Source organism: Heyndrickxia sporothermodurans, from assembly GCF_003055045.1.
Lineage (GTDB): Bacteria > Bacillota > Bacilli > Bacillales > Bacillaceae_C > Heyndrickxia > Heyndrickxia sporothermodurans.
In genome coordinates this window covers 57672-113697 of record NZ_NAZB01000014.1, presented here as the reverse complement: position 1 = coordinate 113697, position 56026 = coordinate 57672, and the positions used below count along the sequence as shown (strand labels likewise).

The 56026-nt window shown below is 35.6% G+C and carries 67 protein-coding genes and 5 pseudogenes (2 of these 72 only partly in view); 48 read left to right on the top strand and 24 right to left on the bottom strand.

Going from position 1 to position 56026, the window contains the following annotated elements; translation table 11 throughout:
- From dnaN to B5V89_RS05955, 6 genes are all read left to right on the top strand, one after another.
- On the top strand, window positions 1-72 hold the 3' end of the coding sequence (gene dnaN / locus B5V89_RS05975) for a DNA polymerase III subunit beta (protein WP_066234880.1). It extends 1056 nt beyond the left edge of the window; only the last 72 of its 1128 coding nucleotides appear in the window; its start codon lies beyond the left edge, outside the window; the stop codon is at window positions 70-72.
- Between the two features lie 15 nt (window positions 73-87).
- The gene (locus B5V89_RS05970; protein WP_108070939.1) at window positions 88-627 is read left to right on the top strand and encodes a GNAT family N-acetyltransferase; all 540 of its coding nucleotides are present in this window, start codon (window positions 88-90) and stop codon (window positions 625-627) included.
- Window positions 627-1046: a FosM family fosfomycin resistance protein gene (gene fosM / locus B5V89_RS05965; protein ID WP_108070937.1), complete on the top strand. Its 420-nt coding sequence runs from the start codon at window positions 627-629 to the stop codon at window positions 1044-1046. The genes B5V89_RS05970 and fosM overlap by 1 nt, the downstream gene beginning before the upstream one ends.
- A 599-nt stretch (window positions 1047-1645) precedes the next feature.
- Window positions 1646-1792, top strand: coding sequence for a hypothetical protein (locus tag B5V89_RS20030; protein WP_160331475.1), 147 nt, complete (start codon window positions 1646-1648; stop codon window positions 1790-1792).
- 58 nt (window positions 1793-1850) lie between these two features.
- Entirely contained in the window at window positions 1851-2276 is a 426-nt protein-coding gene (locus B5V89_RS05960; protein WP_108070935.1) for a DUF2383 domain-containing protein, read from the top strand.
- A gap of 259 nt (window positions 2277-2535) precedes the next feature.
- A complete protein-coding gene (locus tag B5V89_RS05955) occupies window positions 2536-2988 on the top strand; it encodes a hypothetical protein (protein ID WP_108070933.1) in 453 nt (150 codons plus the stop codon).
- A 61-nt stretch (window positions 2989-3049) separates the two neighbouring features.
- On the opposite strand, the gene B5V89_RS05950 is transcribed toward B5V89_RS05955, so the two are convergent.
- Together B5V89_RS05950 and B5V89_RS05945 are read right to left on the bottom strand one after the other, a co-directional pair.
- The gene (locus B5V89_RS05950) at window positions 3050-3178 is read right to left on the bottom strand and encodes an FbpB family small basic protein (protein WP_107921044.1); all 129 of its coding nucleotides are present in this window, start codon (window positions 3176-3178) and stop codon (window positions 3050-3052) included.
- A 100-nt stretch (window positions 3179-3278) separates the two neighbouring features.
- Window positions 3279-4298, bottom strand: coding sequence for a DUF3231 family protein (locus tag B5V89_RS05945; protein WP_108070931.1), 1020 nt, complete (start codon window positions 4296-4298; stop codon window positions 3279-3281).
- A gap of 208 nt (window positions 4299-4506) precedes the next feature.
- On the opposite strand from B5V89_RS05945, the gene B5V89_RS05940 reads away from it, so the two are divergent.
- The 3 genes from B5V89_RS05940 (at window position 4507) to B5V89_RS05930 (ending at window position 6330) form a co-directional block, all read left to right on the top strand.
- Complete coding sequence (locus B5V89_RS05940) at window positions 4507-5292, top strand: class I SAM-dependent methyltransferase (RefSeq protein WP_108070929.1); 786 nt, start codon at window positions 4507-4509, stop codon at window positions 5290-5292.
- Window positions 5293-5393: 101 nt separating this feature from the next.
- Entirely contained in the window at window positions 5394-5873 is a 480-nt protein-coding gene (locus B5V89_RS05935) for a GNAT family N-acetyltransferase (RefSeq protein ID WP_066234861.1), read from the top strand.
- Between the two features lie 10 nt (window positions 5874-5883).
- Entirely contained in the window at window positions 5884-6330 is a 447-nt protein-coding gene (locus B5V89_RS05930) for a VOC family protein (protein ID WP_108070927.1), read from the top strand.
- Here B5V89_RS05930 and B5V89_RS20380 read toward each other — a convergent pair.
- A pseudogene (locus B5V89_RS20380) lies at window positions 6307-6429 on the bottom strand (DinB family protein); the annotation flags it as partial. The gene B5V89_RS05930 and the pseudogene B5V89_RS20380 overlap by 24 nt on opposite strands.
- Before the next feature lie 27 nt (window positions 6430-6456).
- Between B5V89_RS20380 and B5V89_RS20705 the strand changes: the two are divergent.
- The 4 genes and pseudogenes from B5V89_RS20705 to B5V89_RS05910 all read left to right on the top strand — a co-directional run.
- Window positions 6457-6590, top strand: a pseudogene (locus B5V89_RS20705) (DUF3626 domain-containing protein); the annotation flags it as partial.
- A 110-nt stretch (window positions 6591-6700) separates the two neighbouring features.
- Entirely contained in the window at window positions 6701-7420 is a 720-nt protein-coding gene (locus tag B5V89_RS05920) for an MBL fold metallo-hydrolase (protein ID WP_181294614.1), read from the top strand.
- A 641-nt stretch (window positions 7421-8061) separates the two neighbouring features.
- Window positions 8062-8805 carry an aminoglycoside adenylyltransferase domain-containing protein gene (locus B5V89_RS05915; protein ID WP_108070925.1) on the top strand — a complete coding sequence of 248 codons (744 nt, stop codon included), beginning with the start codon at window positions 8062-8064 and terminating at the stop codon, window positions 8803-8805.
- A gap of 167 nt (window positions 8806-8972) precedes the next feature.
- Window positions 8973-9596: an SdpI family protein gene (locus B5V89_RS05910; RefSeq protein ID WP_108070923.1), complete on the top strand. Its 624-nt coding sequence runs from the start codon at window positions 8973-8975 to the stop codon at window positions 9594-9596.
- A gap of 153 nt (window positions 9597-9749) precedes the next feature.
- Here B5V89_RS05910 and B5V89_RS05905 read toward each other — a convergent pair whose 3' ends face one another.
- Window positions 9750-10634, bottom strand: a complete 885-nt coding sequence (locus B5V89_RS05905; protein WP_108070920.1) for a MurR/RpiR family transcriptional regulator — start codon at window positions 10632-10634, stop codon at window positions 9750-9752.
- 152 nt (window positions 10635-10786) lie between these two features.
- Between B5V89_RS05905 and B5V89_RS05900 the strand changes: the two genes are divergently transcribed.
- The 4 genes from B5V89_RS05900 (at window position 10787) to B5V89_RS05885 (ending at window position 14616) form a co-directional block, all read left to right on the top strand.
- A complete protein-coding gene (locus tag B5V89_RS05900) occupies window positions 10787-12169 on the top strand; it encodes a 6-phospho-beta-glucosidase (RefSeq protein ID WP_108070919.1) in 1383 nt (460 codons plus the stop codon).
- Window positions 12170-12268: 99 nt separating this feature from the next.
- Window positions 12269-13078, top strand: a complete 810-nt coding sequence (locus tag B5V89_RS05895; RefSeq protein ID WP_108070917.1) for an HAD family hydrolase — start codon at window positions 12269-12271, stop codon at window positions 13076-13078.
- Window positions 13079-13297: 219 nt separating this feature from the next.
- The gene (locus B5V89_RS05890; protein ID WP_108070915.1) at window positions 13298-14098 is read left to right on the top strand and encodes an AAA family ATPase; all 801 of its coding nucleotides are present in this window, start codon (window positions 13298-13300) and stop codon (window positions 14096-14098) included.
- 140 nt (window positions 14099-14238) lie between these two features.
- Window positions 14239-14616, top strand: coding sequence for an SET domain-containing protein (locus B5V89_RS05885; protein WP_108070913.1), 378 nt, complete (start codon window positions 14239-14241; stop codon window positions 14614-14616).
- A gap of 189 nt (window positions 14617-14805) precedes the next feature.
- Here the strand turns inward: B5V89_RS05885 and celB are convergent, their stop codons facing one another.
- From celB to B5V89_RS05845, 8 genes and pseudogenes are all read right to left on the bottom strand, one after another.
- On the bottom strand, window positions 14806-16161 hold the full coding sequence (gene celB / locus B5V89_RS05880) for a PTS cellobiose transporter subunit IIC (protein WP_107920917.1): 1356 nt from the start codon (window positions 16159-16161) through the stop codon (window positions 14806-14808).
- A 21-nt stretch (window positions 16162-16182) separates the two neighbouring features.
- Window positions 16183-16683 carry a hypothetical protein gene (locus tag B5V89_RS05875; RefSeq protein ID WP_107920918.1) on the bottom strand — a complete coding sequence of 167 codons (501 nt, stop codon included), beginning with the start codon at window positions 16681-16683 and terminating at the stop codon, window positions 16183-16185.
- 15 nt (window positions 16684-16698) lie between these two features.
- Entirely contained in the window at window positions 16699-17022 is a 324-nt protein-coding gene (locus B5V89_RS05870; RefSeq protein WP_107920919.1) for a PTS cellobiose transporter subunit IIA, read from the bottom strand.
- 52 nt (window positions 17023-17074) lie between these two features.
- The gene (locus B5V89_RS05865; RefSeq protein ID WP_107920920.1) at window positions 17075-17398 is read right to left on the bottom strand and encodes a PTS cellobiose transporter subunit IIB; all 324 of its coding nucleotides are present in this window, start codon (window positions 17396-17398) and stop codon (window positions 17075-17077) included.
- Window positions 17399-17446: 48 nt separating this feature from the next.
- On the bottom strand, window positions 17447-18877 hold the full coding sequence (locus B5V89_RS05860; protein WP_108070911.1) for a 6-phospho-beta-glucosidase: 1431 nt from the start codon (window positions 18875-18877) through the stop codon (window positions 17447-17449).
- Between the two features lie 253 nt (window positions 18878-19130).
- Entirely contained in the window at window positions 19131-21044 is a 1914-nt protein-coding gene (locus B5V89_RS05855) for a BglG family transcription antiterminator (RefSeq protein ID WP_108070909.1), read from the bottom strand.
- Between the two features lie 504 nt (window positions 21045-21548).
- A complete protein-coding gene (locus tag B5V89_RS05850; RefSeq protein WP_108070907.1) occupies window positions 21549-22079 on the bottom strand; it encodes a hypothetical protein in 531 nt (176 codons plus the stop codon).
- 43 nt (window positions 22080-22122) lie between these two features.
- Window positions 22123-22224: pseudogene (locus B5V89_RS05845) on the bottom strand (helix-turn-helix domain-containing protein); the annotation flags it as partial.
- Window positions 22225-22553: 329 nt separating this feature from the next.
- Between B5V89_RS05845 and B5V89_RS05840 the strand changes: the two are divergent.
- Together B5V89_RS05840 and B5V89_RS05835 are read left to right on the top strand one after the other, a co-directional pair.
- A complete protein-coding gene (locus tag B5V89_RS05840; RefSeq protein ID WP_373454649.1) occupies window positions 22554-22946 on the top strand; it encodes a hypothetical protein in 393 nt (130 codons plus the stop codon).
- Window positions 22947-23317: 371 nt separating this feature from the next.
- On the top strand, window positions 23318-23515 hold the full coding sequence (locus tag B5V89_RS05835; RefSeq protein ID WP_107920925.1) for a hypothetical protein: 198 nt from the start codon (window positions 23318-23320) through the stop codon (window positions 23513-23515).
- 514 nt (window positions 23516-24029) lie between these two features.
- Here the strand turns inward: B5V89_RS05835 and B5V89_RS05830 are convergent.
- Together B5V89_RS05830 and B5V89_RS05825 are read right to left on the bottom strand one after the other, a co-directional pair.
- Entirely contained in the window at window positions 24030-25931 is a 1902-nt protein-coding gene (locus tag B5V89_RS05830; RefSeq protein WP_108070905.1) for an FtsX-like permease family protein, read from the bottom strand.
- Entirely contained in the window at window positions 25906-26676 is a 771-nt protein-coding gene (locus B5V89_RS05825; protein WP_108070903.1) for an ABC transporter ATP-binding protein, read from the bottom strand. The genes B5V89_RS05830 and B5V89_RS05825 overlap by 26 nt, the downstream gene beginning before the upstream one ends.
- Window positions 26677-26879: 203 nt before the next feature.
- Here B5V89_RS05825 and B5V89_RS05820 point away from each other — a divergent pair, with 203 nt between their 5' ends.
- The 6 genes and pseudogenes from B5V89_RS05820 to B5V89_RS05795 all read left to right on the top strand — a co-directional run bounded on the left by B5V89_RS05820 (window position 26880) and on the right by B5V89_RS05795 (window position 32145).
- The gene (locus B5V89_RS05820; protein WP_108070901.1) at window positions 26880-27869 is read left to right on the top strand and encodes a zinc-dependent alcohol dehydrogenase family protein; all 990 of its coding nucleotides are present in this window, start codon (window positions 26880-26882) and stop codon (window positions 27867-27869) included.
- A 69-nt stretch (window positions 27870-27938) separates the two neighbouring features.
- A complete protein-coding gene (locus B5V89_RS05815; RefSeq protein ID WP_108070900.1) occupies window positions 27939-28418 on the top strand; it encodes an NUDIX domain-containing protein in 480 nt (159 codons plus the stop codon).
- A 366-nt stretch (window positions 28419-28784) separates the two neighbouring features.
- Window positions 28785-29447 (top strand): hypothetical protein, encoded by a 663-nt coding sequence (locus B5V89_RS05810; RefSeq protein ID WP_108070898.1) that lies wholly within the window; start codon window positions 28785-28787, stop codon window positions 29445-29447.
- A 327-nt stretch (window positions 29448-29774) separates the two neighbouring features.
- A pseudogene (locus tag B5V89_RS05805) lies at window positions 29775-30094 on the top strand (Ohr family peroxiredoxin); the annotation flags it as partial.
- Window positions 30095-30273: 179 nt separating this feature from the next.
- A complete protein-coding gene (locus B5V89_RS05800) occupies window positions 30274-31617 on the top strand; it encodes a CoA-disulfide reductase (protein ID WP_108070896.1) in 1344 nt (447 codons plus the stop codon).
- Between the two features lie 93 nt (window positions 31618-31710).
- Window positions 31711-32145 (top strand): ferritin-like domain-containing protein, encoded by a 435-nt coding sequence (locus B5V89_RS05795; protein ID WP_066231728.1) that lies wholly within the window; start codon window positions 31711-31713, stop codon window positions 32143-32145.
- Window positions 32146-32463: 318 nt separating this feature from the next.
- On the opposite strand, the gene B5V89_RS05790 is transcribed toward B5V89_RS05795, so the two are convergent.
- Window positions 32464-32799 carry a type II toxin-antitoxin system PemK/MazF family toxin gene (locus B5V89_RS05790; RefSeq protein ID WP_066231731.1) on the bottom strand — a complete coding sequence of 112 codons (336 nt, stop codon included), beginning with the start codon at window positions 32797-32799 and terminating at the stop codon, window positions 32464-32466.
- Window positions 32792-32989: a DUF2281 domain-containing protein gene (locus tag B5V89_RS05785; protein ID WP_107920934.1), complete on the bottom strand. Its 198-nt coding sequence runs from the start codon at window positions 32987-32989 to the stop codon at window positions 32792-32794. The genes B5V89_RS05790 and B5V89_RS05785 overlap by 8 nt, the downstream gene beginning before the upstream one ends.
- Window positions 32990-33290: 301 nt before the next feature.
- On the opposite strand from B5V89_RS05785, the gene B5V89_RS05780 reads away from it, so the two are divergent.
- A complete protein-coding gene (locus B5V89_RS05780) occupies window positions 33291-33671 on the top strand; it encodes a hypothetical protein (protein ID WP_108070894.1) in 381 nt (126 codons plus the stop codon).
- 74 nt (window positions 33672-33745) lie between these two features.
- Window positions 33746-34465, top strand: a complete 720-nt coding sequence (locus B5V89_RS05775; protein WP_108070892.1) for a nucleotidyltransferase domain-containing protein — start codon at window positions 33746-33748, stop codon at window positions 34463-34465.
- 320 nt (window positions 34466-34785) lie between these two features.
- Here B5V89_RS05775 and B5V89_RS05770 read toward each other — a convergent pair whose 3' ends face one another.
- From B5V89_RS05770 to B5V89_RS05755, 4 genes are all read right to left on the bottom strand, one after another.
- Window positions 34786-35253, bottom strand: a complete 468-nt coding sequence (locus tag B5V89_RS05770; RefSeq protein ID WP_108070890.1) for a GNAT family N-acetyltransferase — start codon at window positions 35251-35253, stop codon at window positions 34786-34788.
- An 86-nt stretch (window positions 35254-35339) separates the two neighbouring features.
- Window positions 35340-35756 carry a hypothetical protein gene (locus tag B5V89_RS05765; RefSeq protein ID WP_107920191.1) on the bottom strand — a complete coding sequence of 139 codons (417 nt, stop codon included), beginning with the start codon at window positions 35754-35756 and terminating at the stop codon, window positions 35340-35342.
- A 443-nt stretch (window positions 35757-36199) separates the two neighbouring features.
- Window positions 36200-36700 (bottom strand): GNAT family N-acetyltransferase, encoded by a 501-nt coding sequence (locus B5V89_RS05760; protein ID WP_108070888.1) that lies wholly within the window; start codon window positions 36698-36700, stop codon window positions 36200-36202.
- 90 nt (window positions 36701-36790) lie between these two features.
- Window positions 36791-37453 (bottom strand): TetR/AcrR family transcriptional regulator, encoded by a 663-nt coding sequence (locus tag B5V89_RS05755; protein ID WP_181294613.1) that lies wholly within the window; start codon window positions 37451-37453, stop codon window positions 36791-36793.
- 219 nt (window positions 37454-37672) lie between these two features.
- Between B5V89_RS05755 and B5V89_RS05750 the strand changes: the two genes are divergently transcribed.
- The 4 genes from B5V89_RS05750 (at window position 37673) to B5V89_RS19955 (ending at window position 39881) form a co-directional block, all read left to right on the top strand.
- Complete coding sequence (locus tag B5V89_RS05750) at window positions 37673-38320, top strand: nitroreductase family protein (protein WP_108070884.1); 648 nt, start codon at window positions 37673-37675, stop codon at window positions 38318-38320.
- Window positions 38321-38352: 32 nt separating this feature from the next.
- Window positions 38353-38649 carry a putative quinol monooxygenase gene (locus tag B5V89_RS05745; protein WP_066231745.1) on the top strand — a complete coding sequence of 99 codons (297 nt, stop codon included), beginning with the start codon at window positions 38353-38355 and terminating at the stop codon, window positions 38647-38649.
- A 289-nt stretch (window positions 38650-38938) separates the two neighbouring features.
- The gene (gene csaA, locus B5V89_RS05740) at window positions 38939-39271 is read left to right on the top strand and encodes a chaperone CsaA (protein WP_108070881.1); all 333 of its coding nucleotides are present in this window, start codon (window positions 38939-38941) and stop codon (window positions 39269-39271) included.
- A 418-nt stretch (window positions 39272-39689) separates the two neighbouring features.
- Entirely contained in the window at window positions 39690-39881 is a 192-nt protein-coding gene (locus tag B5V89_RS19955) for a hypothetical protein (RefSeq protein ID WP_142406513.1), read from the top strand.
- 190 nt (window positions 39882-40071) lie between these two features.
- On the opposite strand, the gene B5V89_RS20700 is transcribed toward B5V89_RS19955, so the two are convergent.
- Together B5V89_RS20700 and B5V89_RS20695 are read right to left on the bottom strand one after the other, a co-directional pair.
- Window positions 40072-40860 (bottom strand): methyl-accepting chemotaxis protein, encoded by a 789-nt coding sequence (locus tag B5V89_RS20700; protein ID WP_425319820.1) that lies wholly within the window; start codon window positions 40858-40860, stop codon window positions 40072-40074.
- Window positions 40843-41124: pseudogene (locus B5V89_RS20695) on the bottom strand (protoglobin domain-containing protein); the annotation flags it as partial. The gene B5V89_RS20700 and the pseudogene B5V89_RS20695, both read right to left, overlap by 18 nt.
- 523 nt (window positions 41125-41647) lie before the next feature.
- Here B5V89_RS20695 and B5V89_RS05725 point away from each other — a divergent pair.
- The 12 genes from B5V89_RS05725 to B5V89_RS05665 all read left to right on the top strand — a co-directional run bounded on the left by B5V89_RS05725 (window position 41648) and on the right by B5V89_RS05665 (window position 52580).
- Window positions 41648-42100, top strand: coding sequence for a MarR family winged helix-turn-helix transcriptional regulator (locus B5V89_RS05725; protein ID WP_108070875.1), 453 nt, complete (start codon window positions 41648-41650; stop codon window positions 42098-42100).
- A gap of 24 nt (window positions 42101-42124) precedes the next feature.
- Window positions 42125-42643 carry a spermidine/spermine N(1)-acetyltransferase gene (gene paiA, locus B5V89_RS05720; protein WP_066231759.1) on the top strand — a complete coding sequence of 173 codons (519 nt, stop codon included), beginning with the start codon at window positions 42125-42127 and terminating at the stop codon, window positions 42641-42643.
- 11 nt (window positions 42644-42654) lie between these two features.
- Window positions 42655-43284 (top strand): FMN-binding negative transcriptional regulator, encoded by a 630-nt coding sequence (locus B5V89_RS05715; RefSeq protein ID WP_108070873.1) that lies wholly within the window; start codon window positions 42655-42657, stop codon window positions 43282-43284.
- A 50-nt stretch (window positions 43285-43334) separates the two neighbouring features.
- Window positions 43335-43901, top strand: a complete 567-nt coding sequence (locus B5V89_RS05710) for a DUF4256 domain-containing protein (protein WP_108070871.1) — start codon at window positions 43335-43337, stop codon at window positions 43899-43901.
- A 444-nt stretch (window positions 43902-44345) separates the two neighbouring features.
- A complete protein-coding gene (locus tag B5V89_RS05705) occupies window positions 44346-45851 on the top strand; it encodes an NADH dehydrogenase subunit 5 (RefSeq protein ID WP_108070869.1) in 1506 nt (501 codons plus the stop codon).
- 14 nt (window positions 45852-45865) lie between these two features.
- Entirely contained in the window at window positions 45866-48490 is a 2625-nt protein-coding gene (locus B5V89_RS05700; RefSeq protein ID WP_108070867.1) for a DUF2309 domain-containing protein, read from the top strand.
- 60 nt (window positions 48491-48550) lie between these two features.
- Window positions 48551-49075 (top strand): carbonic anhydrase, encoded by a 525-nt coding sequence (locus B5V89_RS05695; RefSeq protein WP_108070865.1) that lies wholly within the window; start codon window positions 48551-48553, stop codon window positions 49073-49075.
- Between the two features lie 284 nt (window positions 49076-49359).
- Complete coding sequence (locus tag B5V89_RS05685) at window positions 49360-49728, top strand: Na-translocating system protein MpsC family protein (protein WP_108070861.1); 369 nt, start codon at window positions 49360-49362, stop codon at window positions 49726-49728.
- 286 nt (window positions 49729-50014) lie between these two features.
- Window positions 50015-50224 carry a hypothetical protein gene (locus B5V89_RS05680; RefSeq protein WP_066231776.1) on the top strand — a complete coding sequence of 70 codons (210 nt, stop codon included), beginning with the start codon at window positions 50015-50017 and terminating at the stop codon, window positions 50222-50224.
- An 804-nt stretch (window positions 50225-51028) separates the two neighbouring features.
- Window positions 51029-51859: a VanW family protein gene (locus B5V89_RS05675; RefSeq protein ID WP_066231947.1), complete on the top strand. Its 831-nt coding sequence runs from the start codon at window positions 51029-51031 to the stop codon at window positions 51857-51859.
- A gap of 15 nt (window positions 51860-51874) precedes the next feature.
- Entirely contained in the window at window positions 51875-52306 is a 432-nt protein-coding gene (locus B5V89_RS05670; protein WP_235598327.1) for an SRPBCC family protein, read from the top strand.
- A 10-nt stretch (window positions 52307-52316) separates the two neighbouring features.
- On the top strand, window positions 52317-52580 hold the full coding sequence (locus B5V89_RS05665) for a hypothetical protein (RefSeq protein WP_108070859.1): 264 nt from the start codon (window positions 52317-52319) through the stop codon (window positions 52578-52580).
- Window positions 52581-52652: 72 nt separating this feature from the next.
- Here B5V89_RS05665 and B5V89_RS05660 read toward each other — a convergent pair whose 3' ends face one another.
- Window positions 52653-53195, bottom strand: coding sequence for an integrase (locus tag B5V89_RS05660; RefSeq protein ID WP_235598328.1), 543 nt, complete (start codon window positions 53193-53195; stop codon window positions 52653-52655).
- Window positions 53196-53281: 86 nt separating this feature from the next.
- Window positions 53282-53743 carry a DinB family protein gene (locus B5V89_RS05655; protein WP_108070857.1) on the bottom strand — a complete coding sequence of 154 codons (462 nt, stop codon included), beginning with the start codon at window positions 53741-53743 and terminating at the stop codon, window positions 53282-53284.
- A 137-nt stretch (window positions 53744-53880) separates the two neighbouring features.
- On the opposite strand from B5V89_RS05655, the gene B5V89_RS05650 reads away from it, so the two are divergent.
- The 5 genes from B5V89_RS05650 to B5V89_RS05630 all read left to right on the top strand — a co-directional run.
- The gene (locus tag B5V89_RS05650) at window positions 53881-54354 is read left to right on the top strand and encodes a hypothetical protein (RefSeq protein ID WP_108070856.1); all 474 of its coding nucleotides are present in this window, start codon (window positions 53881-53883) and stop codon (window positions 54352-54354) included.
- An 18-nt stretch (window positions 54355-54372) separates the two neighbouring features.
- Window positions 54373-54867, top strand: a complete 495-nt coding sequence (locus B5V89_RS05645) for a hypothetical protein (protein ID WP_108070970.1) — start codon at window positions 54373-54375, stop codon at window positions 54865-54867.
- 159 nt (window positions 54868-55026) lie between these two features.
- On the top strand, window positions 55027-55602 hold the full coding sequence (locus tag B5V89_RS05640; protein ID WP_108070853.1) for a nucleotidyltransferase family protein: 576 nt from the start codon (window positions 55027-55029) through the stop codon (window positions 55600-55602).
- The gene (locus B5V89_RS05635) at window positions 55599-55823 is read left to right on the top strand and encodes a hypothetical protein (protein ID WP_108070851.1); all 225 of its coding nucleotides are present in this window, start codon (window positions 55599-55601) and stop codon (window positions 55821-55823) included. The genes B5V89_RS05640 and B5V89_RS05635 overlap by 4 nt, the downstream gene beginning before the upstream one ends.
- 14 nt (window positions 55824-55837) lie before the next feature.
- On the top strand, window positions 55838-56026 hold the beginning of the coding sequence (locus B5V89_RS05630; protein WP_108070849.1) for a kanamycin nucleotidyltransferase C-terminal domain-containing protein. The gene runs 573 nt beyond the window's last position; 189 of the gene's 762 nt are visible here — the first part of the coding sequence; its start codon is at window positions 55838-55840; its stop codon lies off the right edge, out of view.

Genomic DNA, 56026 nt, shown 5'->3' with positions numbered 1-56026 from the left:
AGTCCAATATTCATACAACCTGTCGGTAATCCATCGTTTCTGCAACTCATATCGCCGGTTCGGACGTATTAAAAGGGGGAGATTTATATGTTTCCGGTTTTAGAAACAGAGAGAATGAAATTGAGAGAAATAGTTGAAGAAGATGCGGGCGACATTTTTTCTTGTTTTTCTAATGAACAAGTCACGAGGTACTATGGGCAAGAACCATTTGTAAAAGTTGATCAGGCAAAGCAAATGGTCCATCTTTTTGCAAAAAATTATGAGGAAAAACGAGGGATTCGTTGGGGAATGGAGAGAAAGGGAACAAAAGGATTAATCGGTACGATTGGCCTGAATGCATGGTCACCAACACATAAGCGTACGGAAATTGGCTATGAAATCCATCCGGACTTTTGGCGCAAAGGTTATGCTAAAGAGGCAATTTCAGAGATTGTTACATATGGACTTGAAGAGCTAGGACTCATGAGAATTGGTGCCGTTGTTTTTCTGGAAAACACAGCTTCCAATGAACTTTTACTAAAAATGGGCTTTCAGCATGAAGGTGTGTTGAAAAATTATATTCATCAAAATGGACGGTCGTATGATACGAATGTTTATGGGTTATGTAAAGTTGTGGATAAGAGCTGATGGCGATTAAAGGTGTGAATCATTTCTTATTTTCTGTATCAAATTTAGAAGCATCAATTGAATTTTATCGGAATGTGTTTGATGCAAAGCTGCTTGTTAAGGGAAGGAGCCTTGCCTATTTTGATTTAAATGGGATATGGCTTGCATTAAATGAAGAAAAGGATATTTCGCGTGAGGAAATCCATCTATCATATACACATATTGCTTTCTCTGTTGATGAAGAAGATTTCGATACAATGGTAGAAAAGTTACGTTCGTTCCATGTGAATATTCTTCCCGGTCGAGAGCGAGATGAAAAGGATAAACGCTCCATTTATTTTACTGATCCAGATGGGCATAAATTTGAGTTTCATACAGGGACACTGGAAGATAGGATGGCGTATTATCGAGAAGAAAAGGATCATATGGAATTTTATTAAGTTAAAAAAGCGGAGCCTGTTTTGGACAAGGATGTTTCAAAACAGGCTCATTTTGATACGGGAAGATGAAGAGCGAAAGTCCAATCCCACGTGAACGAATCCGTACGATTCGAGAAGATAAAGAACGAAAAAACAGTCTCATGTGGACGAATCCGTTCATACGGGTGGTTCGTTAGTTAAATAAGGATCGTCATTCGTTGCTGAAGGATTACGGAAAAGTTATTCATCTGAAGATTCATCTTTCTTCACCAATATCAGAGAAAGAATTTCGATCACATGCGAATTTTGCTTTGACTTTTCTAAAAATGACAAAGGGATTTGGCCGTTTTTGGCGGCCGCTCTATTTTTATATGTAAAGTTCTCAATTTTTGCCTCTGGAAAGTACTGATGAAAATATCCACCTAAGGATAAGTTTTTTTACGTTTGGATCAGAAAAAAGATAGAAAAAGAAGAGGTTTAGCACCCAAAAAGAAAGTAATCGAAAAAATGGGAGTTAAAGAAAAAGTGATTCATCGATTGCCAAGCGTTTTGAATAAAGGACGGCGGATATTTTTTTAAATTAATGAACATTATATATGTTGAGCGGGAGGTGAATGTTGATGGAGAATAACAAAAAAACAAAATCATCCAATACAAAAAATGGATCAGGGTCTTCATATAATAAGAATCACGCGGGTCATTTACCAGACTATGGTGGAAATGATGTGGATCCGAATGCAAAAGGGATTGTAACTAAGGATGAATAGTACTCATGATAAGACGCCTCGTTATTGGCGTTTTTCTTATATAGTTAGGAGGGTAAATATGGTAAATAATCACGTAATCAACACGTTGAATGATTTTTTGAAAGGTCAATATATGGGGATACATGCTTATGAAAACTATATTCAAAAAATATCGGATGAACAAATCAAACGAGAGCTTCAAAAGATTCAGCAAGAACTTAAAAACGATGCTTCCAAAGTTGCAGAAAGAATTCAAAATCTCGGGGGAAAACCTGCTGATAGTGAGGGCATCGTTGGTTCCATACAAGGTTATATCAATCATTTTACAATTCCAAATGATACATCCGAGATGCTGGAAGATGCGTTAAATGGTGAAAATAAAGGGATACAGATGGCAAAAGAAATCGTTAGAGGGGATCTCGATCCGGAAAGTCTTCAGTTAATTAAAGAACTTCTTAATAAAGATAGGAGTCATGTAGAGCGATTGCGGGGATTAATTCAATAAGGAGATGGTTTTCTGAATTGTATAATTGAGGTGAAAAAGGGATGCCACGTTATTCAAATAAATGGAGGATATTGAAATCATCGATGGATCCTCTTTTCAATTAAAAATTAAGGAAATTAAAGGAAGGGTTTCTTTTCTTCTTGTCGAATAATAGATTAAGAATAATTTTAAAAGGAGCTCTTCGTGAACAGATGGATCAAATTAGTGAATGCCTCTCCCTAAATAGTAGAACTTTTTGTAAAAGGGAAGAGGTGATTTCTTGAATTATTATATGAGAGTACTTATCACGGTTATTTTTGTAATGGCAATTATAGGGGTTGCCTTTTTGTGGGGATTTATCGCCAAAAAATTTGAGAAAAGGTATATTGCACTCGTTCAATCGAAAAAAGGGAAATTACTCATCCTCTTAGGAGCATATCTAATTCAATCAGCGCTGGTAGTCATACTTTCTTTTCAATTTAGGACCTTTATAATAGATACGTTATTTGTATTTAGTTTTATTATTTCCGGGATTGCTTGGTTATACTCTTATTTTCGAACCTATTCAGTGAATCAGCAAAAGGTTATTATTAAGCAATACGGCGGCGACTATAGTGTGAGTGAAATAAAAGTATTTAAGTTGGCATTAAATCCCTTTTTGATAGGAATCTATTCTTTTTCTATTATCGGCATCGTTATAAGCTTTTTATATTATCTACCTTACTTTTTTTAGTCTTGAGTTTTCTACATAATAATATCATAAAGAAGGACCCCGTTTAGGAGTCCTCTTATCACTACATTTGTTTTTGGATACTGTATTTTTTATCAATTTTTATTTCTATTTTTTCTAAAGCCTTCTGATCTTTAATAATGTCTAATCTATTTTTATTTACAAGTTCTTTTAATGTAATATTTTTTCTCATAACTTACACTCCTTTCATATTTCATTATACCCTAAAATAGCCTAGGTAAAATTAAAATAGTATGAATATTTAGTGAAATATTCATTAAATAGGATTATTTTTATAAAAATTTGTCTGAAGCTAAATGGTCCCTGTCGACCGCTTCGGGTGGACGTTCCATCCAATCATTTTCTATCATGATATTCATACCGTCCTCCACAAAAAGACCGATTTCAATTAAAAAACGAGAATACATCGTTGCCAAATCCTTCCTTCCGTTTGCGGATAATGAATTCGCATAAGATCGCACCTTCATAGAAAACATGTCTATCTTATGGAATACCATCAATTTATCTGAAAATGGTGAATCGGTGGATGTACTTACTAGATGGTCCAAAAAAGATGGGGAAGGTAAATGATCTTTATGTAATTTTTTTGAACAATTTTCTATATGTTTATTGGTTATGTTCCTTCCTTTAATAAAAAAATCTTTTACTTTCTCATTTTTAGCTACTTGGCTAAATCCAATAAGAAGCGCTTTACTCGTAATATCATTTTCAATATTATCAAACAAATGCGCGATCTCTAAGCTATGAAGATTTCTTACATCACCAAGGAATCCATTTAAATAATTATTCTCTTTTATAAATTTAACTTTTTCAGGTGTAGGAATAGTTGTAGTCTTTATTAATAAACCTTTCATATTAAGTACATTATTTACTTCAAATAAAAGCTTTTTCGTAGAGTTAAGACAATAAGAAAAAAATTCTTTAACATCCTCTCTAATTACGATTGGAATGGCAATAGAATAAAGACTGAGTCCTGCTTTTCCTGCATATTTCAAATAATAAAGATAAAATTCATCTGCAAATAGTCGTGGAGCGCTTAGATTCACATCCTGTTCACCAAACCCCAAAGGTATTGGAAAGTCTTCTTGAATAAATATTTTTTCAATTTCTTTAACCATTGACTCACTTAGATGTAATGCATCATTTAAAACCTTTTTGATATCTTTATCTTCCGTATGCAGAAGGTAGTATGTTAGGACCCGAATAGACATGGAATTACCCATATATGTAGCCCATAATTTTCCCATTTCAGCTGCACTTAATTTTTCATTTAAAGAATTACTCTTTACCATTTATATACAACTCCTGCTATATTATTTTCCTTTGAAAACATAATGTACAAAATCGTTAGGATTCTTATTTTTTCCAATCAGTGGTGATACATACGGTTTTTGTGGAAAAAATTCGATAAATTCCTTCAGATGTCTATTTCCTCATTCATGTATAATAAAATGAAAAAGAAAAGGATGACTTATTTCTACATTAAAGGAGCTGATATTTATGGAAAACTTCGAAGAGTACGATGATCCAATTTTATACGATAAAGAAAATGAATCATACACAGCGGACATTCCATTTTTATTAAAATGGGCGGCAAAAACGGAAGGAACGATTATCGATGTCGCCTGTGGTACGGGTAGAGCGACGATCCCTTTAGCAAAGAACGGACACAAGCTCATCGGTGTTGATGTACATAACGGAATGCTAGCAGAAGCGAAAAGGAAAACGGACAAGCTTAATTTACCAATTGAGTGGATCGAACAAGATTGCGCGGAGCTTAACTTAAATGTAAAGAGCAATCTTATTTATACAGTCGGAAATTCATTTCAGCACTTCCTGACAAATGAAGCCCAGGATGCATTATTAAACTCTGTGAACAAACATTTGAACGTGGATGGGATCTTTATTTTTGGGACACGGTTCCCGAGTACAGAAGAATTACTGCAGCCAAGTACAGAGGAATATTGGAAAACATATATAGATGAAGAAAGTCAGCATAAAGTAGATGTATACACAATTAGTCACTATGATTCCCTTAATCAAGTTCAACATTACACGACGATACGAAAATTTTTAAACGATGCTGAGGAAATCGTTGATGAAAAGAAAACAAACATCAGCCTGCGATATGTCTTTCCGAAAGAAATGGAACGATTGCTGGAAAGGCATGGTTTTGAAATTGTTCATCTTTATAAAAATTGGAATGAGGAACCGATAACGAATGACAGTTATGAAATGGTGTATGTGTGTAAAAAATACAGGAAGTGTAGGAGGAAAAATGTTTGAGAAGATATTATTGAAAAAATATAAGATTATTCATTGAATTATTTGCGAACATATATTCGGTGTGGTAAAATGGTTTTATAAATAACACGGAGTATTTTTATATGAAAACAGGCAATGAAGTAGAATTGCATTTTTATAAGTCGGAATATTTTGATTTGCTGAAAGACTATCATTTACCGGAGGACCAAGCTCGTTTTACTGCATTACCAGCAGACGCTTTGGAAGTGATACATGAAAAACAACCAATCGTGATAATGAGTGATGGTGAGGCAGTTGGATTTTTTGTGTTACATACTAGTCCACGGGTGAAAGATTATACCGATAATCCTCATGCTTTGCTATTAACGGCATTTTCGGTTAATCATTCTCAACAAGGCAAAGGTTATGCCCGTAAAGGATTGGAGCGGTTAAATGCATTTGTTCGTAAAGAATTCCCCGAATACAATGAGATTGTTTTGTCTGTGAACAAACTAAATATTCCAGCACAAAAGGTGTATGAAAAGGTTGGTTTTCAAAATACAGGGCGAAGTAGATTTGGGAAAATGGGAGAGCAGTTTATTTATAGCTTCCTATTAAAATGATGAAGGGATGATGATTCAAGTTGTTTTACAAATGACGGTTCAAATTCGTGTACCTGATATGAAAGAAGGACAAAAATGGTATGAAACCCTTTTGAATAGAAAGCCAGATTTCATTCCTCATGAAGGTTTTGCGGAATGGGAAATGATCCCTGGGTGCTGGCTGCAAATGGCTGAAGGAACACCTTCAAATGGAAGCGGTCCAATCCGGTTAGGGGTTACGAATATAGAAGAAACGCGGGAAAGACTTGTAAGGGAGTTAAAGGTTGAGCAATTTGAGCTTTGTTCAAGGGAAGAAGTACCTGTTAAATGGGGCACCTTTTCCGATCCGTGGGGAAATCGACTAGGTTTATTTGAATATGTAAACGAGGATGATAAAAATGAAAGAATCGCGGCGATTCTTAGGAAAAAGAGGTGTAAGCCCCTCTTTAGTTTATTAGAAGTAGACCCTGATGATTAAATCGGAGTTAACGGGTTTCAATTCTAGTTCCCTCGACCATATTGATAATTGTCCAATATGGTGAATCTCATGTGAGATTAAATGCCTGATGATTTTTCCGATACAAGTAAGAGTTGATTCACTGCCATAGACTTCAAGTTCAATCCAACTTTCCGGAGTGACCGTGGTAAAATAATGTGGCTCTTCGGGAATTAAAATTATTGTGGTATGTATTAGTTCGGTATGGGAAACCAATTCGAAACTTATCCAGAACAACTTAAAAAAGTCGATGTTCTAAACTTGAAAAAGTTTTATTCATTTGCTTTCTTTTTATTTCAAACTAACTACGCTATTCTTATTAGGCACTACAATCTGGAGGAGGAATGGCAAAGTGAAAATTTCCAAACATGTTGAAATGGTCGTACTAAATATCGAAGGCTTTTTGCTAAATCCAACCCTATTATGGGATGACGAGAAAGCGATATTGGTTGATACAGGAATGCCTGGTCAACTTGAACCAATCAAGTCAGCTATGAACAAAGCTGGAGTTCCTTTTGAGAAATTGCAGGCGGTAATTTTAACCCATCAGGATATCGATCATATTGGGAGCCTTCCAGAAATTCTTCAGGCAAGAGACGAAAGAATTGAAGTTTACGCACATGAACTAGACAAACCTTATATTGAAGGTACGAAACATATGATGAAGGCAGATCCGAATAAAATTAGCAAAGAAGTTTGGGATTCACTTCCTCAACCAATGCAAGCGTTATATATGAATCCGCCAAAAGCAAAAGTAGATCACACACTTGAAGATGGTCAGGTACTGTCTTACTTTGGAGGCATCGAAGTAATTTTTACACCGGGCCATACACCAGGACATATTAGTTTGTATGTAAAAGAAAGCAAAACCCTTATTGTTGGTGACGCGATGGTAATAAGTAATGGTGCATTGCATGGCCCCGTTCCCCGCAACACGCCAGATATGGAAACAGCATTTCAATCACTAGAAAAATTTCTTCCATTCGATATTGAAAACGTGATTTGCTATCATGGTGGTTTTTTAAGTGGGAAAATACATGAACAAATTCGAAAACTTGTTCAGAATAACTAAGTGATGTCTTTGTTGGAAAATAGTCCTGGTAACATGGAGGAAATGTAAAATCGCAACAAAGATTAGCACAAAAGCTTGGGTTTTTTTTCTCAAGCTTTTGTTAATTAATGGAGAAGTTTTACAAGTTCATTTAGGTGCTAAATCGAGTTTGATAATAAGCGGAGAAATTTCCCTTAATTAAGAAAATAGCACTGAAAACACCTTAAATAGGCGGAAGGATTCCGACTATTAACTCGAAAAACGTAAAAATGAGTAATTTTGCTTTGCTTAATCGGAAAACCTCCGCTTAAATCCCCCAAACCGAGCTCTATTCTGCTGTATAACCGGAATATATACGCTTATTGATTATTCTCAAAACGGACATCAATTACCTGCTTAAGTAAAAAAATCAACATACCAAATAGCATATAGGCTGTGATTTTACTTGCTAATTAAAGTAGTAATATCCCATAATCGTTAATATACAAGAGACCAAATGATACGCGATTTGGTCTGCTAATTTCTATTTCTTCTAGCTGATGTAAAAAAGGGATGTACACAAAATACGATTCCGTCTCAAAAATATGCGGGTGCAAACGTAGAGCGATTTGATACCATTGAATAACACTCCTCAGCTATTCGAAAAAAAGCAGGTGTAGAAAGTGTCGGTTGAAAAGTTTTTAGAAAAGGTTTGTTCATTGTTTGATCGTCAATTAGGGTCTAATTTAGTTGGAGTTTACTTGCACGGTTCCTTAGCAATGGGATGCTTTCAACCAGATAAGAGTGATGTGGATGTACTGGTCATTGTGAAGGAGAAATTATGTAAGGAACAAAAGAAGAATCTTATCCAAGATATATTAACATTAGAAGAGTATAAGTTGGAAATGAGTATTCTACTAGAAAATTATCTAGTGAATTTTCGATTTCCCACGCCGTTTGAACTGCACTATTCACAGATGCATCGGGAAAAATATTTGCAAGATAGTGACTATCTATGTGGTGACTCGGTTGATCCGGATTTAGCTGCACATTTAGTTGTGACCTATGAACGGGGGATATGTTTGTTTGGGAAACCGGTTCGCGAAGTGTTTTATCCCATAGAACGTACTTATTATATTCAATCCATTCTTTTTGATGTAGAGGATGCAGTTGAAGAAATTGTTCATCAACCAGTCTACTATATTCTTAATCTGTGTAGAGTTCTTTATTATCTTTCTGAAAGGGTCGTTTCCTCGAAAAAAGAAGGCGGAGAATGGGGGAAGAGGAAGGTGATAAATCGATATAAACCACTTGTGTCCCAGGCCCTATCCCGATATTTAAACGAAGAATCTGAGCAGGAGTGGGATCCAGTATTTCTTCAAGAATTTGCTGTATATATGGTGAAGGAAGTAAGTAAGTGGAAATAAAATGTAATGACCATTTAACGATTTTATAAAATACAAGACTTTTAGATAGTGAGCGGAAAGGGAAACAAATTATCTATTCAATTAATCCTACTGTCTTTCAAGATATTCTCACTTGGATTATTAATCTCAGAAAAGAGTAAATTTTTAATGAAGGAAGGGATTTAAAATTGAAGAAAAATATTTTTGTTGTAACTAATATTTTGTTATGCATTATTATTGGCTTTATTTTTATTACAAAATTACCACAACAACTTGGAATTCATTGGAGTTCTAGTGATTCTCCTGACGTATACGTTAACAAGTTTGTTGGAATATTTATATTCCCCATCGCCATTCTTCTAACATGGATCATACATTCAGTCATCTTTAAAAAAATGATAAAGACTCAATTAAACAATCTTATTTTAAATATCTTAACTGGTACTTACACTGTTATTCACTTATTTTTATTAATGGAAAACCTTGATGTATTGAATACCGAAATCGATTTATCTGGGATTTTAATTGGTATTATCATTATTATTATAGGGAATCCGATGCAGAAAGCAAAAATGAATCCACTATATGGCGTCAGGACCACTTGGTCAATGAAAAATGAGGAAGCGTGGAGATTATCCAACCGCTTTGGAGCAAAGGTTCTAGTTGCTTATGGATTTGCGGTGATATTAGTTGCGATATTACTTCCAAAGTACTTTTTTCCTATAATAATGAGCTTACTTTTAATCGTTCTTATCGTTGTTGTTTATGCTTCATATTATTTCTATAAAAAATCCTTAAAGATAAATAACTAATTGTGTTTTTATACTTTGATAGTTGGTGCCCTTTTTGTCAAAATGATTCAAGTTAATTGCTAAAGAATAACCAGGTTTAAAAGGAAAAGCTTTCAAAATAACAATCTGTTTATATATATAAACAATATGCGGGAATCTTGTAGATCCCCCTTTTTAATTCTGATCATGATTATTTTCTTCCATCACCTTATTGGAACTTTTTCGATGGTCGTAATATTTGGAAATATTTATTTTATAATCGAGATTATTTTTATAGTCTCTACCAAATACACATGCATAGAGAACATCCAGAAGGAAGGAGATAGAATCATTTGAACTGAAGCTGCCTATTTTCGAATACAATTTTTCACGAGTCGTAATTCTAAAAATACAATCAGCGTATTTAGTTAATGTATTGTCTCCAATACTTGTTAAAGCAATGATTGGTGTTTTTCTCTTCTTTAACATCGGTAATAAACTAATAATATCTGACGTTTCTCCAGTATAGGAGATAACAATAGCACATGTATTCGAATTGCAGCTAGCCGCCTCGTATCCTTGGTCTACTGTACAAAGATTGACCTTTCTGCCAATCCTCCCCATATGTGATTTAAAATCGTTACATAGTAGTAGGTTGTTGTTTAATGAAAATACTTTTATTTCTTCAGCTTGGTTCAGCAAATCGGTTGCCTTTTGTAGTTCATCATTGTTTATTAAAGATAATGTGTCACTAATGGTCATTTGATTCAATAAAGCCATCTTGTTCGCAATGGTGATGACATTGTCCCGTTCATTAAATGGATAATTCGCATCAATATCTTTAAAGTGGCTATTCAGGTAGTCAATTTCTTCAATAAATGTATTTTTCAGTTCAACCCAGCCATGATATCCAAGCTTTTTGGCAACTCTGATTAACGTAGAGGGATGAGTGTACGTTTCTTCAGCTATTTGTTTTGTTGTTTTATCACGAATATTCTCCCTCTGCTCAAACATATAGTGAATAATTGCTTTTTCAGAAGGAGAGAAGATATTTTCTTTCATTTTTTCCGTCAATAACATATGAATCACCAACTAAAGTATATCCTACGTAAATAGCATTTACAAAAATAATGGATTTTTGTAAATGAATTGTAAACGGTATATGATTTTCCCTTCATTCCCTTGTTTGTTGTTTCTCCTGTTTTACAATAGAAGAAAAGGAGGAATGATGTATGTCAAAAGGTGTGAAAATTGTAACTATTGGCGGAGGAAGCAGCTATACTCCAGAAATGATGGAAGGTTTTATTAAAAGATATGAAGAACTTCCAGTTCGAGAAATTTGGCTTGTTGATATAGAAGAGGGCATGGAAAAGCTTGAAACGGTTGGTAAGATGGCGCAAAGAATGTGGGATGCGTCCCCTTATGATGTAAAAATTCATTTAACGTTAGAACGGCGTGAAGCATTAAAGGATGCTGACTTTGTAACAACTCAATTTAGGGTTGGTGCATTAAATGCCCGTGTAAAAGACGAACGAATCCCTTTATCCTATGGTATGGTGGGACAAGAAACCAATGGGGCTGGTGGAATCTTTAAAGCATTCAGAACGATTCCGGTTATTTTAAGCATTGTGGAAGATATGAAGGAATTATGCCCGAATGCTTGGTTAATCAACTTCACGAACCCAAGTGGAATGGTTACGGATGCTATTATACGCTATGGTAAATGGGAAAAGGTTATTGGTTTGTGCAATGTTCCGGTTGGAGCGATGATGGCTGAACCAGAATTAATTGGAAAAACGTTGGATGAACTTATTTATTCCTTTGCCGGTTTAAATCATTTTCATTGGCATCGTGTAAAAGATTTGCAAGGAAATGATGTTACTTCTGAAATCATTGATAAGATGTATGGTAATGATTCGGGAATACCGGCAAATATTCATGACACTCCATTTTTTATCGAACAACTGAAACAGATGAATATGATTCCGTGTGGCTACCATCGTTATTACTATCGCTATGAAGAAATGCTTCAACATATGCTCGATGAATATAATGATCCAAATGTAGGTACGAGGGCGCAACAAGTGAAACAAACGGAAGCGGAATTGTTTGAGTTGTACAAAGATCCTCATTTGAATTATAAACCAGAACAATTATCAAAACGTGGCGGAGCCCATTACTCTGATGCCGCTTGTGAAACCATTGCATCCATCTATGCAAATAAAAATACACATATTGTTGTTTCAACAAAAAACAATGGTGCTGTTCCTGATTTGGCACCGGATGATGTTGTCGAGGTTTCTGCGTATATCGGGGCTGCGGGAGCAAAACCAATTGCATTCGGTTCTTTTCAACCAGCTGAAAGAGGTTGGCTGCAATTAATGAAAAATATGGAGCTGTGTGTGGAAGAAGCAGCAGTAACCGGCAATTACGGTTTAGCATTACAAGCCTTCACGATGAATCCGCTCATTCCGAGTGGTGAAACGGCAAAACGCGTCTTAGATGAACTACTCATTGCCCATAAAAAATATTTACCGCAGTTTGCTGATAAAATTGCGGAACTAGAAAGTGCCGGTTGCACTGTTAAAGATGAAGTGGCTAAAAATTTAAACTAAAAACGTAATCGTAATGAAGCGTCCTAAATTATATTTAGGGCGTCTCTAATTTTAAGTAGTTGTTCACTAAAGTTTTTAAAAGGTAGAGGAGGCAATGATATGATTAAATTAGTGCTATCTGATATGGATGGAACGTTTTTAAATAATAGTGGTGACTTTAACAGGGAACTATACAAGGAAGTAAAAAAACTTATGCTAGAGAAGGGTGTCGTTTTTGCACCTGTAACCGGCAAACAATGTGAACGTGTAGAAGAGCTGTTTGGTGAAGATGCGAATGATTTATGGATTTTGGGAGATAGTGCTACTCGAATCAAGCACAATGGGGAATTTGTTTATGAATCCTTGATGAGTAATAAATTAGGACTGGAAATTATTCGTTTGCTTGAGGATATAAGCTTGGATCATACCATTATTGCGTGCACTAGAAATGGTGCAGTGATTAAAGGGAATATTTCGCAAGAAGAAGCCGCTATTGTCAGACGCTCCTATGCTCAGGTGAGAGAGATATCCGATTTTAGTGAAATTAATGAGGACTTCGTTAAAATAACCGTTCATGATCCGGCCCTTCGATGTTTTGAAACGAGGGAAAAATTATCTCACTTTTTTGAGTCCGCTTATATTGTCGCATCCGAAGCTGCCTGGATTGACATCGCTAATGCGAATGTTCATAAAGGCACGACCGTTGAACACTTGCAGAAATTATTGAAAGTAACACCGGAAGAGACGCTTGCCTTTGGAGATGGTTACAATGATATAGAGCTTTTGGCTCGAGCAACGTATAGCTTTGCTGTCCGAAATGCGGTTCAAGAAATAAAAGATGCTGCAAACTTTATTACCCGTTCAAATGAAGAAGATGCTGTAATGAAGACAATTATACAAATGTTATCTTTACAGGAAAGTCGGTCATAATGTTGGCTAGAGAATGTGTAATCCTGCTGTTTAGTATTTTTTGTTTGTAAAAAAGAAGTGTCCTATAAATAAATTTAGGGCGCTTCTTCATTTAAACTCTTCCTCCCTGTAGCTATTACAGACTTCAAAGAAAAGGAGTTATCTACACCATTCATTCTTTAATAATGATAGTATTGTTTATATCTATTTTATTTTTTCCAAAGGAAGGTTTTTACCCATATGATTTATTTAAAGAGCTTCAAACTTTCCCCTCATACAGTCAATAATCCAAATGCATATCCATACAATGTGTTCAGAAAAATATCTGGAGAAGTGTTTGTCTTTCATAACATTACGGTTTTGTATGGTAATAACGGTTCCGGCAAGTCCACATTGTTAAATTTAATAGCAAACAAGCTGGATATTACTGGTGCTGAGGAATTTACAAATCGTGAATACCCATTAGATTTCATGTTGAATTGTTCATATAGCCTAGGTGAAAATCAAGGTGATGGGGAGTCAGATCGAATACCGCCTAATAGTTTGTACATCAAAAGCGAAGATATTTTATATGAGATCAAGAAGATTCAGCAGGAGTCCGTTCTTAAGGAAGGTTATCTGTACCAACACGCTAAATTGGGGTATACTAAGGAGAATTTGGAAAAGTTGAAACAATCCTCGCAGATGTATAAACAAATTGGAATTATGAAATTTGCCAATGAGAAATATTCTAACGGAGAGACATCCATTCAAATATTTGATGAGTATCTTGTCCCAAATGGATTATACTTGCTTGATGAACCTGAAACATCTCTTTCACCTACAAACCAAATTCGGTTGGCGGAAGAAATCAATAAACTGGTAAGATTTTTTAACTGTCAGTTTATTATAGCTACTCACTCGCCATTTATGTTGGGAACACTAGATGCAAAGATTTATAATCTTGACGCTCCCCTCTTAAGAACATTTAGATGGTCTGAACTGGAAAATGTAAGATTTTTTTACGACTTTTTCAAAGAACGTAAGAATGAATTTGAATAATTTTGTAGAACATACCATGTAGACTATGTTGCCAGTAACGGGAACAGTTATCAATTTTTATTATCGTAACCAAGAACACCTTCGGAAATATGTATATATACAGTTAAAAAGAAAATTTTAAAAGTAAGAAGGAGAACAACATGATTGAGATAAAAACATCTCCACTAAGTAATGGAGAATTCAATAGAGGGGTATTCGCTACATGTGATATCAAAAAAGGAGAGCTTTTACATGAAGCACCTGTTATTTCTTACCCAAACGATCAGCATCAATACATAGAGCAAACGTTACTTGCGGATTACGCTTTTGAGTATGGGATAAATCATTCTGCGATTCTTCTTGGTTATGGAATGCTGTTTAACCATTCTTATGAACCTAATGCAATTTATGAAATTAATTTTGACAATCACACATTCGACTTCTATGCTTACAGAGATATAAAAGCAGGTGATGAGATTCTAATCAATTATAATGGCGATGTTGATGACAAGGAACAATTGTGGTTTGATCAGGACTAAAGCCGCCTGGATTGACATAGCTAATGCGAATGTTCATAAAGGCGCGATAGTTGAACACTTGTAGAAATTATTTAAGGTAACACCGGAAGAAACGCGTGCTAGTATTTTTGGTTTGTAAAAAAGAAGCGTCCTAAAAATAAACTTAGGGCGCTTCTTCTGCATTTTAGTTTGAAAGGTGAATGAGCTTGATCATATTAATGCCTGTTCCCCTTTTTCTTGCTGTACTAATTTTTTATCATACATTTTAATGAATGGAAGCCAGATTAGAAAAGAAACTACAACACAAATTAATGCAACAACTGCCGCCATAAAATGTCCACCTGTACTAATAAAGGCACCTGCACCCGGTGGAGTAGGCCATGGCATCTGTGCGATTATTGGTTTAACAATAGATAGTTTAATTGCCCAATAAGCGATTGATGCAGAAACCATTGGCGCTAAAAAGAACGGAATAGCTAAAAATGGATTATAGACAATCGGTAATCCAAATATTAATGGTTCATTAATATTAAAAATACCAGGAGCAAGAGCCGATTTTCCTAAAACTCTTAATTGTTTCGACTTGGCTAAAAAGGCAATAAATATACATAAACCTAGAGTTGCCCCAGAACCACCAAGAGTTACAAAAGCATTGTTAAATTCACCCGCGAAAGGAAAATTAGCCCCTTGTATATTAGATTGCATATTTGTAAGAACGATTGGTGTCAGGAATCCTGAAACAATAGTTGCGCCATGGATACCTACAATCCAAAGTGCATGCATGATAAAGTAAATTACAAGAATGCCTATCCAACTATTGGTTAAATTAACAACAAATCCAAATGGAATTGCGACAATCTTAAATATATCTGTACCTAATGCAATTAAAATACCGTTGATTATTAGAATAACAAAAGCAACTAAGAATGCTGGAATTAATGCTGTGAATGATCTAGATACACCTTCAGGTACTGCTTCAGGCATTTTGATAACCCAATTTTTCTTTACACACAGTCTGTATAATTGCACCGCTACAACTGAAGTAATGATAGCCGTGAATATCCCTGTTGCACCTAGACGACTTACACCATCTGCCACCATTTCCCAACCATGAACAATGGTACCACCATCATCCATTTGATGTACTAGCGACATTTTTCCTTTTTCTAAAACTATTTGAGGAACAGTTATAAAGAAAGCAAATAAGGATAGTAGAGCACCGTTCAATGGGTTTAGATTTAACTCTTCTTCTTCAGCAAATATTTTTGTGTACTCATAACCAATAACAAGTCCAAAATATAATGCTAATATTCCCATGGTGGCTTTATTTGCCAGCATATACAAATCACTGATTCTAAAAAAAGTGTTATCGAAAAAGCCTTCTAAAAATGTAAACGTTTGCGGTAATACGTTTAACACCAAGAACATCGAACCGACGATTACAAATGGAATAGAAGCCATCCCTGCAGCCATAACGGCACGTACAATACGCCAAGATGCTACTTTACCCATGGGACCCATTAGATACTTTTCTAAAAACGCAAATACTTTGTTTTCTGACTCCATAGAAAGACCCCTTTTCTATTATTAATTAATAACTTCTTCATATTTCTTGATGCGTTGATAATGTCTATCTTCATTATGTTCGATCCGCTTTAAACGATAGAGAATAAATGCAGTTAATAATATCCCGGTCATCAAAATAACGGAAGCTAATATTTTGGACTTTTCTTGGTTTAAGAAAAACGGATATAGTTGAGTGAAGTATGATGAAAAACAAAATGGTATTAAAAGTACATTTGCAGAAAACAAAATTGTAAAGCTGTATTTCGTATATTTGGCATTATTGGTATGATTTCCAAACATCTTCACTTGCTCTACAATGCTGAATAACAAGACGATCATTAATATCAACGGGAAAAAATATAATGGTGAATCGCTCATTAACAATGAAATTAGCCAGTAAAGGTTAGTGAAAAAAAATAACGCAGAAACATATCTAACTAGTAAATACCGATTAAAATACATAGATTTAATACTTAACTCTTTCCTGTTTTTTTCTAACCGTGCCCTTTCATCGTTTTTCATATACAAATCCCTCATTTATTTATCATTTTCGAGTTTTTCATATAGGTATAACATTTCTGAAGCAACCTCTTTTAAAGTCATCGTAGTCATTAGATGATCTTGTGCATGTACCATGATAATTTCCATATTGATTGTCTCACCGGAAGAATATTGCTGCAGTAATGCTGTTTGAGATTTATGTGCCAATAATAATTCATTATTGGCTTCTTCCAGCTTGTCCGCAGCATCCTTAAATTCATTATTTTTCATCATTTTAAATGCTTCGTGTATCATAGTTCTTGATGAGCCGCTATGCAAAATAATTTCAAAGGCAACGCTTTGAATTTGTTCTTGTTCCATTGGTTTTCCTCCCTAATTCATCATGTACAAACAGACTCTACTTAACGGAATATCATTCATTCGGAAGTTCTTGTAAGATTAAGTTCGCTAACTTTTCAATGCCCATAGGGATAGGAACGTATGCCTGTGGCGGAATGTTTACAACTGGTTTACCTGCACGATCTCCAGCCTCTTTAAGTTTTTGATAATACATTTTTGTTTGAGGACTTACCAAGAATAAATCATAGCTACCTTTTTCAATCATCTTACTTCCTTCATTAGCAGAAACAGCATCTATTTTAATGTCGTTCCCTTTGTTTTTTAAAAACTCCATTGTTTTCTTTGCCATTAAAGAAGAAGACATACCAGCTGCACAAATAATTAAAGCTTGTTTCATTCAAAATTCCTCCAATAAATTTATTTTTTTTTAGAGCGCTACTTATTGCTACAAATTATCACCATTTGAGGCGATAACTTCTTTATACCAATAGAAAGAATCTTTACGATAACGATCTAAAGTACCATTACCTTCATTATCTTTATCGACATAGATAAATCCGTATCTTTTTTTCATTTCACCAGTCCCTGCTGATACTAGGTCGATACATCCCCATGGGGTATATCCCATTAAATCAACGCCGTCTTCATCTACTGATTTAATCATTTGGTCTATATGGGCTCTAAGATATTCGATACGGTAATCATCGTGAATCTTGCCGTCTTCCCCGAATTCATCAATTGCACCAAATCCATTTTCTACAATAAAGAGAGGCAAACGATACATATCGGTTAACCAGTTTAATGAATAACGAAGACCTTCAGGATCAATTGCCCATCCCCAATCAGAAGTTTTAATATATTCATTTCCAACTAAATCACGTGATTCATTATAGTCATATTCTTCATTTGATTGTTCATGGCTGATTGCAAATGACATATAATAACTAAAGCCGATATAGTCTACCGTGCCTTCCTGCAAGACTTCCAGATCTTCCTTCGTTATATCCAGATTGAATTTTTTTCGATCAAAATACTTTGTCATGTATGCAGGGTACTCTCCATGAACATGAACATCAGCAAAGTAATAACGTTTTTGCATTGCTTTTTGTGCCATTAAAATATCTTTTGGGTTAGGAGTTGATGGGTAAATTGGGCACATGGCAATCATACAGCCAATTAGGAAATCAGGATTGATCTCGTGACCAATTTTTACTGCTTTTGCGCTTGCTACAAGCTCGTAATGTGCAGCCTGATACATAATTTTTTCACGGTCTTCGCCATCTTTATATTTCACACCAGAGTTTGTAAATGGTGCAAAATCTTCATGGAAGTTTGCTTGATTATTAATTTCGTTAAATGTCATCCAATATTTCACTTTATCTTTATAACGCTCAAAACATACGCGTGCAAAGTGAAGGAAGAAATCAATTAACTTACGGTTTCTAAAACCTCCATATTCAGTAACCAGATGATATGGCATTTCAAAGTGGGATAATGTTACAACTGGTTCAATCCCATATTTTAAGCACTCATCAAATAAATCATCGTAAAACTTTAACCCTTCTTCATTTGGCTCAGTTTCATCGCCATTTGGAAAAATACGTGTCCAAGCTATAGAGGTTCTAAAACATTTAAAACCCATTTCGTTGAATAATTTAATATCATCCTTATAACGATGATAAAAATCAATTGCTTCGTGGTTTGGATAATTCTTACCTTCAATAACACCATCTGTAATTTCACGAGGGACACCATGTGCGCCTTTGGTCATAACGTCAGCAACGCTTATTCCTTTGCCTCCTTCTTTCCAAGCACCTTCTAATTGATGTGCAGCGACAGCACCACCCCATAAGAAACCATCAGGTAATTTTGACATCTGAAATCCACTCCTTTTTATCACTCATGTTCGCCAATGCAACATTTATGTTTTTGTTTTTACGTGAATAAGAATCGTCCTTTATCGACACTGGCGGGAAAAGGTTTCCTTGTTCCTCTTGTCTACATTTTATTATGTAAGCGTATTCATTTGTAGAGACTCATTTTCCGTTAACAAAGGAAATTCCTAACACCTAGTTAGAAACTCTGTAACGTAAAAAAAGCCTAGGAAAGTATTTAATTCCTAGGCAATTTCACTTGATTTTCCATTTTAATTGTTCATAAGTCTTGCATTGCAATATTTCCTTTACCATATTTTTATCGTCTAATACTTTCATTAATAACGTATACATTGGTTTCAAATCATGCTTTTTATTTTTGCTAATATTTAATAGCACGATTAACTGTACAGGCTTGTCTTCCCATTGAAGAGGTTTTTGAAGTGTGACAACCGACCAAAATGTATCTTCAGTTTGCGGATCAATTGGGTGGGGAATAGCAACCATATTACCAAAACTAGTTGGAGAAAAGCTCTCCCGTTTAAGGACCGACTCTAAATAGCCTTCATCAACGAGACAATCGGATTCAAGTTCTTTACAGATAAAGGATAAGACCTCTTCCTTCGTATCAAAGTCCTTTTGAAGATAAGTGTATTTTTTTCGTAAATACTTTTCCGTTACAGCCTCTCCCTGGGTCAATAACGTATTAATTTTACTTAAATCAGTTTCCCAAAGTATGGTACTTATCTTTATAACGGGAACAGTTAATTTTTCTTCAATTGGAATTGTACTGATGATGAAATCAATGTTCTGAAACGACTGTTGAAGTAAATTATAGTATTCTGTTGTCCCTATAATATTTAACTGGTCCCCAAATTCACTTTGCAGCTTGAACATTAATAGCTGAGCACTACCTAATCCGGATGCACAGACAATTAAGCATCTTGGGGCCATTTTTTTATTCCTCTTTTGCCTTTCTTGTGCGACTTCAATATGAAGGGCTAAGTAACCAATCTCATTTTCGTCAATTGTGATATTTATCTTCTCTTGTACTAATTGTGCTCCAATTAATGCAGCATCAAAGGACAATGGGTACTTTGATTTTATCTCGTCTAACATAGGATTCCTAATGTTCATTTTGAATTTATACCGGTTTATTGCCGGTTTTAAATGCAGGCTCATTGCTAACAGGAGTTCTTCATCATTAGTTAAATGAAACCCATATTCATCATCAATACGTTTTATCATTTCCTTTACCATTTCTTGAATATCACTATCTATAACGGAATAAGCCTCCATATTATGAGTACATGAATTAGAAAGCTTCGTTCCTTGTAAATGAATGGCCAAGTAGGCAACCTCGTGATTGGTAAATGAAACGTTAAGCTTTTCCTGAATCTCTTTTGCCATTTCCTTTGCAACTAAAAACTCTTTCTTCGCTTCTATCTCTTGTAAGTGATGATGAACCATCTGAACTGAGTTACTCTTCCGAATCCGCTTACATGCAATAGCAATATGTGTAATTAAATTCTGCAAACTAATATCAGAAATGATAATATGGTATTTTCTGAGATTAAACAAAACACGATCTTTAATAACTTCCAATTCTTCTTTAGGTAAAATTCCTAACCAATCACCCATGTTATCTTTTAAGGTTGATTGTTGATTAAACAAATACTCTGAAATGCAATACCTAATTTGTGTTTCATCACCAATAACCTTAATTCCATGATAAGGCTTTTGATCCAATGCTAAGTCATATTTCTTCAGTATCTCACGAATATGCTTTAACTCATGCTGTAAAGTAGAACGGCTAATATAGAGCTCATCAGCCAAATCTTCTATTTTATTATAATCCGAACTCATTAGCAGCTTTTCCATTAAATAGCTGACACGTTCTTGATGATTGGAAGGAATATCGTCTTGAGGATCATGTTGTGACTGAATAAATTGTTGAAATAATCGCTCGTTCTGAATAATAAGCTGATATCCTTTACCTCTTGTGGATGATACATATGCATCATATGATTCTAATTGCTCATTTAATTCCTTTACATCATTACGTATCGTTTTGGAGCTAACTTGCAATAAAGACCCAATTTCGGAACTGGTCAAGGGTTCTTGAGCTAATCTCAATTCTTTAAGTATCTTTTGTTGACGTGTATTCAAGCAATCACTTCCTAAGCAAGAACAATGGTGGATTTTGGCTGGAGTACTTGTGTGAAAATTGTAACACTTATTATATCATAATTTAAATAATCAAATGTTTGCTAAAATGAACAATAATAAGCTTTATTTTTGCTGCATGTGATATCAAAAAAGGAGTGCTTTTACATGAAGCACCTGTCATTTCTTACTCAAACGATCAGCATCAATACATCGACAAACGTATAACTTCTGTTTAAATGGGCAGTTAAAAAAATAACAATTTTGTGGATCAGCGAAAGCAAGTAGAGCCGCATGGAACCCGGTTTGTGGGTCATAGAAAGAAATTTGGGACCGATAGAACCTAACGCGGCGGACGAAATTACGGTTTGTGGATCAACGGATGAAATTAGTGCCTCATAGAACTCGATTTGTGGATCATAGAAAGAAATTTGTGACCCATAGACTCCATCTTGGCAGGTGAAACTTGGATTTTCGCAAATAACAAATTTGTACCTGTAAAAATAATTACACCTTCCTTTGGGAAAATCCCGTAAAAACAAAACAAGTAATGCAGGCAACTGCTGTAACGATGATAGCAAATAGTAATCCAATCGCCTTCATAAATGTATCTTCTCCAGGATAGGATGGTTTTAATGTGACAAACAAGAAAACAAACAGAACGGTCAGGATCAAATAAAAACTGCTCCCAATTGCGCCCATCTTCAATCGATTTCTTTTCGTGCCTTGCCATGCTTTATTTATTATAATCCATAAATAAATACTTCCGAATACCGCTAAAAGCATTATAAATATATGAATAAACGGGATAATCAAAAACATCAGCAAGTAAAGTATACCAATGGTTGCAAAAAATAAAACGGCATTCATCCCAAATAAAAAGATCCCAGCTAGCCAATAATTTTGATACCAATTCGCCGTTTGTAATTTATGGACCATTTTATTATTTTCTCCAAGCTTATTAATGATTGGATTTTTGAAGAATAGAACAAGTAACACTCCAAAAAGACCGATGAATATAATCAATGACAATGGCATACACCCCCTAAAATTCTAAATCACTTTTATATTCAAAAATATCTCAAGGCTGATAATCTAGTGTTTTGCAGACCGCTTCTAATGTTGAAAACTGAATTGCTTTTGCCTTGCCATTTTTCAATTTTGAAAGATTAGCCATAGTAATAATACACAAAAGGCAAGACCGTGATCCATAATATAAAAATTATGAATTTAAAAAAGCAGTTGTTCCTTGCTTCATAAAAGCACCTCACCTATTGATCTTATTCATATAATAATCATTTATTTATCGAATATCAATAAAAATTTGTTAATTAACAATATTATTTGATGATTCCTTTCCTTTGATTGAAAGGTTTGTTTTAATTTGACTTTCGTACCTTCGACTAATCAAGGATAACTTTCGGTTTTTGGTATAATTACTACAAAAGCTTTTCAGCGTAGTGTCTTTTGAAAAAACATTATCCATTGCCCAAATGTAGAGGGAAGAGAAAAATGCCAAAAAAACAAACGAGTTCAATGAAAAGACCCATTAAATTATTAGGGATAATCTTCTTAAGTCTTGCAGGAATTTTTTTTATAGCACAAATAATTTTGACTCTAAGTATAGGAACGGGTTTAGGTAAAGATGACATGGTGGGATTTTCTAAAAATAAATATGTCATTGGTCGTCCACCGACAAGTTATAATTTATATGAAAAAGATAGTGGGATAACTATATTAGATAATGTAATAGGTTACAAAAAGGGGAAGGCTGCAAGTTATATTCGAAATGATATAGAATATGTAATTATAAATGAAGAAAAGGGTAATTACTCCAAAAGGGAATTAAAAGATGCGTCTACAACAGATATTAAACAGTTAAAAAAAGTAAAAAGATTGGAGTAGTCATTTTCTTAATATAACATCTATTATAGAAGTCGTTCACACAAAAGCCCTTGAATTCAACCAAATATGGTCAAATTCTGGGGCTTTCCTTTTGGGGAAAATTGAAAATTAAAGGGAAATGCTTTTAAAAAATGAAGGGATTTTTATAAACTTATAGAAAGTAGCTATATAATAAAACATCTGAGAAAGGAAAATTGCTCAAAGACGATAACTTGGTTTCTTAATGTAATTGGTTTGGTTTTTTCTGTCGTTGGAGTAACACATTTTAAAAATAATATTTTTATATATTGGATTAGTTATCGAGACTATAACAACAGTGATTTATTATGTAATTAAATATAATGAAGAAAAACTATAATAAGGAGTAAATCATGAAAGCATTAACTGGGACGATTGCATTATCCGTTTCTTTTGTATTATTCATTTATTTATATGGTTTAAAAGAAGACTCATCGGTGAAATACACACCGGGATTATATGTATTTCCATCCATATTGCTACTTATTGCAATCATATGCTTTGGGTTGTTAGTTGTAGAATTTGAAAGTGCAAACTCTAAAAAGAAGTGAGCGTTTGAAGGTAAATGATGTTGTATTAGTAAGGCTTGTATCTTATAACAATTAATAGACCTGGGGAATCGCGATTCATCTTCCCGAAAGAAGTGGATTCGAGTAGATAAGAAGAGGAACTGCACTTTCAACTACCCGAAAGAAGCGGATACGAGCAGATAAGAGGAAGAACCGCATCCCCATCTTCCCGAAAGAAGCGTATTCGAGAAGATAAGAGGAAGAACCGCATCCCCATCTTCCCGAAAGAAGCGTATTCGAGAAGATAAGAGGAGGAACCGCGTCCTCAACTACCCGAAAGAAGCGTATTCGAGAAGATAAGAGGGGGAACTGCTTCCTCAACTACCCGAAAGAAGCGTATTCGAGCAGATAAGAAAAGGAACCGCGTCCTCATCTTCTCGAATGGAGCAGATTCGAGAAGGAAAAGAGAGGGATCGCGATTCCTGGATGATGTTCTTTCGCAAATAACTTACTCAGTTTCAGCGATAACTACCATTTTTGTTAATATAATGTTTTCTTACACCATCTTCGTATACAAATGCTTCAAATACCGCCAACGGGCAATGAAGAAGTAAACGACTTGAGCTGCCCCAAAGGTTACAAAAATGATAATTGATGATTTCAATACTGAAAAGTCAACAAGTCGTTGCAGGGCGAAAAAGGCAACGGAGCCGTGAATGATGGCCATGACGATTGGCAAGAAGAATAGGAGTACGAGTTGTCGGGTCACGATTTGGCTGAGTTCCTTTTTGCTTAGTCCGATTTTTGAAATCATTCGATATTGCTGGATGTCGCGGTCTAAGTCTGCATAGAGGCGGAAATAGATAAAGCTTGCAGCGAACGTAAAGAACACAACTCCGACTAGCCCGCTTAAAATGAGCAAAAGACCGTTCTCTTGTTTAGACGTTAACCAATTTAATACGAGTGAACTAAAGTTATAGTTGTCTGGATTCAACTTCTTAGTGATGTTTTGAGCCACTTCTTTTGTTTCCTGCCAGTTTTTTACGACAAAGCGATAATCTCTATAATTGGATTCGTCTCCTTCTAAAAATTTTTCGTACATTTTATCCGAAACAATAATAGTTGTACTACCTACTTCTGGAAAAACGATGTATGGCAAGGCTTTTTTTATTGTAACGTCAACATTCATTTTTTCTTGAACAATCTCTAGTTGCTTTGTGGTTTGTCCATGAATTCGCCAATCATTTTTTTGTTTAACAGTTGTTGGAGTGAGAATGGCTTGATTCGTTGAAACAGTTTCTGTTGGATAACCAAGTGCTTTAGCCATTTCATTATAGTTACTAAGCTTAATCAAGGTCGTATCATTTGTCGTATAAATTGGTTTAAACGATCCCATCGCAAATGGAATATTCGCTTTTGTGAGTTCTTCTTTAATGGTTTCGATTGCTTGTTTATCCGCTTTCTCACCAAACGATGTGTAGCTAAATGCATACGGATTGATCATTTCGGATAATCCTGAGTTTCCTAAAGCTAAGCATGTTCCAATTCCCGTGAATGCTGAAGCAGAAATGACAGATACAAGGAAAAACATAACAGCATTGTCCTTCATACGGTACATAAATTCCGAAATCGTCACCATATTTGTCTTCTTAAAAAAGAAGCGGCTTCTCTTCTTTAAGCCTCGTATCGAATACACACTAAATTGCGTAAATAAAAAGTATGTTCCCAAAATCGTCAAACCGACTCCGGATAACAACAAGCCAAGTGAAATAATTTGTAGAATGGCAAAGCAAAGCACCATACCATATCCTGCTGCTAGTAAAACAATTGCTAAGAGTGATAACCATGGTGAGGTTTTCGGTTCAGGCTTCGGTTTTTCTTCTGCTTTCACAAGTTCTAAGACAGTCCCTGTTCTTACCAATCTAGAAGTAAATAACGAAATTAACAGGAAGAGCAGGAGGAATGCACCCGCAGTGATTAATGCTGCCTTGATTGGAAAATAGAAAGATAACCCTTTTTCAATCGCAAGTATGTTCGCACTTATAATTAAAAGAAACTTCGAAAGGAAAGTCCCTGCAACAATCCCTGCAATAATTGCAGCACATCCAATAATCATGTTTTCGACAAAAAGAAGACGATAAAATTTCTTTCGGGACATGCCGAGGATCATAAGAATACCAAATTCCTTTTTCCGCAGTTTTAGAAAAGCACTGACGGAGTACAGCAAAAAGAAAAATGAAAAAATGAAAATGATAATTTGCGCTACTTTCATTCCCATCGTTCCTAATGCACTAATCATGTCACTGGTTGACTTAAGTTCTCCTTGTAGCTCGGGATGAAATAGTAACAACGCATAGATGAAAAAGATCATGACCGAAAATGCACTGCTCAAAAAATGGGCTAAATACGTCCGTTTATTTCGAAGAACGTTATTAATCGCGAATTGGCGAAGGTTCATTTGCAGTCCCTCCAATTCGTGAAAGATTCTCGATGATTTTTTGATAAAACTCGGATCGATTCGTACCCATTCGAATTTCATTCACTAATTGCCCATCTTTAATAAAAACAACACGCTGACAATAACTAGCAGAAACTGCATCATGGGTAACGAGCATCATCGTTGCTTGTTCTTCCTTATTTAGTTTTTCTAGCATTTCCATTACGTCTTGTGCTGCCTTTGAATCTAAATTTCCGGTAGGTTCATCGGCGAGAACAAGTTTTGGCCGATTAATAAGGGCACGGGCAACTGCTGTACGCTGGGCCTGTCCACCGGAGATTTCATAGGTCCGTTTATCTAAAATAGAAGTGATTCCTAATTTTTCAGCAAAAAGGTTTACTCTTTTGTTCATCTCCTCAATGCTCACACCATCTAATGTTAATGGAAGAACAATATTTTCCTTCACCGTTAAGGTTGGAAGCAGGTTAAAAGATTGAAAGACAAATCCTAATTCGCGTCTGCGAAAAATCGCCAATTTCTGATGGGACAAGCGATAGGGATTCTCACCGCCGATACGAATCTCCCCGGAAGTTGGGCGGTCAATCGTCGAAATCATATTTAATAAAGTCGTTTTCCCGCTTCCTGATGGTCCCATAATCCCTACAAACTCGCCTTGATTGATCGTTAAATCGATATTTCGAAGGGCTTCATAATTCACATTCCCTTTATACACTTTCCCTAAATCCCGAACAGTTAATATTTCCATAAAAGGTTCCTCCTCATGTTCGTGTGTATGTATTAATTAGTTCATACACCTTGTATGTGTATTATATGGTTGATACATTTATAAAGTCAACTGCCATTTTTTATAAAAGGAAGGAAAAATGGAGGGATTCGAGAATACTAATCTATATATAGATTGGACATTGTATACTGAAAAAGATCCGCGAAAATGAAGGAGTTTTAATTTTGAAAGCAAACCGAGTGATGTTTCATGAATTTGGAAAACCGGAAGATGTGTTAATCGTTATGAATCAGCGGATAGATCCGCTCGCTGATGGGGAAGTTCTTGTTCGCATGAAAATGTGCCCAATTAATCCGTCTGATCTGATTCCGATTAGAGGGTCTTATTCTCACCGCATTTCACTGCCTGCCATTCCAGGATATGAAGGGGTAGGAATTGTAGAGGAGGTTGGTCCTTCTGTTTCGCATGACCTAATTGGTAAACGTGTCCTTCCGTTAAGAGGGGAAGGGACATGGCAAGAAGTTGTTAGGGCGCCAGCTAAGTGGTTAATTCCTATTCCCGATGAAATGGATGATACAATCGCTGCCCAGCTCTATATTAATCCGGTTACAGCTTTTGTTATTTGCACTGAAATATTGTATTTAGGACCAGGTGATTATTTATTAATGAATGCAGCGGGATCTGCAATTGGCCGGTTGTTTGCCCAGCTTGCTAGAATCATAGGGTTTCAATTTATCGCAGTGACACGAAATCCTATTTATACTGAGGAGCTGCTTAAACTAGGGGCTTCCCATGTTATAGACACTTCAGTTATGCCCTTACAAGAATCGGTGATGGAAATAACAAATGGAAAAGGTGTACATGCGGCGATTGATTCAATTGGTGGTTTAGATGGGACCCAGCTTGCATATTGTGTCCGTCCGGAAGGCAACTTTCTAACAATTGGCTTGCTTTCTGGTATGCAAATTCAATGGAAGGAAGTATCAATGCGGACGAAAGTAAATGTTAAACTATTTCACCTTCGTCACTGGAATAAACAAGTTTCGGTTCAAAAATGGCAAGAGACATTTCACAAATTAATGACGTTAGTGACTGAGCAACGATTAACATTGGCTTCACCCGAAACATTTTTCAATCTAATGAAAGTACGGGAAGCGGTACGACAATCTGAAACCTCGAATAGAAGCGGAAGGAAGGTTTTTATAGAAATATAGTGTATACGGAAATAAGAGATCAAAATGTGTTTCTATTATTTTGATAAATATGATGAAGGTGGTGATTAGGTGACTTATCCTATTAGAGTGCGAGCGTGTGCGCTCATTATCGAAAACGATTCGATTCTTTTAGTAGAGTTTCAAGATGAAAGGGGGTTGCATTATAATTTGCCAGCAGGTGGAGTGGAACCCAATGAATCTGTTATTGAAGCAGTTAAACGGGAAGCGAAAGAGGAAGCTTCGATTGAAGTAGAAGTTGGTCCCCTGGCCATTGTTTATGAGTATGCTCCCCATTTAAATTCAAATAAATTTGGGGAAACGCACTCTTTACAGTTAATGTTTGAATGTAAGATAAAGGATGGATTTATTCCAACGCTGCCAAATAACCCCGTCCCAAATCAAACGGATGTTAAATGGATAAAATTATCTGAGCTGAATGAAATTGTTCTATTCCCGAATATTAAAGAACAAATAATTACATATGTAAAAGGAAAAAATAGTATTGAGTTAATTGAAGAATATACTTTAGAGGGATATGAATTGAATTAGCATCCTTTAAAGAACGGCTATATGGGCGTGCTAGTTAACATTATCCATAAGTAAATGAGGCATTTAGCCAAATGCCTCTCCTGAAATAAAGGAAATAGTTTGACAAATTTAAGAAGTCTATTAAACTAAAATTAGAATCCTCTATATAAGCTAAAACGCAAGTCTTTATTTCCCTTTTTCTTTGTCCCCAATTGAAACTACATTAAACCACTTATTTTCACTCGCTTAAACACTCATAAATTTTAAAAATCTTTCCGAAGTTCAAATGAATAAACATCAAATGATGTAAGCTATTAAATGCCCCGGTTGTGGAGATTTTGCATTGAAAGATGATTATTACAAAAAACTGGACAGGAGGAGAAATCTATGGGATTTAAAGAAGAATACCAGGCCTTTTTGAATGCTCACTTGCAGGCAAGAACTGGAGAGCGGTTACGTCGCTTACAAGAAGGTCATAACCAGGCTGAAATGTTATTTTTAAAAAAAGTATGGTGGCCTTTATTTTACCATTTCCAGTATCTTCATCCAGAATATGAAGTCAATGATTTCAAGGATGGCAAAAGGTATTTAGATTTTGCATATATTCGTCCAGGTATCCGGATATGCCTTGAGATCGACGGGTATGGTCCTCATCTAAAGAACATAAGCAGATGGCAATTTTCCGACAGCCTGGAACGTCAAAACCAATTGGTGATTGACGGATGGACAGTAATCCGTTTTTCTTATGATCAAGTAAAGGAAAATCCTCGTCGATGCCAACAGATTGTTCAGCAGGTGATTGGCCGATGGCTGGGTGATGAATTGGACCAGGCATCTCTGTCTTTGCTCAAAAAGGAAGTCCTTCGGTTAGCGATTCGAAAAGGAGAAACCATATCCCCTATAGAAGTCGAGAAGTATTTGAAACTAAGTGACAAGACAGTGAAAAAAGTACTGTCTCGACTAGTTGATAAAAAGATGCTGATTCCCGCATCGGGAATTAAGAGGATCCGCTCATATCGATTGGGGGATCGGGTTAAACATCCGATCTGACCAATAGTCGGAAAAATTCCGCTTAATTAGCTTAATAGCATTGAAAATGGGTTGAATAGACGGAGGAATTCCGCCTATTGGCTGTAAAAACGTGAAAATGGGGGATTTTGCTTTGCATAATCGGAAAAATTCCGCTTATATACCCCCGAAACATGCCCCATCCTGTATTTAACCGGAAAAACTCCGCTTATAATACATTCACTGCTACTTAATTAAGGTCTAGACTTCTTTTTAAATGGAGGTGGTGAACCGTTCTGTAAGACCTATGTTTTAAACAATGACAAAAGGGAATCCACTAATTATCGGAATATAAAGGAGTTATTTTAAGTGAGTACATCTTATGCTACGGAAAAAAGTGGACGGAGTGGCAATGTGAGATCGGATGATGGGTTAATTGATCTAGATTTAGTAATGCCTACTGAAAAGTCGGACAAAAAGGGGTCAAATCCTGAACAGTTATTCGCGGCAGCTTACTCAGTCTGTTTCGATGGAGCGTTAAATTCGGTGGCTTCGCAAAAGAAAAAGGAGATCGATTCAACTTACAACAGCCAGTGTAAGCTTTTTAAAGGATCTGGATGATGGAGGCCGCCACTTAACATAAAGGTGTAAGCCAAAAGGAAGCTGAGGAGCTTGCTAAGGCAGCCCATTAAGTTTGTCCTTACTCTACGCGGAAACATTGACGTCCAGTTATAACCGAAGGCGGTTTAATTCGAAAGACGCATGAAAAAATACGAAAGGCTAAAACTAATTGTATCAGCTCTATCCTTTTGATACAGGACTTCAGTCAATTTTTTCAACAAAGAGAGGTATACGAGGAGGTGAAAAAATGAAGTATGTGATTATCGGCGGGGATGCAGCAGGGATGAGTGCAGCGATGCAAATTGTTCGTAATGCGGAGGATGCGGAGATTGTTACCCTTGAGAAAGGGGGAATTTATTCATATGGGCAATGTGGACTTCCATATGTGATAAGTGGAACCGTTTCTTCAACAGATGAGGTCATCGCGCGAAGTGTAGAGACCTTCCGACAAAAATATGGGATTGATGCACATTTATATTGTGAAGTGAAAAGCATCGATTCAGGCGAAAAAAAGGTGTATGGCGTTCATACGAAAACAGGTGAAGCATTCTGTCAATCCTATGATAAATTGTTGATTGCTACTGGAGCGAGTCCAAACTTACCGGAGTGGGAAGGGGTCGAACTTGAACATGTTCATGTATTAAAGACTATTCCGGACACACACCGTATTTTAGATAGTCTCAAAGAAGAAATAAACGATGTAACAATTGTAGGTGGAGGCTATATTGGTCTTGAGATGGCTGAAAACTTTCACAAACTAGGGAAACATGTTCGAATTATCCAACGAGGGAAACAGCTTGCATCAATTTTTGACGAGGATATGGCAGTACATATTCATAAAGAAGCACAGGATAAGGGAATTGAAGTCATTTTAGAGGAAGATGTGAAGAGAATAGTTGGGGAAACAACGGTAGAAGCGATTGTAACAGACAAGCGGCGCTATGAGACAGATTTAGTGTTAATTTCAATAGGAGTGCATCCGAATACAACTTTTTTGAAAGGGACGGATATCCGTTTAAGGAAAAACGGGGCCATTGAAGTGAACCGTTATATGGAAACGAACGTGAAAGACATTTATGCTGCAGGGGATTGCGCTGTTCAATACCATCGTATTAAAAAGCAAGACGATTACATTCCTCTTGGCACAACAGCCAACAAACAAGGGCGGATTGCTGGTTTAAATATGGCTGGTAATGGAGTAGCTTTCGGAGGAATTGTCGGTTCATCCATTATTAAGTTCATGGATCTAACACTCGGAAAAACAGGATTGTCTGAAAAAGAAGCTAGCGTTCTTCAGTTTCCATTTCAAACAATTTCACTAGAAGTGAAAAATCACGCTGATTATTACCCAGGGGCAAGCCCGCTCTCTATCAAATTGATTTATCGAAAGGATAATGATCTACTTCTCGGTGGGCAAATTATCGGGAAAAATGGTGTTGACAAGCGTATTGACGTTTTGGCAACCGCACTATTCAATAAAATGTCCATTACCGAGCTTACAGATTTAGATCTCAGTTATGCACCTCCATATAACAGTCCGTGGGATCCGATTCAACAAGTGGCGCGTAGACATTCAAGAAATTCCATGTAAATAGAACTAACATCTGAAACTCCGAATGAATGTTTAACTTTATTTTAAAAAGGGTAAATGATAGATAATACATAATGAAAGGACGACTGACTGATGGAAAAAGAAATGAAAGAACTTATTGACGGATTAAATGAAGATTTGAGTGGAGAATATTCAGCTGCCATTCAATATACTTATTATGCTTCTGCGGTACAAGGTCTTTACTATCAAATTCTAAAACCTATGTTTGAAAAAGAAATTCCTGATGAGCAGGGCCATGCTCTTTACCTATCAGAAAAAATTATTAATCTTGGCGGTCAGCCAACAACTAAACCGGCAGAAGTAAAACCGGTAAAGGATGCTAAGGAAATGCTTGAAGAGGCGCGTAAAGCAGAGGAACAAACAATTGCCCGCTATAAAGTACGTCGTGAACAAGCTGACAAATTAGGATTAATCGAATTAGTCGTTAAACTGGAAGATATTATTTCCGATGAAACTAGACATATGGAAGAAATGCAACGATTACTGAATGATCCACGTTTTTCCTAATCGGATACAGTCAGAAGTGTACATATATAAATGAAAATTAAAGTCCCTTAAGCCTTCTTTTATAGCGGGCCTTTTTGTTTTGTTTATGATGTATTGATGCTAAAGCTTTCGGGTCATAAATACACCTGATACATTTATCTGATCGATAATTAGTAGGTAAGCATGAAAAAATACCAAGTTATGTATAACAACTTGGTATTTTTAGCTTACTTATATGAGATAAGCGCCAGTTACTTTAAGTGAAGTTCTTCTGAAAAGTAAAATTTGAAAGCTCTTTACATACTAAAAAGGCCTGTTTGGCAGCCTTCTTTTCAAAAATTATTTTAATAACTCGTTTATTTTTGTCCGAACGCCTTTCAAAACCTCAGAGTTCACTTGTCCAAACCTTTTTCTGACAATATCTTTTGAAAGTGTGTAAACTTTATCAGCACGAATTGCTGAGGTAACTTTAAGTTCACCCTCATTTAAATCTTTTGAGTTTATTACTATTGAATAATCAAGATCCTTTAATTGTGAAGTAATTCCAACGACAACTATATCTTCAGTTATTTTGTTGTAATTATCATTTGAAATAACTAGTACAGGTCGCTGCTTCCTGTTTGTTAAATCACTAAATGGAACAGGAACTAAAACAATATCTCCCTGTTTATACATTATTCCAAACCTCGTCATCAATATCATTATTCCAAAAATCAAGACTACTTTCACTTGCCTTTGTTAAATCTTCAGATAAGAATTTTTCTTTTTTCGCTTTTAAGAATTCTGCAAAATCCAAAATTTCATTTATCTCTTGTTCAGGTATTTCATCTATAATTTTAAGCAATCGCTCTTTAGCTGTATTCATGTTGACATTCACCTCTTCCATGAATAGTTTATTTTATTATACCACTTGAAATTTCATGAAACTACATAATCCGTTAGTTCTATACTGTTTACCGAAGAAAAAAAGAGAATGTATTGCAAGCTGAATAACCCCTCTATTACATATGGTTAGTCTCTAAAAAATTCTCTCCCTACTAACCATTTCAACATGTATGGTTATTGGGATGACTGGTTATTTACAGTATTTCCAATTAGCACAAGATTTTAAAAAAAGGAATAATGGAACAATCAAGCGAAGTAAAATAAAGAATGGGGGGATTTGTATGATTAAAAAATTCTTAGTTATCATTCTTTTCTTTTCTTTATTTTTAACGGCTTGTTCAAAAATAAAAGTGATGAATTTTGTTGGTAGGAGCGGCAATTGGGATATAAATTATAGAGTAACGGTGCTAGATGAAGATAGCGAATCTACTAATATAACAATAAAATATATTGGAAAAGACCCTATTCCTAAAAAAAATTCATATAGTATTGAAACTGCCTCGGGGAAATCAAGCGGTAACGAGCCACTAACTGAGAGTGGTGTATTAAGTGGTAGTGGACATTCTTGTGATGGCTGTTCAGTTGTTCAAGAAAATGAAGATATAAACGCTATCATCACATGGGATGGAAAGTCTGAAACGTTTAAGTTGAAAAATAAGTAGTCTTTAAGAATATAAATTTTAAATATTTCAGTAAAGATACTCTTCCAGAAATAAATCAAATAGAGGTGGGAACAATGGGTGATTTAATTAAGTTAAGCCCAATCGAAGCAGCACAACAGTTTATCCGTAAGCATTTTCCAAATTGTCAAGGAGCGTTATTAGCTGGGAGTGTAGTTCGAGGTGAAGCTACAGAAACATCTGACCTTGATATTGTTATTTTCGACAAAAGCGTTATTTCATCTTATAGAGAGTCATTAATGGATTTTGGTTGGGCGATAGAGGTCTTTGTACATAATTTAACCTCTTATAAGCACTTTTTTAAAAATGATTATGAAAGAGCGAGACCTTCGATGCCAAGAATGATTTCAGAGGGAAGGGTCTTAAAAGACGATGGAATCATAGATTCTATCAAAAAAGAGGCTAAAGAAATCGTTGAAAAAGGTCCAGCGGAATGGTCAGTAGAAACGATAAATGCAAAGCGTTATTTTATTTCGGACGCACTGGACGATTTTATAGGTTCTTCTATTCGAGCGGAAGATATATTTATAGCAAATACACTTGCAGAATTGGTAAGCGAATTTGTATTGAGAACGAACCGTAAATGGATTGGTGCATCCAAGTGGGTAGTTCGTTCATTAAAACAATATGACGAAGAATTCGCAAAGCAATTTGTAGAGGCATTTGATATTTTTTACAAGACTGGTGACAAAAATCAAGTAATACAATTAGTTGAGAATATTTTGCAACCTTTTGGAGGAAAGTTATTTCACGGTTTTTCGTTGGGGAAGAAGTAGGTATCTTCTAACAGGAGGGGATTTAAAATTGCTGATCCAGATGGGTATTTTCTAAGAATTACTTCTGAATGATATTGTGGATTTTAAACGGCTGAATAAGCAGGATGCTTTTTCCAAAAAACCCCCGACCAAAATCAAACGGATGTAAAATGGATAACATTATCTGATTTAAAGATATTGTCTTATTTACGAATATAAAAGAACAAATATTTACTTATGCTAAATGAAAAAATAATATTGAGTTAATTGAAGAACACACTTTAGAAAGATATGAAATGAATTAGCATCTTTTTTAAATAATGCATTTACTTTATTCTCAACTACAAATAAAAACTCATTATAATTAATTCACCTTTTTTACCCATTATTCTAACTCCTTCATCTTTATAACCACATTTTTTATACAATGTTTGGGCCGAGATATTTTTCGCATTCACGGCTAATATTATTTCATTGATATGTGGAAATTGTGTACGAACAAATTGGGGTAATAGAAAAAGGGATTGTTTAGCATACCCGTTCCCCTGATGACGAAAATCAGTGGAGAACGTTCTCAACAGAATCGCCTTTCTATTTTCTGAATAAGGTTTTACGCCTTCATTTTTATGAAGTACAAAAAATGTTACAAGTTCATTATTTTCAATAGCCAAAATGGGATGTCGGTCTATATCTGAATTTGATAGTTCTACAGCTTTGGAAGGGGTTCCTGTAAACTGGAGCTGTTCTTTGGATAAAGAATAGTTCTCTAATTTTTCCTTAAATTGTTTTTCATATTCTATTAAAAACATAATTTCCTCCACAGTACGTTTTCAAATTTAATTAGATTATAGAACATTCGTTCTTGTATTACAAGAAAAATTAATAGCCTCCGTCTTTAAACCTTCTTCTTATAATGATTACTACTTAGAATTTCAGATACAAACGTAACGAATACAACAAATGATAAAACCAAAATAATCCAAATAAGCATTTCAGCTTTAAAGATAGCATAGAAAATGATAAATAATATTTCTAAAAAAATTACCGTATATTGAATAATTTTGAATGATATTGCATTACTTTTCAGTTTTATTTCTTGATTTCTTTCATCTAATTCTTCAATTTTATCTTGTATTGTCAATTGTTTTGAAATACTTCTACGAATACTAGAAACAGAAATCAAAAAAATAAGTATCGCTAAAATGGAAAATTTTAAATCATATCCTTTTATTAATAAAGAGATTAAAGCTATTAATACAAAAAAAATACCTATTATCCCTGTAAAAAATTTCTGTTTATTGTAGATTTTCAAAGCGTCTATCCTCCAAATCTTTACTAGGTAAGGCTTGATTTCTACTATTATACCAGTTTTTAGCATAACTTTTAGTAGCAATTCAATTGTAAGAAGATACAAGAACTTCAAAAACAACTCCTGGAACTAATGTATTTAAAATATTCGTCTATTTTGATGTCTTCCTCGATTTTAAGATTTCGCCTAATTAATGTTGCTTCGAGTAATAATGGTGCAGTAGAAAATATTCTAAAGGATCTTCTTAAACTAGATGAAGTTAGTCATCCATCTGATAAAAGTAAGTTTAAAGAATATGAAAAGTATGCTAAAGAGGCAATGAATTATCAATGTATCCATCTTCCTCAAAACTTCCTTTCTACTTTTCTCAATTCCTTTCACAAATAATAGAGGAAGATAAAAAGAATAGCTCAATACCGTGTTTAAACAAACCAACCTTAATAATGTTACTTTAGTATTTTTCGGTTTAAAATATCTTCTAACAAAGACCAGGCTTCATGACAGCTTGGTTCGGTGAGTAAAGGTTCAAACCTGTAGTTTAAGTACATATTGATTGCTTGGTAACTTGTCGTTTGCGATGTAAGATAGCATTTTGAATGATTATTGGCCAAAATATTCATAACAGCACTAAGTAATGGTTTTGAAAGTTTCTTCCCTTGATATTCTGGAACAATACCTACCCAATGAATTCTGCCGGATACTTCTCCATCTCCATTCTCAATAAAAACACATCTTCGTGACATTTCGTCCAAATGTGGCCCGAATTCTTTGTTAAAGTGTTCTAGTGCAGCTTGTTCGTTTTTAAATTCATCTACACTTGTTTCAACACGAGTCCAATTATGTTCGTCCCCTTTTTCAAATAACCTTATTCGAAATCCGGCTGGAAGCGAATATTGAGGGATATCTAACAAATCTTTCCTCACCATTTTAACTGGAATTCTTTTCATAAAAATCATCTCCCTATCGTGATTAATCTTCTTGTTTAAATATTTTTAACTGATTTTCCTTCAATTGGGATCTGAAATATAAGACTATTTTTAAATCGCTGCTAGTTTTTTCAGTACACAATCCACCATTGCATTGATATCCTCATTTTCTGTGCTTTGCAAGTATTCAGGCTTAAAGATCTGGGTTTTCTTCGCCACATAATAATCGAATAGGGCCTGTTTCAAGGGCAATCCCTCTTCCGTTAAAAATGAAGTATTAACAAATCTCTCCAGAACAATTTCATCTTGAATAATTAGGATTGAGGCATTCAATTCATTAAAAACTTCTTCTTTCATACCATTTTGATAAAAGGTGTGAATAATAGAAGATTGTTCTTTTCTTGATTGCATCTTTTTTTCATAAAGATGGGGACAGCTTCTTTTTAAATCATTCAAATAAATATCTGACATGTATGCAGCTGAAAAAACTGCTTGTTCAAACACTTTTTGAAAACGAAGCGAATATGACAATTCTTCGTTGGAAATGGTCTGACCAAATTCATTTATATAATTAATACAGAGATTAGTTAGCTCCATAATGATGTCTTCTTTTGAAGAAAAATAGTTATACAAGGAAGCTCGGCTCAAATTCATTAAATCGGCAATATCTTGAATGGTAAGAGAAAGGAATCCTTGAGTACGAATGACATGGATCAACTTTTTTACATAGGCTTTTCTCAACCTCTGTCTTTCATCAGGTGCAATTTTTCTCAAAAGTACCACTCCTTTTATCCTGAAATTATATCATATCCAGTAAGGTAAATTAATTTATGGGTATTCCAATTCTTTTCAGTTTACAACAAAAGAAAAGAGGAGTATGGTATACAAAGTAAACACTTTAGACATTTTAAATTATTTTTGTCTAAAATGTATAAGTATTTGTTTTTCAAACATTTAAGTAAAAATTTAAGATAATAAGGAGAGAATATAAGAATGGCTACTAAGACTACAGCACCAGTAACAAATGATTTTTATAAAATCGTAACAGAACGCCGTTCAATAAAAAGTTACGATAAAAATGTAAAAATTAGCCGCGAAGAGATGGAGGAAATCCTTACATTAGCAACACTTGCTCCTTCTTCGGTTAATATGCAGCCATGGCGCTTTCTTGTGATTGAAAGCCCTGAAGCAAAAGCAAAACTTGCTCCACTGGCCCGTTTTAATCAAACCCAGGTTGAAACATCATCAGCAGTTATTGCTGTTTTTGGTGATTTAAATAATTTTGAGAAATTCGAAGAAATCTACGGTGCAGCTGTAGATAAAGGATTGATGCCTTTAGAAGTAAAAGAACAAATTCATGCATCTTTTTCAGGTTATTATGAAACTGCTTCACGCGAAGAAATGAAAGATGTTGCTTTGGTTGATGGCGGTCTTGTCTCTATGCAATTAATGCTAGCTGCCCGTGCTTATGGCTATGATACAAATCCAATGGGAGGATATGAAAAAGATCAAATAGCCGAAGCTTTTGGTTTAGATAAAGAACGTTATATTCCAGTGATGTTGATCTCCATTGGTAAAGCAGCAGATAACGGACATCCATCTGTACGCCTCCCAATTGACCAAGTCGCACAATGGAAGTAATGAAATATAAACAAGAAAGGACCTGAGGTTCAATGATTATCGTCCATGCTACATTCCAAATAAACCCAGCAAAGGAGAATCTATTTCTAGAGGAAATCCAGCCGCTTATTGCCGCTTCAAGAGAAGAGAACGGAAATATTTCTTATGGCCTTCAAAAAGATGTAGAAAATGAACATGTATTTTTGATGATAGAAATTTGGCAGGATATGCAAGCTGTTGCCAGCCATAACTCAAGCGATCACTTCACTAAGTTCGTAGCAAAAGCAAAAGACTTCTTGACTGCACCGTTAGACATTAAGGCATATGAAGGGCAGCAGCTAAAATTATAGACATGTACTCTAATATATAATGAAAAATAGAAAGAGAGTGTCCCAAAGAAAAGTTTTTAGGACTCTCTCTTTTTTGTTTATAAATAGAAATGATTGAGGAATTTCAACAATGATGGTTTGTTAGTTGTGAAGGAATATCTCCAAAAAATATAGAAATCTTAATAATGGATAAAAAGGATATTAAACTTGGTAAAGAAATTTTCTATGATAAGCTTAATATCCTTTTATAGTATTAATTATGGTAATATTATGGAAACATAGGTAAAACTTTAAAGGTGGTAAGAACAATATGGTAACAATCGAAGACTTTTTAAAACTAGATATGCGAGTTGGCACGGTCATAAGTGCAGCACCTTTTCCTGAAGCAAGAAAACCGGCGATAAAATTAGAGATTGACTTTGGGGAAGAGATTGGAATAAAACATTCTTCTGCTCAAATTACTCGAAGATATAGTCCTGAGCAACTTTGTGGACGTCAAGTCGTAGGTGTAGTAAATTTTCCGCCAATGCGTGTTGCTGGGTTTAAATCCGAGGTATTGGTAGTAGGCGGGATTCCTGAAGAAGGGGATGTCGTTCTGTTAAAACCTGATGAACCTGTTAGGAATGGAACACGTATCTCATAATTCTTTGTGCTAGGTGTTAATCTAAGAAGGATTAACACTTTTTTATTTGTTTAGGAAACTGCCAAGATCCGATTCCAAAGTCCATCTTGGTCTACAAAGCGAGCGAATGAAGCCCAAGATCCAAAACTGAGATCCATCTTGGTCGACAAAGCGAGTGAATGGAGCCCAAGAACCAAATCCAAAGTCCATCTTGGTAGACAAAGCGAGCGAATGAAGCCCAAGATCCAAAACTTAGATCCATCTTGGTAGACAAAGCGAGTGAATGAAGCCCAAGAACCAAATCCAAAGTCCATCTTGGTAGACAAAGCGAGCAAATGAAGCCCAAGAACCAAATCCAAAGTCCATCTTGGTAGACAAAGCGAGTGAATGAAGCCCAAGAACCAAATCCAAAGTCCATCTTGGTAGACAAAGCGAGCGAATGGAGCCCAAGATCCAAAACTTAGATCCATCTTGGTCGACAAAGCGAGCGAATGAAGCCCAAGAACCAAATCCAAAATCCATCTTGGTCGTCCCAAAAATTGAAACCATTCTTGAATCGAGTGTGTTGTCAGCTTTTTATTTGGAAATAGTAAACAATATTCCTTTATTCTACGTAATACTGCCGTTGTAATATTTTCTTTGTATCCGCATTTAGGGCATAAGATAAAATATTTTTCATAATGGTCAATAAATTCTTTAATCCACTATCAACAGTTAGCGGAAGAACACAAAAGAAAAAACATTCCTTTGAATGCCTTTTCTAATCGATCTTTTCTTTCGTAGCAATATCCTGTACAAATCCACAACAATAGAAAAATTCATTAATATCCTTGCATCGTTCCATTTAGATCATCTGCTAAATTTGCTACTTTTGCACCGGCTTCACCAATTTCCTTTAATATATCTATAAATTTAATCATTTCTTGGTTATTCCGTTCATTTTGTTCCTTGCTAGTCATACTTGCGGTTTGAATTTCGTCAAAGCTTTCCACAGTATCCTGGACATTTTGGTTAGCTAATACGGTTTTAGAATTGACATCATTTATTTGCTCCACCACGTCTTTGATTTGTTTTGTTGTGGAGACAACCAATTCTGTAATATTACTTGAAGAGTCCTTTGTTTGCTCAGCTAGCTTCCTTACCTCAGCTGCCACAACCGAAAATCCCTTTCCGTGTTCTCCTGCTCTTGCGGCTTCAATGGCAGCATTCAGCGCCAATAGATTTGTTTGTTCTGCGATGGAGGTAATTACGGCGACGATGTCTCCAATTTCCTTTGAGTTTGCCTCTAGTGAGCGGATACTAGTTCGAATCTCGTTAACACTTTCCTTTAAGGACTCTGTCTGTTCAATGACTTGGTCTAACTGTTTTCTACCTGTTACCGAAGTCTCTGATGTGATGATTGAAGATTGGAGTCCCTCGTTTAGGTGTGTCTTTATACTTTCAGAACGAACAACGACATCCGCAACCGATGCCCCAACTTCTTCTGACATGGCAGCTAATTCTTCTGTAATGGTACCAATCGTTTCCTTAATGTTTTGTTTTGCTTCAATTTCTTTTTTGGCCGCATCCTCATTTTGTAGCTCTTGTAAAGCTGAAAGGCAAAGCTGCAGTTCTAAATTAAATATTTTACTAGTAACTTTAGTAGCAAGTGCAAAACTTTCTCTATCATCCTTAAACTCTTCTGTTAAGAGATCTGTTATATTGTTTGTAAATGCTTGGTTGGTACAAAGATACCACCGTACTTCAACACCAGTCATTAAATAATATTTACTTAGTTGATATCTTCTCTCTACATATGCATCATCAATAATCCCATCAAAAAAATCAACTACATATTGTTGACTTCCCGATAAATCAATGCCTATTGGAACCATATTTACTACACTTTGAATTCCTGCAAAAGGGTTGTGATACATTGGATTATAGATTCTTTCAATATTATCGCGTATAAGAGGTTGTAATGCCTTTGCAACTGCAAGGTCATCTAAAGTGAGATCAATGAGGGACAACTGCTGTGTTAAACTACTATATTTATGGACATCAATCCTTACATTCGACTTTAGTCTATTCGCTTCCTCTTTTAAATATCCTGGTCTTTCTTTTTTGGCGAACAATTTCATAAAAAACTCTCCTTTATAAAAATACATGAACAAATGATTATTTATATTATCGGTAATTAAAATTATTTTTAAATAGTAATTAGAAATGATAAGGATAAAATATGCTTTCTAAATTAAATTTCGGAGGGAAAATCAAGTTAAGAAAATTATCGTAAGAAAGAAATGTTCCCTTATACAATTACCTATTAAAAAAATGTTGTAAATGCAACAAAAATAAGTTAAATTTAATGTACAGTTTTATTGCATTTGCAACAAAATATGTAGTAAGGAGTTAATTATGAAGGAAGTTCTTCGAGAAATTGGAATGATAGCCAGGGCATTAGATTCAATAAGTAATATAGAATTTAAAGAATATGACCTTACTAAGGGTCAGTATTTGTACCTTGTGCGAATATATGAAAACCCGGGAATCATTCAAGAAAAGGTAGCTGAGATGATAAAAGTAGATCGAACAACAGCAGCCCGAGCTATAAAAAAACTAGAAATGAATGGCTTTATTGAAAAGAAAGAAGATAACCATAACAAAAAAATTAAAAAACTCTTCCCGACAGAAAAAGGGGAAAAAATTTATCCTTTTATTAAAAGAGAAAATGATTATTCCAAAACTGTTGCTTTAGAGGGATTTTCCGAAAAAGAAGTAGATACTATTTTCAATCTTCTACAAAGAGTGAGAAAGAATATCGAAAAAGACTGGGAATTTGTAAAAAAGGGAAACAAGAGAAATTATTGAATATATAAAGGAGCGACCTATTAAATGAGTATAAATATAAAAAAGTGCAGCCTTGAAGATTCACGCAAACTTCAAGAAATTAGTTATGAAACATTTGATGATACATTTAAGCATCAGAATACACCTGAAAATATGAAAGCCTATTTGGAAAAGGCATTTAACTTAACACAGTTAGAAAAAGAATTAGCCAATATTTCCTCGCAATTCTTTTTTGTTTATTTTAATGATGAACTTGCTGGATATTTAAAGGTCAACACGAATGATGCTCAGTCGGAAGAAATGGGTGAAGATTCACTTGAAATCGAGAGGATTTACATAAAGAAGAGTTTTCAAAAACATGGACTAGGCAAAGTTCTTCTAAATAAAGCTTTGGAAATAGCGCTGGAAGGTAATAAGAAAAAAGTCTGGCTAGGCGTATGGGAAAAAAATGAAAATGCTATTGCCTTTTATAAGAAAATGGGATTTGTTCAAACTGGTGCCCACTCTTTTTATATGGGTGATGAAGAACAAACGGACTTTATAATGACTAAAACTCTCGTATAAGGGGGATGATTATGTACATTCCAAAATATTTTAAGATCACAGATGTTGATGAAATTTGGGATTTTGTGCAAAAAAACTCTTTTGGCACGATTGTCACAACAGAAAAAGGAAAACCAATTGCTACTCATTTGCCATTACAGTTAATTAAAGAAGGAGATACTTTCTATATAACAGGGCACTTAGCCTATGGGAACCCACAATGGAGAACATTTGAAACCTGTGAGGATGTTTTGGTTATATTTCAAGGACCACACGCTTATATCTCTTCCTCTTGGTATGAAGATGATAATGTCCCAACATGGAATTATCAAGCGGTCCATGTATATGGCTCGTCCCGCATTTTGGACGAAAAAGAGTTAAAGCAGGACCTGACAATGTTGCTGGAAAAATACGAAAAACACCGTGAAAATCCTGTTTTATGGGATAAACCTTCTCCTAAACTATTAGAAAATCAACTAAAAGGTATTGTTGGTTTTAAGATTAAAGTGAAAGAAATTCAGGCTGCATATAAATTAAGTCAGAATCGAAATGAAACGGATTATAATAATATTATTGATAAATTACAAAATGAAGTTAATCCGAATTCGAAACAAGTGGCGGAACTGATGGAAAAAAGTATTAAAAAATCACGTATGCAATAGTTAAAGATTCTTTAGGTGTTAAGAAAAAACAATAAAGGGGAAAAACGAATATGACAAAGACAAATAAGGAATTATCACTAGAAAAACGTGAAGAATTACTCAACGTATTGAAAGCCCGTTTTGAGAAAAACATGAACCGCCATAGCGGGATCGAATGGTCCAGCGTCCAAGAAAAGCTGGAAGCTAATCCTAAAAAACTATGGTCGCTTAATGAAATGGAAAGCACTGGCGGCGAACCGGATGTTGTTGGTAATGATAAAGAGACGGATGAATACATTTTTTATGACTGTTCAGCGGAAAGTCCTAAAGGCCGCAGAAGTGTTTGCTATGACCGTGAAGCACTTGAGTCAAGGAAAAAACATAAACCGGAAAATAACGCGATTGATATGGCTGCAGACATGGGCATTGAGCTTTTAACGGAAGAACAATACCGGGAGTTACAGACACTTGGAAATTTCGATTTGAAAACATCGAGCTGGGTGCAAACACCTGCTAATATTCGAAAACTCGGAGGAGCTATCTTCTCTGACCGCCGCTATGATACGGTCTTTGTGTACCACAATGGAGCGGATTCCTACTATGCTGCAAGAGGGTTCCGTGGCTCGCTACGTGTCTAAAGTAGTCTTTTTTGTTGACATTTTTTAATATTTGAGATAGCATACAATATGCTAAATAATCGATAGATTTTTATTTCTCCTTTTTTAAATAATTATGCCTTTAGCATTCTGTTAATATACTATATTGATTGAATGAAAAAGGAACATACTATAAAAAAGGAAGAGTAACGTAAATCGATTTATTATAATATACGATCTTTTGTTTAGAAGGAATATAAAATTAAATTATAAAATAAAATGACATATAAAAGGTAGCTCTTTAAAAAACTTTGCTAAAAGTTAGTTGAAGTGAAGCCGACAATTTTCATGATTCAATGATTTAAAATCATCATTGAATGATTGAAGTTGTCGGCTTTTTTTATTGAAAAATAACATTTATTCAAAATCCCCTTAATTTAAAGGATTTTTTGACCGTAATGCTATTCGAAAAAGGGAGTATTTTAAATGCTGAGTTTGTCGTCATTATTAACATTATTTTTTATTATGTTAATCGCTTCCGGGTTAAGTGGACTGTTGTTCTTACATCCACGAATCCCCTTGAGTTTTGTTCGTATTCATTTTTGTATCGTGGCTTTACCGCCTTTGGTTTCCTTATTGGCTCTTGTTACGCGTGTAAATGGAAATGTTGGTCCTTTTCACTTGGATACTTTAGCTTGGTTAATGGTTTTCTTTGTTCTTGCAATTGGGTTAATCGTCCAGCGTTTTTCTATACGTTATTTAATGGGTGATCGTTCTTATCGCAAATATTTTACACTTTTTACTTTCACTACAGCAGCTGCGGCAATTACATGGTTAAGTGCTGATCTCCGCTTGATGGTCCTATCTTGGGGAGCAACCCTCACCGGATTAATCTTACTTATAAGGTTAAACAGTGGATGGAAAGTAGCTAGTGAAGCGTCCAAAGTTTCTGCTCGCTTATTTACACTGGGGTGGTTTTCGTTATTATGCGCGGTAATTTGGCTTTTTCAAGCTACAGGTCAATGGCAGTTATCATTAGCTCTAACAAATGATAATTTAGCTCAACTTGGCGAATGGGAGAGAACAGGGATTGATTTATTGATTGTATTAGCTGTAATCATTCCAGCTGCCCAATGGCCTTTCCAAAGATGGCTAATTGAGTCTGTTGTTGCCCCTACTCCAGTTTCTGCGATTATGCACGCAGGTTTAGTAAATGCAGGTGGGATAATGTTAACTCGATTTTCACCTCTTTTTAATAGTGATATAGCTTCGATTGTTTTACTTATTCTTGCAAGTATTTCTGTATTGATTGGGTCTGGCATTAGTTTAGTTCAGGTTGACTATAAACGTCAGTTAGTAGGTTCAACTATTGCACAAATGGGATTTATGCTCATTCAGTGTGCATTAGGTGCGTACATAGCGGCCATTATTCATCTTATTTTACATGGCTTGTTCAAAGCGACGCTGTTTTTACAGGCTGGATCGGCAGTACATCGTTTCGAAGTATCAAGTCGTGTTAATGAAAGGTCAACTTATTTATGGATTATGGCAGGTCGAATTTTAAGCTTAGTTATAGGGGTTGCTTTTTGGCTCATGGCTCCTAGAGAGGGGTATCAATTGATTAGTGCGTTCATCTTGGCATGGTCATTGTCCGTTTCTTGGAAACAACTCGTGGCTTTAGGAGAAGGGAGAATTGGTCGTATTGCAGGCTTATCATTTTTAGGAGGAGCTGCCATCGTTTATTTTATCATTCACAGCCTTTTCTATAAGTGGTTAAATACAACCGTTTTTCAAGGGGCGCAACCGCCAATGGCACTTGTCATCATTGTCTTATGTTTCTTATTAATTGGCAGTGCTATAAGTATGTTGATTGCCCGTAATCGTTCTTCTGTTTCCTTCGTAGTACTCTACCTTTGGTTAGTACGATTAGGTGAAGCAAAACCAAAGTCAGTAGAGAGTCATCCAAACTATCTTAAACAATATTTATCATAAGGAGGTTATCAGTGATGAGCGGAACTTCCGTATTAACAAAAGAAAATTTAAAAAGAAATAATACAAAGGTCGATTTTCAAGAAAATGATATTAACGTTTTAATTGAATCTGCAAGTCAAGTGATTGCGCCACTTTGGCCAATTTCTACATTTGCAGCACGTAATCCGTGGATGGGATTTGAAAAGAAGTCTTTTGACCAAGTTGCAGGTTGGTTAAAAGATACTCGTGATGTTGATATATACCCTAGTGCTTCGATGATCCATTCCGCAAAGAGGAAAGGTGAGATTGATGAAGCATTTGTAAAAATGGGTTTACAGCGTTGGCTTGATACACATTCCTTCAATATCCCACGTGACGTGGCAGAACGATTTTGTCTTGCTTCACTAAAATTAGATCCGTTACCTTCTAACCTATTAACATCGCTTAAACTGAAGAAGTTGGCAGATGAATTTAGTGGACTAAATATGGATCGCATCGGCAATTATTCTATGCAACCAATAAGTTCTCGATTAAAGAATCAAGATGGGGAAAGGGTAGTCGATATTCTCGATTATCATGTCATCAAGTGGTGTAAATTATATCTTGATGATTCTCAGGCAGGCTGGACAATGCCAAATCGTGAGCAAGGCTTCTATCGTGCTTGGCAAAGTCTTATTCAATATGATCCGGCACTTAGTAAAAAGCAACGTAAAAGTTTAAAAAGTTGGTCACAAGAGCCACATATGGCTTTAAAAGAAGTGTTATTCGCATTAAAAATCCCTGAATCGGAAATCCAAGCATATCTTGAAGGTCATTTACTTTCCTTACCTGGATGGGCAGGGATGATGCTTTGGCGTTCCCAACAATCGGGACAAGGTCATGCACTCCTAACTGAATATTTAGCAGTTCGACTTTCCTTGGAGTGGGCTCTTGTACAGCCGTCCTTACCTATTTCCGGTCAACGATCTGAGAAGGAAGTTTCGATAACTTCCCTTTTGGCAGCTTGGATTCATTGGGGGGACTTTACAATCGAGGAATGGTCACAATTGTCAGCGGCCGAACAAACCGAATACTTATCATTTGCCTATAGATTTGATGAGAAGCTTCGCAGGAAACTTTGGTTAGAGGCTTGGGAACAAACACACGCAAATCAATTAAGTCAGAAACTTATCGCCAAACAACCTAAGACTAAAGATAAACAATCTGTATTAGCTCAATTAGCATTCTGCATTGATGTACGATCAGAACCTTTTCGTCGTCAACTTGAAAAAGAAGGTCCGTTTGAAACGATTGGAATTGCTGGTTTCTTTGGCGTACCCATTGCAACTAGTGAACTGGGGAGTAATCACAGTCATCCTTCTTTGCCGGTTATGCAAAAGCCTCAAAACAGAATAAAAGAGATTGCTGATAAAAATGAGCTCAATTCCTATCAGCAGCGGAGACAGGCAGCGAATTCCTTAAGCTATACATTTAAAGCGATGAAACAGAATATACTTGCTAACCTTTTTTTACCTGAGATTAGTGGACCTTGGCTTAGTCTCCAAATGGTAGCACGTAGCTTTGTACCAAGAAAAGCAGATCGTTTTATTCATAACCTTCGTGAGACTTGGCTACGAAAACCGAATACAAAGCTCGCGCTTAATCATGTTCATAGCACAAAAGCGGAGATACCTGTTGGTTTTTCTGAAGAAGAAAAAGTAAATTATGCCCGCCAAGCTCTAAAAATGATGGGCCTAACAAAGAATTTCGCACCATTAGTCGTATTATGCGGACATGGTAGTCAAAGTACAAACAACCCTTATGCCTCTGCTCTGGACTGTGGTGCCTGTGGTGGCGCTGCAGGTGGATTCAATGCAAGGGTTTTAGCTTCTTTATGTAACCTTCCAGAGGTAAGACAAGAGTTATCTTCCTCAGGAATTGAAATCCCTCAGGACACCGTTTTCATCGCCGCTGAGCATAATACAACGGTAGATGAATTGCACTGGATTTATGTCCCTGAACTTTCCGATGCTGCACAAGAAGCATTTGATTGTATCGAAGCGATTATGCCTAAAGTGAGCCATAATGCAAATGCAGAGCGTCTAGCCCAATTACCGAATTTTCAATCGAAACATAAAAATCCGAAGGCTGAGGCACACCGATTTGCAGAGGATTGGAGTGAGATACGTCCGGAATGGGGGTTGGCACGTAATGCCGATTTTATAATCGGCCAACGTGAATTAACGCAGGATTGTGACTTGGAAGGAAGATCCTTCCTTCATAATTATGATTGGAGGCAGGATGAAAGTGGTGAACTCCTCGCCAATATTATTGCAGGACCTGGAACGGTGACCGAATGGATAAATCTACAATATTACGCTTCAACGGTAGCACCTCATTATTATGGTAGTGGAAATAAAGCAACACAAACCGTTACATCAGGTATAGGTGTTATGCAGGGGAATGCCAGTGACTTGTTAGCAGGACTACCTTGGCAATCCGTCATGCAGTCAGATCACGAAGCTTATCATTCTCCTCTTCGATTACTGATTGTCATCCAAGCACCGAATGAATATGTCAAAAGATTATTAAATAATGATTCAGCATTTAGAGAAAAAGTTCAAAATGAATGGGTTCGACTTGCTAGTGTTGATCCAGAAGGACGTTGGGAAAACTGGTAATCGTTTGATAATACTTGCCTCTTAATCAAAAAATTATAAACATAAAGGGAAGTGTACTAAATGAATCTAGTTAAAAATCAAAAAGCATTAGTTTTAACGAACATTGAAAATGGCTTGGAGACTATTTTACAAGAAGTGACTAATATTCGAACAGAAAACATGCTGACTTTACAATGCTATGGTCCTGTAATCTCAAATCCTTATGGAGATATAATGAGGTCTATTATCATTGCTATCTATCAGGAAAATGTTGAAGAAATTTTCGTTGTAGGAAAACAAGATAAAGAGAATACCTCAGTTAAGGTACTTACTCAAATTGATTCAATGAAAGATAAAATACAAACATTAGATTATCTTTTTCAATATAACAAGCCCGAATTTTCGGGTGTTTCAGTCAAAGAATGGTTATATGGGAAGGAAAATGAAAATGCTAGTGACAATATCAAAAAGTGCGTTAATATCATTCAACATCATCCATTAGTACCATCACATGTTAAAGTCCAAGGTATAATAGTTAGCAATGAGGATGGCAAACCTATAATTGGTGAGATTCCTACTAATATAACAGTGTCAAGTCTTACATGATCGTCAAAATAATTAGGCTCTTTTCTAAAGGATTGTTGCTTCCAAATATTAATCCACAGAGTGGATTGGAGCGGAAGGCACTTGACTCCTGCGGGATCAGCTGGACAGATGAGACCCCGCAAGAGCGAAGCGATGAGGAGGCTCATCGCCAGCCCCGCGGAAAGCAAGTGCCTGTAGCGGAAAGGAACGGACCATTCCAAAAAACAACAAACTTTACGAAAACAGCCTTTAAAAAAACATATGAGAATATACTAACTTTTCATTCTATAGGAGATGTATAATTAATGAAAATATCTAAAGGAGCTTATGAATCTGAGATTAGTAAAGCAATTACTCAATGGGAAAAGGACTATCTTGGGCGTGGGTCTTTAACCGTTAAAACAGATATATTACGGGACATGATCATTGTGAACTTACAAGGTATTTTAACACAAGCCGAATATGCTGTTTGTGAAACAAAAGAGGGATTGTTAACTATAAAGAAAACTCGTTCAGAATTAGTTGAATCAGGTATAGAAGATCTTAAGAAGATTATATTAACTAAAACCGGGGAAAAAGTAAAAAGTTTTCATACTGATATAAGCTCTCGTACAGGTGAACGAGTGATGGTATTCAAATTATATAATGATCTCGAGAAAATTCTTTTTACATAATGAAATAAAGGGACGTCATCTTTTAGAATTGATGATCAAAAAGGTATTGGATTTTAATCCAATACCAGACGTTCCAAAATAATGTGGTGGTAGGAGGAAATCCAGCTATAATTATTAAAAAAATAGAAGTTTAAGGGACAGTCCTTTTAAAAGAAATATTTTTTCGATCTTAAGGGAACTCTTTCAAATATAAATCAGTCCGTGTTAAAATTAAGAATTAGAGTAATAATTGAACGGATGCCAAAAAAAGCCTCCGCCAAGCACTAAAAAATGGAGGTGTAAGAGATTGAATAAACGATGGACAATCGGCGAAATTAAAAAATTTGTTGAGAACAATTCGGAAAGTAAGTTACTATCGACTGAATATCACGGTTTTTCTCAAAAGTTACTGTTTAAATGTTCATGTGGCAGCAATTTTGAAAAAACATTTACGAAGTTTAAGAAAAATAACCAACGTAAATGTGACGTGTGCCAACCGCCAAAAGCGTCACGCTAAGCAAAGTACCAATTTCTGTTAACTGGAAATTGGTTTTTTAATTGACGATAAAACAAAACATTCCGTTTGTGGATCAAAGAAAAAAGTTTGTGCCGCATAGAAAACGATTAGTGGATCATAGAATCTCATTTGTGGATCATAGGCTTCTTCTCGAACGAGGGATTTACGGTTTGTGGATCATAGAATCCTATTTGTGACGCATAAAAATCGGTTTGTGGATCATAGAATCTCATTTGTGGATCATAAGGTTCTTTTCAAACGGGGGATTTTCCGTTTGTGGATCAAAGAAAAAAGTTTGTGCCGCATAGAAAACGATTAGTGGATCATAGAATCTCATTTGTGGATTATAGGCTTCTTCTCGAACGAGGGATTTGCTGTTTGTGGATCATAAAAAATAATTAGTGCCGCATAGAAAATGATTTGTGGATCATACAATGTCATTTGTGGATCATAGAGTTCTTTTCAAACGGAGGGTTTGCGGTTAGTGGTTCATAAAAAATGATTTGCGCCGCATAAAATTCAATTTGTGGACCATAGTCTTCTTTTCAAACGACAAATTTACAGTTTGGGGACCCAAGCATTTCTAAACTAACGAAGTCAATTGTTAATTAAGGACAATTGACTTTTTACTTACAGATAGAAGAAGGAAATCACTCAATTTTATAGAATTGTAATAATTTAGAATGAATATCAATCATTTTCTAATTATACGAATGCGGAATTCATTGAGGAATACGATAACACGTTTGATGGGGATAAACTTATTTATCGATTTGAAAATAGGAGTTTGTAGGGGTGTGGGAAATGGAGTCACTAAAGCCGATACATAGGAGTCCGATTCGAATTTATTTTGGAAAAAAGTACTATCGATTCAGGAGGTATTTGGATTGGTACTTCGGACGCAAGAAATTTTCGTTAAAAAAAGGGGATACTCCATTACAACATGTTATTTTTACCCACCAAACTGTCCTTATGCGAGAATTAAAAGATGTAAAGATGTGGTTGCAGCATAATAAAGTGAAGAATCTTCGGCTTGCAACGGAGAAACTAAATAAGGTGGTCATTAAACCTGGTGAAACCTTTTCTTATTGGCGATTGCTTGGTAATACAACGAGAAGAAAAGGATATGTAGACGGAATGATTTTACATTATGGAAAAGTTCAAACAGGGGTAGGCGGAGGGGTGTGCCAGTTATCGAATTTGATTTATTGGATGACACTTCATTCTCCGTTAACAGTTACGGAACGATACCGTCATAGTTATGATGTTTTTCCGGATTCAAAACGTAGCCAGCCGTTTGGGAGTGGGGCGACTTGTGCATATAACTATCTTGATCTACAGATTAAAAATGAAACAACTCATTCCTATCAATTAGTTGTATACTTAACTGATACTCATTTAGTTGGGGAATGGAGATCAAACGCTCCTCCGATTCATTCCTATGAAGTATACGAGCAGGATCATATGATTAGACAGGAATATTGGGGAGGGTATGTCCGACACAACCGAATTCATCGGAAAAAGTTTAATCTAAATAAGCAGCAAATCGATGATGAATTTGTTACGGAGAACCATGCAATAATGATGTATGAACCGTTGCTGGCGGAGCCTTCATTTAGTGAAATGAATAATTGAAAAGAGGGATTTTCCGTGAATAATGTTACGAAAATGAAAATAAACAAATCTGCAAATGAAGTGTTTGAAGCATTCGTAGATCCTGCAAAAATCGGGAAGTTTTGGTTTTCATCAAGTTCTGAAAGATGGGAACAGGGCAAAACGATTACTTTGAGATATGACGAATACGGTGCAGAAGCTAACATTAAGATTTTAGAAATAGTGAAAAATAAAAAAATCGTTTTTCAATGGGGAGAAGAGGGAAATATTGTAACAATCACTCTCCAAGAGGTGGATCAGGATGGTTCAATTATTGAGATCGTAGAAGAAGGTTTTAATGAAATTGACGATCAATTTTTAAGTCATATAATTGATAACAAAGAAGGCTGGGTGTACGTATTAACCTGTTTAAAAGGTTATTTAGAGTTTGGGATTGATCAATTGCGGGCGGGATTGGTGAAGGATTGAGGGGATAGTATTGAAAGAAAATATGCTTGCTCTGTATTTTAACATGATTTTAGGAACAATCGGAACCATCCTCGTTGCATTAACTGCATTGGGGTACCTGGTGAAAACAAATGATGGTAATGGATACATCATTATCTTTCTCGGATTTATTTTTACTATTAGTTATATCAATTTTTTAGAAAAAAGAGCGGGAGTAAGTAAAAAATTGACGTGGGTAAGAACAATTGCATCAATTGTTATCTTTTTGGCAATTTCCTATATCTACCTTTCTTGATTATTTACAATACTTTGCTTACTGCAAAAAAAGAATCAGTCATAAAAAAATCCGACTGATTCTTGTATTTCTCTATGCAATTTGTTCGCTTTGCTCGGCTAGAAGTTTGTTATAAAGAGTCAAATCTCTTTCATATAAATGATGATAAGTGGCTAAGCCTTGAGCTTTTACTTGTTCGAAGCTTTGCCAATCGACAATTGCAAACTTTTTATTCATTATTTCTGCATTCGCCCAGGCTGTCTCTTCAAAAGCAATATTCATTAAATGCTCTTCAATCAGCATGCCAAGCAGTTTGATGTCGCTATACTGTTCTTTTAGTGAATAGCTTTTTTTCATCTCAAAGATCTCAATTGTTCTTTCAAGTGAATCCATTAAAGCTTTTCGATCTACTGCATGACCTAATTCATGGATAGTCAATGCTTTTATATATGCTTCAGGTGAAATAGGTGTTTCCGCTAAGACTTCTTGGACACGTTTAACATCATAACCTACATTGTTAAAAATAAAATTATAACTCATATTTATTCCATTATTCATTTGCTTTAATTCGATATCCATTCCAACAGCATCCATCGTCGACTGTATCCATTGCTGGATTTGGTTTCTTTCTTTCACTCATTTCCCTATCTTTCTTTTTTTATTTCTATTATAGTAAGGATTTTTCCAAACGAGACCAGTATATAGTAAAAAAGATTGCATTTCTACAAAATGCATTTTTTAATATCTAAAATTGTTTGCAAATGCATGCCTTCATGAAAAATGGTTCGAATTAATACTTGTTCAATAGTGTGCATTCCCATTTCCGTTGGAGGAAATTCCTCTTCTAGTCGATCACCATATGCTTCTTTTATCGCCGCAGGTTGTTTTTTTAGTAAATTCTTCAGCTCTTCAAATGTTGGTGTCCCGGAGCTGAAGTCAGCAGGAGAGGTTCCATAGCTAAACCAGGTTTGAAATGATTCAGGAACGTCGACTTTTTCCTTTGTTACTGCCTGAATCCATAAATATTGATCAAGATAGATATGTCCAAGATTCCAACGTATGTTGTTATGAAATGCCTCTGGGATTATTTCCGCTTCTTCCGCTGATACATCTTCTAATACTCCAAGAATTTCACTTCGATAGCTTTCTAATTGATTAAATAACACTTCATGCCGTTTTTTCATCCACACCACCCCCTTTTTGTACAAGTTAAGTATTCTTCGAAAATCTTATTTTACCTGCAAAAAATGAAGGACAAGATATAAATGTATTTTCCAATAAATATGATTTATAAAGATTCATTTTTAAGGAGAATAAACGAATGTCACATAATTATCTCGAAGCGATATATACAGTTTTAGAAAAAGGAATGGCAGCAAAGGAGGTTGTTTGTTCCATTACGACTGGATTCCGATCGGTTCCCTCCATACGAACTCAGCCAGGGTTGAATCCTTATCATGCCTCTGTAGCAGATGTTGGTTATGGATTTGACGCGGTGCAAGGGACCATTGATCGAATTCGAAACGGAGAATCGATGCCTCTTGCAATGGAAATGCTTGTTTTTGATTTGGATACTCTTCGAATAAGTGCCCAACAATTACAGCCGAATTTTGAGTTAGCGGTAAAAAATGCTTCCTCGGAAGTCTACTATTTGGTTGAACTAAGCAGGGACTTAAATAGACAAATAGAGCAAAGAATTAGGGATGCAATAAGATTAGCTCAGGAGTTATTAGGGGATAAGTGGCAAGAAATCCGTTCGCGTATTGAAAATATTCAAGCGGTTCCACGGCTTTAAGGGGGGATACCTTTGGTTATGAACGATGATGAGAGACAGCGACTGCTTGACTGGTGGAACACAATGGAAGCGGCAAAACCAATGGTACGACGACTAATGTCCCTAATTACCGAGCTTCGATTACATCCACAATCAAGTCATGCCGACGGTATAATCTTATTTTACAGGGCAGCCTCGGAAGTTTCCTATGGATACGCCGGTGTGAGAGGGTGCATTAGGAGAGCATTTACAAGTGAATACGGTGAGGCCATTAGAATGAATATAGTAAATTGCCATCGTTTTGCGGATAGATTTTCAGTTGATACGAACGTTCTATTAGAACGGGTAGCTAAACAAATAACCGGGAAGGATGCGCTGCAACTAGTCCAACGAATTAGAGAAACTTTACGAGAAAATGATGTGATGCTCGAAGAAATAAATAAGAAAGCCAATGCTTTTTTTGGAAAAAATACATTCCAATCGATGAAGAAGAAAGTGAAGGAATCTAATACATTGTCGAAGGTAGATGCATGATCGGGTGTGTGGGACAAATGAAAGATCAAACATGAAAAGGACGCTATTTTAGTCATAAGGAATAGTGACCTTTTATTTTTTTGTAGGAATATTCTTCAAATTCCGTTTATTGTATATAGAGATTTTGCTATGATAGACCTATCTAGAGAATAGGAGTTTATGAATATGTTAAAAACCGAGTCAGATATTATCCGAATCATTCAAGAAGATGCATGGATGATGGCTATTTTACATGCGGCAAAGACGTTAGATTTGCCTGATTGGTGGGTGTGTGCCGGGTTTGTTCGATCGAAAATTTGGGACACGCTCCATCGGTTTTCCGAACGAACACCGTTGGCTGATGTGGATGTCATTTACTTTGATCCTTCGTTTGTAGATGAATGTGTGGAAAAGATGTTGGAAGACAAGCTTAGAGAGATTCTTCCGAATGTACCGTGGTCAGTGAAAAACGAGGCAAGAATGCATTTAGTGAATAACATCCCACCGTATACTTCATCCGTAGATGCGATTTCAAAATTTCCAGAAACGGCCACTGCTTTAGGAGTCAAACTGAATGAACATGATGATGTCATTTTAACGGCCCCTTGTGGGATAGGGGATGTACTTGCTATGGTTGTGAAACCAACTCCGTATTTTTCCGAAAATGAGGAGAGAAAGAAAGTTTTTGAAACACGCGTTATAGAGAAGAATTGGGGAGCAGTTTGGAATAAGGTGTTAATTGGAGGAAAACTATGAAATTAGTTGGGTGGATACTGATAAGTACATTATTAGGATATGGACTTTTTGCGCTTGGTCCCTTATTAGGTGGATTTATAGCTTTCGGAATAGTCGTCGGATGTATTTTTCGAGGCTTGGCTTTATTAAAAGAAGTGAACCAAAGGTTAACTGTTTTGGTACCTGATAAAGATAAGGTAACCGAAGCGTATGAAAAATATATTAATGAGAAAAACGCATAGATTGGAGGAATAGGATGCTTACATTCCCAGTACCTACAACAAGAGAAGAAAAGTTCAACATGATGAACGAGATAAAAGATCGGTTGCTATCGAAACATGGAACGAAAATTTTAGCTATTGGCGTATATGGTTCAATCGGACAAGAAAAGGATGGACCATATTCAGATATTGAAATGCATGTAGTATTGGAAGACGGAATCCAG

What these genes read in the sequence shown, in the direction of transcription:
- B5V89_RS05890 (WP_108070915.1), top strand. Translation starts at nt 13,298, where the DNA reads ATGATTTATTTAAAGAGCTTCAAACTTTCCCCTCATACAGTCAATAAT.
- B5V89_RS05640 (WP_108070853.1), top strand. Translation starts at nt 55,027, where the DNA reads ATGAATATGTTAAAAACCGAGTCAGATATTATCCGAATCATTCAAGAA.
- B5V89_RS05940 (WP_108070929.1), top strand. Translation starts at nt 4,507, where the DNA reads ATGGAAAACTTCGAAGAGTACGATGATCCAATTTTATACGATAAAGAA.
- B5V89_RS05800 (WP_108070896.1), top strand. Translation starts at nt 30,274, where the DNA reads ATGAAGTATGTGATTATCGGCGGGGATGCAGCAGGGATGAGTGCAGCG.
- B5V89_RS05695 (WP_108070865.1), top strand. Translation starts at nt 48,551, where the DNA reads ATGAATCTAGTTAAAAATCAAAAAGCATTAGTTTTAACGAACATTGAA.
- B5V89_RS05675 (WP_066231947.1), top strand. Translation starts at nt 51,029, where the DNA reads ATGGAGTCACTAAAGCCGATACATAGGAGTCCGATTCGAATTTATTTT.
- celB (WP_107920917.1), bottom strand. Translation starts at nt 16,161, where the DNA reads ATGGAGTCAGAAAACAAAGTATTTGCGTTTTTAGAAAAGTATCTAATG.
- B5V89_RS05650 (WP_108070856.1), top strand. Translation starts at nt 53,881, where the DNA reads ATGTCACATAATTATCTCGAAGCGATATATACAGTTTTAGAAAAAGGA.
- B5V89_RS05790 (WP_066231731.1), bottom strand. Translation starts at nt 32,799, where the DNA reads ATGTATAAACAGGGAGATATTGTTTTAGTTCCTGTTCCATTTAGTGAT.
- B5V89_RS05945 (WP_108070931.1), bottom strand. Translation starts at nt 4,298, where the DNA reads ATGGTAAAGAGTAATTCTTTAAATGAAAAATTAAGTGCAGCTGAAATG.
- B5V89_RS05705 (WP_108070869.1), top strand. Translation starts at nt 44,346, where the DNA reads ATGCTGAGTTTGTCGTCATTATTAACATTATTTTTTATTATGTTAATC.
- B5V89_RS05860 (WP_108070911.1), bottom strand. Translation starts at nt 18,877, where the DNA reads ATGTCAAAATTACCTGATGGTTTCTTATGGGGTGGTGCTGTCGCTGCA.
- B5V89_RS05865 (WP_107920920.1), bottom strand. Translation starts at nt 17,398, where the DNA reads ATGAAACAAGCTTTAATTATTTGTGCAGCTGGTATGTCTTCTTCTTTA.
- B5V89_RS05725 (WP_108070875.1), top strand. Translation starts at nt 41,648, where the DNA reads ATGAAGGAAGTTCTTCGAGAAATTGGAATGATAGCCAGGGCATTAGAT.
- B5V89_RS05870 (WP_107920919.1), bottom strand. Translation starts at nt 17,022, where the DNA reads ATGGAACAAGAACAAATTCAAAGCGTTGCCTTTGAAATTATTTTGCAT.
- B5V89_RS05895 (WP_108070917.1), top strand. Translation starts at nt 12,269, where the DNA reads ATGATTAAATTAGTGCTATCTGATATGGATGGAACGTTTTTAAATAAT.
- B5V89_RS05715 (WP_108070873.1), top strand. Translation starts at nt 42,655, where the DNA reads ATGTACATTCCAAAATATTTTAAGATCACAGATGTTGATGAAATTTGG.
- B5V89_RS05780 (WP_108070894.1), top strand. Translation starts at nt 33,291, where the DNA reads ATGATTAAAAAATTCTTAGTTATCATTCTTTTCTTTTCTTTATTTTTA.
- B5V89_RS05960 (WP_108070935.1), top strand. Translation starts at nt 1,851, where the DNA reads ATGGTAAATAATCACGTAATCAACACGTTGAATGATTTTTTGAAAGGT.
- B5V89_RS05830 (WP_108070905.1), bottom strand. Translation starts at nt 25,931, where the DNA reads ATGAACCTTCGCCAATTCGCGATTAATAACGTTCTTCGAAATAAACGG.
- B5V89_RS05795 (WP_066231728.1), top strand. Translation starts at nt 31,711, where the DNA reads ATGGAAAAAGAAATGAAAGAACTTATTGACGGATTAAATGAAGATTTG.
- B5V89_RS05745 (WP_066231745.1), top strand. Translation starts at nt 38,353, where the DNA reads ATGATTATCGTCCATGCTACATTCCAAATAAACCCAGCAAAGGAGAAT.
- B5V89_RS05700 (WP_108070867.1), top strand. Translation starts at nt 45,866, where the DNA reads ATGAGCGGAACTTCCGTATTAACAAAAGAAAATTTAAAAAGAAATAAT.
- B5V89_RS05930 (WP_108070927.1), top strand. Translation starts at nt 5,884, where the DNA reads ATGATTCAAGTTGTTTTACAAATGACGGTTCAAATTCGTGTACCTGAT.
- B5V89_RS05760 (WP_108070888.1), bottom strand. Translation starts at nt 36,700, where the DNA reads ATGAAAAGAATTCCAGTTAAAATGGTGAGGAAAGATTTGTTAGATATC.
- B5V89_RS05710 (WP_108070871.1), top strand. Translation starts at nt 43,335, where the DNA reads ATGACAAAGACAAATAAGGAATTATCACTAGAAAAACGTGAAGAATTA.
- B5V89_RS05835 (WP_107920925.1), top strand. Translation starts at nt 23,318, where the DNA reads ATGAAAGCATTAACTGGGACGATTGCATTATCCGTTTCTTTTGTATTA.
- B5V89_RS05770 (WP_108070890.1), bottom strand. Translation starts at nt 35,253, where the DNA reads ATGTTTTTAATAGAATATGAAAAACAATTTAAGGAAAAATTAGAGAAC.
- B5V89_RS05970 (WP_108070939.1), top strand. Translation starts at nt 88, where the DNA reads ATGTTTCCGGTTTTAGAAACAGAGAGAATGAAATTGAGAGAAATAGTT.
- B5V89_RS05935 (WP_066234861.1), top strand. Translation starts at nt 5,394, where the DNA reads ATGAAAACAGGCAATGAAGTAGAATTGCATTTTTATAAGTCGGAATAT.
- B5V89_RS05825 (WP_108070903.1), bottom strand. Translation starts at nt 26,676, where the DNA reads ATGGAAATATTAACTGTTCGGGATTTAGGGAAAGTGTATAAAGGGAAT.
- B5V89_RS05885 (WP_108070913.1), top strand. Translation starts at nt 14,239, where the DNA reads ATGATTGAGATAAAAACATCTCCACTAAGTAATGGAGAATTCAATAGA.
- B5V89_RS05785 (WP_107920934.1), bottom strand. Translation starts at nt 32,989, where the DNA reads ATGAATACAGCTAAAGAGCGATTGCTTAAAATTATAGATGAAATACCT.
- fosM (WP_108070937.1), top strand. Translation starts at nt 627, where the DNA reads ATGGCGATTAAAGGTGTGAATCATTTCTTATTTTCTGTATCAAATTTA.
- B5V89_RS05655 (WP_108070857.1), bottom strand. Translation starts at nt 53,743, where the DNA reads ATGAAAAAACGGCATGAAGTGTTATTTAATCAATTAGAAAGCTATCGA.
- B5V89_RS05850 (WP_108070907.1), bottom strand. Translation starts at nt 22,079, where the DNA reads ATGCCATTGTCATTGATTATATTCATCGGTCTTTTTGGAGTGTTACTT.
- B5V89_RS19955 (WP_142406513.1), top strand. Translation starts at nt 39,690, where the DNA reads ATGGAGCCCAAGATCCAAAACTTAGATCCATCTTGGTCGACAAAGCGA.
- B5V89_RS05635 (WP_108070851.1), top strand. Translation starts at nt 55,599, where the DNA reads ATGAAATTAGTTGGGTGGATACTGATAAGTACATTATTAGGATATGGA.
- paiA (WP_066231759.1), top strand. Translation starts at nt 42,125, where the DNA reads ATGAGTATAAATATAAAAAAGTGCAGCCTTGAAGATTCACGCAAACTT.
- B5V89_RS05645 (WP_108070970.1), top strand. Translation starts at nt 54,373, where the DNA reads ATGAACGATGATGAGAGACAGCGACTGCTTGACTGGTGGAACACAATG.
- B5V89_RS05840 (WP_373454649.1), top strand. Translation starts at nt 22,554, where the DNA reads ATGCCAAAAAAACAAACGAGTTCAATGAAAAGACCCATTAAATTATTA.
- B5V89_RS05750 (WP_108070884.1), top strand. Translation starts at nt 37,673, where the DNA reads ATGGCTACTAAGACTACAGCACCAGTAACAAATGATTTTTATAAAATC.
- B5V89_RS05775 (WP_108070892.1), top strand. Translation starts at nt 33,746, where the DNA reads ATGGGTGATTTAATTAAGTTAAGCCCAATCGAAGCAGCACAACAGTTT.
- B5V89_RS05950 (WP_107921044.1), bottom strand. Translation starts at nt 3,178, where the DNA reads ATGAGAAAAAATATTACATTAAAAGAACTTGTAAATAAAAATAGATTA.
- B5V89_RS05905 (WP_108070920.1), bottom strand. Translation starts at nt 10,634, where the DNA reads ATGTTATTGACGGAAAAAATGAAAGAAAATATCTTCTCTCCTTCTGAA.
- B5V89_RS05810 (WP_108070898.1), top strand. Translation starts at nt 28,785, where the DNA reads ATGGGATTTAAAGAAGAATACCAGGCCTTTTTGAATGCTCACTTGCAG.
- B5V89_RS05900 (WP_108070919.1), top strand. Translation starts at nt 10,787, where the DNA reads ATGTCAAAAGGTGTGAAAATTGTAACTATTGGCGGAGGAAGCAGCTAT.
- B5V89_RS05685 (WP_108070861.1), top strand. Translation starts at nt 49,360, where the DNA reads ATGAAAATATCTAAAGGAGCTTATGAATCTGAGATTAGTAAAGCAATT.
- csaA (WP_108070881.1), top strand. Translation starts at nt 38,939, where the DNA reads ATGGTAACAATCGAAGACTTTTTAAAACTAGATATGCGAGTTGGCACG.
- B5V89_RS05875 (WP_107920918.1), bottom strand. Translation starts at nt 16,683, where the DNA reads ATGAAAAACGATGAAAGGGCACGGTTAGAAAAAAACAGGAAAGAGTTA.
- B5V89_RS20030 (WP_160331475.1), top strand. Translation starts at nt 1,646, where the DNA reads ATGGAGAATAACAAAAAAACAAAATCATCCAATACAAAAAATGGATCA.